The organism is Arthrobacter ipis, from assembly GCF_014694315.1.
Classification (GTDB): domain Bacteria; phylum Actinomycetota; class Actinomycetes; order Actinomycetales; family Micrococcaceae; genus Arthrobacter; species Arthrobacter ipis.
Genome location: NZ_JAAOXD010000009.1, coordinates 182,552 through 223,621, shown reverse-complemented (window position 1 = coordinate 223,621; position 41,070 = coordinate 182,552). Strand labels below are relative to the sequence as shown.

Here is a 41,070-nt window from a genome sequence, read left to right as displayed (position 1 = left end):
GTGTCGTTGCCGACGATCCAGACGTTGTTGTCCACATCCCAGGTCCCGCCGTCGAGCGAGAACGTGCCGGAGGTGACGAGGTTTTCGATCGTGATGCTCATGCCGGTGCCCCCTGGATTTCCACAACTGAGCGGAGGACTTTGCCTTCGTGCATTTTGTCGAAGGCTTCCTCGACCTGGTCGATGGTGATCCGTTCGGAGACGAACGCGTCCAGGTCCAGGTTGCCGGCCTTGTAGTGGGCCACGAGCATGGGGAAGTCGCGGGAGGGCAGGCAGTCCCCGTACCAGGAGGACTTCAGCGACCCGCCCCGCCCGAAGACATCCAGCAGCGGCAGCTCGAGGACCATCTCCGGGGTCGGGACGCCGACCAGGACCACCCGGCCGGCCAGATCCCGGGCGTAGAAGGCCTGCTTGTAGGTTTCCGGGCGGCCGACGGCCTCGATCACCACATCCGCGCCGTTCCCGTTCGTCAGTGCCCGGATCGCCTCGACCGGGTCGGAGGTGCGGGAGTTCACCCCGTGGGTCGCGCCGAGGGTCTTGGCCATTTCGATCTTGTTCTCGTCGATGTCCACGGCGATGATGGTGGTGGCCCCGGCGAGCTTCGCGCCGGCGATCGCGGCGATACCCACCCCGCCGCAGCCGATCACGGCCACCGACTCCCCGCGCTTGACCTCACCGGTGTTGATCGCCGCGCCGATGCCGGCCATCACACCGCAGCCCAGCAGCCCCACCGCGGCCGGGTCCGCGTCCTCATCGACCCTGGTGCACTGCCCGGCAGCGACCAGGGTCTTCTCCGCGAACGCCCCGATCCCCAACGCCGGGGACAGTTCGGTGCCGTCCTCCAGCGTCATCTTCTGCGTCGCGTTCGCGGTGTTGAAGCAGTACTGCGGCTGGCCCTTCGCACACGCCCGGCACTGCCCGCACACCGCACGCCAGTTCAGGATCACCCGGTCACCCGGGGCGACCTCGGTGACACCCTCACCCACCGCGGAGACCACACCGGTGGCCTCATGACCCAGCAGATACGGGAACTCATCCCCGATCCCGCCCAGCTTGTAATGCAGGTCCGTGTGGCACACCCCGCACGTCAGGACATCCACCAAAGCCTCGCCCGGCCCCGGATCCGGCACCAGGATCGTCTCCACCGACACCGGAGCGTCCTTCGCCCTGACAACAACAGCCTTGACTTTATGAACCATGAGTTAATGTTCCTTTCGGGTGTACTGCGGCGGTCCCAATTGACCTGCCATTCTCGCGAAGGGCTTCAACGCTCTCCACGCGGGGAGCGTGTGGTGGCCGCCGGACGTCTGTGCGGCTCAGGGGCAGCGCCCCATCGGGCGGCTGATATGCCTTAGATATTTGTGAGCCAGATAACTGATATATAAGAGATCGTATGCGCCGGGCCTTGGCTCCGTCAACGTATTGCGGGAGCTGGGAATACCTGCGGCAGAGTGTTAGGCCATCGGTAAATATAAGCCCGGTGACTTAGGTGGCCATGCCTTGTAGGGTCAGGGCACCAGCTCGAAAGCGGAAGTGTTCTGTACAAGGAGAGATCATGGCTGTTGATGATGAGATGCAGGTCCTGGGCGAGTGGTGCGAGCAGCTGGCGAGGGCGTTGCAGATCCCGGATCTCGACGTCGACCAAGAGCTGCTGCTGGATCTGGCGAGGAAATCTGCCGATTCAGTAATTCACGCTGCAGCACCGGTGACAGCCTTCATGGTGGGCTACGTGGCCGGGCAGGAAGCCGGGAGGGGAAACGGTGGTTCTGAGGGGTCCAGGGCGGCGACCGTCCGGGCCGCAGACATCGCGTTCGGGCTGTGCGAGCAGCGAGCCGGCAGTCAGTCGGTCTCGGGGCCGGAACAGAAGAAGCAGCCGTGATAGTCGCAGTCATCAACGGGGCGTTCTTCGTCCGACTCCGTTTCAGCCTGTGTGATTGTGGACGTCGATGCCATGCGGGATGCCTTTCCTGGTGTGGGCAGCGAGTGCGCTTCTAGTAGAGGACAAGCGTTTGGGCGGCCGGCTCCCGGTCATTTCGGGAGCCGGCCGCCCTGTACTCAGTGGTGCTTGTCCCCGCCCGGATCAAGCTCACTCTTGGCGCACCGTTCATCGCATTCGTGCTTGGTCACCAGATCGAACTGGACGCCGCCGTGCTGTTCGACGCCACTGCGAATGGAGCGCTCGACGACGGAGGTCACCAGCCGCGCGCGCAGCGCCAGCGGGTCCCGGCGCAGGTCCCTCGTGAGGGCAAAGCACATCAGGAACATCACGACGACGAAGGGCAGGGCTGACACGATGGTGATCCGCTGCAGCCCGGCGAGCGCCTCGGCAGGCTTGTCGCCGCCGGCGAGGAGCATCACCGCGGCCACGGCTCCCGTGAGGGCACCCCAGAAGATGACGACTCCCCGGCGTGGTTCTTCAGCGCCGTCGGAGCTGAGCGATCCCATCACGATGGAGGCCGCGTCGGCGCCGGTGACGAAGAAGATGGCCACCAGGACCATCGCCAGGACGGCGACCGCGCCGGCAATGGCGTTGGGGAGGGGGAGGTGGTGGAGCAGGTCGAACAGGGCGCCGTCGAAGGAAATCGAGGGAGTCCCGTCGACGATCTTGGCCAGGCCATCGCCGGTGTCCGGGGTGGCGTCTGCGGTGGCCTGGATGTTGATGGCGGCCCCGCCAAAGATGCCGAACCAGATCACGCTGACGACACTGGGGACCAGCAGGACGCCGGTGACGAACTGGCGGATGGTGCGGCCACGGCTGATGCGGGCGATGAACAGGCCGACGAAGGGCGTCCAGCTCACCCACCAGGCCCAGTAGAAAATGGTCCAGCCGGACATCCACGTGCGCAGGGCGTCATCGCCGACGGCCTCGGTCCGTGAGGCCATCTCGGCCAGGTCCCGTGCATAGTCGCCGACGGCCGCCGGGATCAGGTTCAGGATGAAGAGCGTCGGCCCGGCCACGAACACGATAACGGCCAGGACTGCAGCCAGGACCATGTTGATGTTGGACAGCCACTGGATGCCGCGGCTGATGCCGGAGACCGCGGAGGCCACGAAGCAGGCTGTGAGTACGGCAACGATGACCACGAGCACGGGGGTGGCAAGCTGGCCGTTGATCCAGCCGTTGGACGCCATGCCGCTGCCGATCTGCAGAGCACCCAGCCCCAGCGACGCAGCGGTGCCGAAAAGAGTGGCGAAGATGGCCAGCATGTTGATGACCTTGCCGATGGGACCTTCCACCCTGCGGATGCCGAACAGGGAAGTGAAGACGGCGGAAATGAGCTGCTTGCGGCCGAGGCGGTAGCTTCCGTAGGCCATGGCAACGCCAACCACCGCGTACATGGCCCACGGGTGCAGGGTCCAGTGGAAGATCGAGGTTGCCATCGCCGTCTGGACGGCCGCGGGAGTCTGGCCGTCCACGGTGCCCGGCGGCGGGGAGATGTAGTGGTAAAGCGGCTCGGCCACGCCGTAGAACATAAGGCCGATGCCCATGCCTGCCGCGAACATCATCGAGACCCACGAGACCATGGAGTACTCGGGCTTCTCTGCGTCTTTCCCCAGCGGAATGTTGCCGAAGCGGCTGATCGCCAGCCACAGCACGTAGACCACGAACAGGGAGGAGAGGGCAACGAACAGCCAGCCCGTGTTTTTCATGACCCAGTCAAGGACCACTTGGGACGTGGAGGCCAGGTTCTCTCGGCCGGCAAAGCCCCAGATTACAAAGGCCACCGTGAGCAGTCCGGCGACGCCGAAGACTACCTTGTCGATGCCTCCCTTCCGGAACAGCTGGCTGCTGCGCCGCGCTTCTTCGTGTTCTGATTCGGTTTCCCGCAGGGCCTGAAGGATTTGCAGGTCTTCCTGGGGGGTTTCAGGTTCTCGTTCCAACGCCGGGTCCACCCCCGAGGCCCGGTCGTCTTCACTGCTTTCATCGATAGTGACGTCACTATTGATTGTCATGAGGGGTTTCCTTCACTGAATATGTGGGACGGCCCAGCCGTGGCCGTAGGCGGTTACGCCCGGCGCTCGGTTCGGCTCGTCCTCGGAGTCGATGGTCATGACGGTCGCCGTCGACGATCCTGACCTCGTGAATGCGGATGGGCAGCTCGCCTGAGCTTCTGCCCAGCTAGTTCCGCAGTAATCAACACACTTCGCCTTCAGCAACAGAGTGCGCCAGCTCACACGCGTTGTCAAGAACATTTCTCCTGCCACCTCACCTCTTGACAGTGGGCCTATGATGCGGATCCCGTTGCTCCCTGTGAGAAGCGTTGCGTATGAAGCATCTTCAGACACGTGCGGCCTGAAGGTTCCGTCAAGCCCCGCAAGCGGTGCCATGGGAAGATGGCCAACGACCCTTAGCCGGCCTGAGCAGGAGATCCAAGCATGAACGTCCTTACCTATGCGGACGTCGAGGCCGCGTCGGAGCGAATCGCCGGGCTGGTCCGGCACGTTGTCGTGGCCCGTGCCGATCCCGGCGAAGTTGAGGCCGCAGGCGCCGAGGGCCGGTGCCAGGTCTACTTTGCGCTCGAATTCATGCAGCACACCGGCACATTCAAGGCACGCGGCGCCCAAAACTTCATTGAGGCACACCGCGCCGCCGGTACTCTGCCGGAGGCGGGAGTCACCATCGCTTCTGGCGGGAATGCCGGACTGGCCTGTGCCTGGGCTGCCAGGGACCAAGGGATCCTTGCCACCGTCTTCCTTCCAGCCAACGCCCCGCGCGTGAAGATTGAACGGCTCAGGGGCTTTGGCGCCGACGTCAGGCTTGTCGGCGCAGAGTACGCCGAGGCGCTGGCCGCCTGCCAGGACTTCGCCGCCACTGCTGGAGCACTGCCGTCCCACGCCTATGACCATCCGCTGATCGCCGCGGGTGCGGGAACGCTCATGGAGGAGATCCGCCGCCAGATCCCCGACCTGGATACCGTCGTAGTTGCGGTAGGCGGCGGAGGGCTGTTTGCGGGCGTCGCCTCTGCCGCGCATCACCGTGGCATCCGGACCGTGGCCGTGGAACCCGAGAACTGCCGAGCCCTGAACGCAGCCTTGGAGGCTGGCCTGCCCGTGGACGTCGCCGTGGACTCCGTAGCCGCAGACTCTTTGGGTGCCCGGCGGGTGTCCCAGATGGCCCTGCGGGCTGCCCAGCACGACATGTCCCATTCAGTACTCGTGCCTGACTCCGAGATTGTCCGCGCCCGGCAGTCACTGTGGGACAACCACCGTCTCGCCGTGGAACACGGGGCGGGAACCGCGCTGGCCGGGCTCCTCAGCCCCGGGGGCTACCGCCCGGCGGACGGGGAGAAGGTTTGCGTGGTCCTCTGCGGCGCCAACACCGACCCGAGTGACCTGGCGCAGGGGTCGGCCTAACGCCGCGTATAGCCCATGTTGGCGCTGATCCGCAGGCCGGCCTGGCCGAGGCCCTCGATGAGGCCGGGTGTCTTTTCCGGGTCGAAGCGGAAGGCCGGGCCGGAGATGCTGACCGCCCCGATGGCCGTTCCCAAGTGGTTGTAAACCGGCACCGCCATGGAATTCAGCCCTATTTCGAACTCTTCGAGGGTAACCGCGTAGCCGTTGTGGACGACGTCGATCAGCTGCTTTTCGAGTTTGTCGCGCCTGGTGATGGTCCGGGGTGTGCGGGCCGGCAGCCCTGTCTCTTTCAGGATGCGCTCACGTTCATCTGCGGCCAGCGCCGCCAACAGGACCTTCCCGCTCGACGTCGCGTGCAAGGGGGTCAGGCTTCCTACCCAGTCGTAGGTGGCCAGGGTTGATGGCCCCATGGCCTGGTCCACGTTCACGGCGTAATTGGAGCGGAGAACGGCAAGGTTGACGGTTTCCTTGAATTCCTCGGCCAGGTTTTCGAGTACCGGGCGCGCCTCGCGGACCAGGCTAAGCCGGCCGGGAATGGAACTGGCTAGGCGAAGGATGCCAAAGCCCAGCTGATACTTGCCCCGTTCGCTGTTCTGGTGGACCATCTCCCTGACTACGAGCGAACCGAGCAGCCTGGAAACTGTGGACTTGTGGATGCCCATTTCCCCGGCGATTTCGCTCACGCCTGCATGGCCGTTGCGGGCCAGTATCTCCAGCACAGCGAGCGCCCTGTCGACGGACTGGACGCCGCCTTGCTGGCCGCCCTCGCCCTCGGCGTCGGCATCGGATTCAAGGACATTGTTCGAAGCCATGTCCCGATCCTATGCCGGGAAGTGTGACGGGGCCGACATCGCGTTGAGCCGGGTAACGGCGTCGCGCGTCATACCCAATCAGCCCAGCTCAAGGCGCATGAGCACCCGTGGGAATCCGTTGAGGACGGAGTCCGTATCCGCGGCCTTGGTGAAACCGGCCTCCTCGAAGAGTTTGCGGGTGCCCACGTAGGCCATGGTGAGGTCCACCTTCTTGCCCTCGTTGTCCACCGGATAACCCTCAATGGCGGGGGCGCCGTAGGAGCGCGCAAAGTCGACGGCGCCCTGCAGCAGCCGGTGGGAGATTCCCTTTCCCCGGTACCCCGGCCGGACCCGGATGCACCACACCGACCACACGTCCAGATCGTCCACGTGCGGGATCCGGCGGTTGCGGGCGAAGCCGGTATCGGCGCGCGGATGGACGCCGGCCCACCCAACTGCCTCGCCGGCGTCGTACGCCAGCACCCCAGGGGGCGGATCCTGCGTAAGCAGTTCCTGGACCAGCTCCCCGCGGGCGGTGCCCCGCAGCTTCACGTTCAGCTTCGACGGGATGCGGTAGCTCAGGCACCAGCACACGGTCGCATCGGGCCGCTTGGGTCCAACAACCGCTTTCACGTCCTCAAACTGCGTCGCGGGACGAACTTCGATCGCCATGCCGCCACCCTGCCACCGGCCGCGCGTACGGGCAAGGTTCCCACCCAACCAAGTAGCAGCTCAGGGCGTTCCCAGCGCTGGAAACCCCCTGAGCTGCGACCTGGTTTCCTTACCGCAGGCCGTTGCTGTGCGCCAGGGCAATCGCCTCGGTGCGCGACGTGGCGCCGAGCTTGCGGTAGATGTTGCGGAGGTGGAACTTCACGGTGTTCTCGCTGACGTGGAGCTTGGCCGCGATCGCCCGGTTGCGCTGCCCGGCCGCGAGCAGCTGCAGGACCTCGAGTTCGCGGTCGCCCAGGTTCCAGGCGGCGACGTCGGGCAGCTTGCGCCCGGGCGGGTCCAGCGGGAGGGCGACGGCGACGTCGGCGCCCCAGCCCTGCATCAGGTCAATCGTCATCCGGCCGTCCAGGACCTCCACCCGTTGCGCCAGGCGGGCGATGCTGGGGGCCTCGGCGGAAAGACTGCCCAGGCCGTCATCGCGGACATTGATGAGGAGGTTCTCGCCGTCACAGTCCCACTGGGTGCGGATGCGCCGCACGTCCGGCTGTTCGACCATGGCGAGCACGAGGCCCCGGACGATGGCCCGGGCAGCATGCGCAACTTCCCCGGGAAGTGCCCGGCCATTGACCGGCGGCTCGATGAACTGGACGTCGATGCCGCTGAAGTGCATGAGCGGGCGAAGATCCTCACGGAGGCGCTGGAACGCCGTGGCAACAGGTTCCTCGACGAGCTCGGTCGTGCGGTCGTTCAGCGTCCGCAGTTCCACCAGGGCCTTGGCGGCGACGTCCGTGGCGGACTTCCGTGCCACCTCGTCGGACAGGGAGGGGGAGCGCAGCGCGGCGAGCAGGGTCTCCAGTGTCGTCGAATGCCGGTCCACCAGCTCAGCCGTCACCCTGACCCGTTCGGCGGACGCCGCCCGGGATTCGATGAGGTACGACGGCGGTGCATCCGCCACCTTTTCGCGGATACGCTCGGCCGCGAGGGTCCACAGGTAGCGGACCAGCCATGGCACCGGAAGCTCCCCGCCGGAAATTCCCGCACCGGCTTCGCCCGCCACCGGCTGGGGATCGACCAGAACCAGAAGCGCCTTTGTGGGCGAGGGGAGGGCAAGGACAGGGCGCTCCCGCCCGCCGATGGGTGTCCGGCCATGCCACGTTTCGCTTCCCGAAAGGGCCGCCCGGATGGCGTCCAGTTCGGCGATGGACACCTGGCTGATGACGGCCTCGTCGCCGGACTTCTTCTGCGGCCGCCCCGTGCAGTCTTCGGTAAAGATCACCAGGGCACTGCTCCGCAGGTAGGGGAGCGTGGCCTGGTGCAGGCGCTGGGCAATCTGGGACAGCGGAGCCCCGGACAGCCGCGCGATCGCCTCTAACAGGGGCTTCAGGCCCTCGGCGGTCTCGGGCGTGGCGGGAGGGATGGTGGCTTCGGTGATGGCGGACACCCGTCCATTGTATTGGAATCTGTGGCGATGCCTATCCCTTTGGGTGGGTCAAACCGTCCGATCATGCCGTGGTGCCCACCCGTTTAGCGTCCGAAGATGGAAGGGCAACAACGTCCCGAAGGAGGTAACCCTTGAGTGTCATCACGGACACCGTACCCGCCGCGCCGGCAGGAACGTCCACCGCAGTTCCGGCAGCATCGGTCACCAGGAACCAGCTCCTGGTCCTGGATGAGATCCAGCGGACCGCCGCCCGGGTGGATCCGGAGCAGGTTGCCGCCCTGGCCTCGGAAATCAAGGACGCGGAACGGATCTTCGTCACCGGCGCGGGCCGCAGCGGGCTCGTTTTGAAGATGGCCGCCATGAGGCTCATGCACCTGGGGCTGACGGTGCACGTGGTGGGCGAAACCACCGCACCCGCCATCCGCGCGGGGGATGTCCTGCTCGCCGCCTCCGGTTCCGGCACGACGTCGAGCGTCGTGAAGGCAGCGCAGACCGCCGCCGCGCAGGGCGCGCGGGTGGCCGTCTACACCACCAACCCCGGTTCCCCGCTCGCAGAGGCGGCGTCCGCCGTCGTCGTTATCCCGGGCGTGCAGAAGACGGACCACGGGTCGGCGGCCTCGCGCCAGTACTCAGGAAGCCTGTTCGAACAGGTGCTGTTCACCACCACCGAGGCAGTGTTCCAAAGCCTCTGGGAAGAGGATGCCGCTGCTGCGGAAGACCTCTGGCTGCGCCATGCAAACCTCGAGTAGCCCTGCGGGCTCCGAACCCAGCTAGCCCCTCACGCCACCAATCCACCAAAAACCCCGCAAAGCAAGGAAGAAACACATGAAACTGCAAGTCGCAATCGACCTCCTCACCACCGAAGCCGCCCTCGAACTTGCCGGCAAGGTCGCCGAGCACGTGGACATCATCGAGCTCGGCACGCCCCTGGTGAAGAGCGAAGGGCTTTCCGCCATTACCGCCATCAAGAACGCCCACCCGGACAAGATCGTTTTCGCGGACCTCAAGACGATGGACGCCGGCGAACTCGAGGCCGACATCGCCTTCAAGGCCGGCGCCGACCTGATCACCGTGCTGGGTGCCGCCGACGACTCCACCATCGCCGGTGCCGTCAAGGCAGCCAAGGCGCACAGCAAGGGCGTCGTTGTGGACCTGATCGGCATCAAGGACAAGGTGACCCGAGCCAAGGAAGTCCGCGCCCTGGGCGCGAAGTTCGTCGAGATGCACGCCGGCCTGGACGAGCAGGCCCAGCCCGGCTACAACCTGAACGTGCTGCTCAGCGCCGGCGAGGAAGCCCGCGTCCCGTTCTCCGTCGCCGGCGGCGTGAACCTCTCCACGATCGAAGCTGTCCAGAGGGCGGGCGCCGATGTTGCCGTCGCTGGCGGTGCCATCTACAGCGCCGCTGACCCGGAGCTGGCCGCCAAGGAACTGCGCGCGGCGATCATCTAAGTCCGGTCCAGCTGCAGGGCGGGCGTGCCGGAACGAGCCGTGTTTAGGCGAGTTCCGGTGCGCCCAAAGTCCCAGGGCACAAATAGTGCCCTGGGACTTCTCGTTTAGGCCGAGAAAACCGAGTACGCACTGTTTTTATCCGCGGTCCTCTGCCGGATCAGTTTCGCCGGTCCAGGCTGCCCAGTCCCGGGGATCGACGGAGGGCCTGCCAAGCAGGTAGCCCTGGCCTCTGGTGATTCCCAACTCCACAACGGCGGCGAGTTCCTCTGCGCTTTCGATTCCTTCCGCGGACAGCGTCGCACCGGTCTGCTCGGCCAGCGCGAAAACGAAGGGTGGTGTGGCTGGCTGCTGTCCTGAAGCGACGGCACCGGCGAGGAAGTCGCGGTCGACTTTGATGATGTCGGGGAGCAGGTGGAGGATTTGCTTCGCCGAGGTGGCCGCCGGTCCGGAGCCGTCCACGGCAAGACGCACACCGTGTTGGCGCAGCGGGCTCAGAACCGTGGTGAGGGCCGTCAGGTCCCGGTCCGTTATGTCTCCCATGATTTCGATGACCATCCGCTCCGGGTCGACGGTCCCTCCCAGCATCAGTGCCTGAACGCGGGGGTCTGCGCAGGCGGTGGGGCTCAGGTTGACTGAGGCAAAAAGGTGGGCCGGAATTTCTCCTGCCGCGGAAAGGGCGAGGTGCAGGGCTGCGATTTCCAGGTCCGGCCCCAGTCCCATGGCCGCGGCTCCCCGGAACCAGACGTCTGCACTGGTCCCTTCGTGGCTGACGAACCGTGCCAGCGCCTCAACCCCGATCACTTCTCCGCCCGGCAGTTGCCTGATGGGCTGGAAGGCCGTCAGCAGCATCCTCTTTCCCGGTGCGGCCGGGGTGTTCCCGGAAGAATCCTCGGATGGATCTTCATGTGAGGAATCCGGGACGTTCCTGGTGCTGATCAGATGGTGCAGCAGCGCCTGTTCGGGGTCGTCCATATGGGCCGCCAGCAGATGGAGGAGTTGGTCCCTGGCCCAGGCCTTCTGCGGATCGGAGTCCGCCAGGACATCGCTGATGATCTCCAGCACCTGGCGCCGGAGTGTTTCTCCGTCCACGTTGCGGAACAGTTCCGGTGTATGTTCACCGTCCGGAGGCGACTCGTCCATGGCCTTCACATTACTCCTCGGTAGTTGATGCCGCGATCGAGGGGATGCCGGAGCCGCGGCCCTCAGGGTTCACAGCCTCCTGACAGTTTCCGAACAGCGGCGCCCTAAGCTGCTGCCGGATCTTTGATGAAGGGGCTAGGACAGATGCCCTTCCGTTCAAAGCCGTACCGCACGGCCGATCAAGGAGACACCATGTCACGAACCAAGAGAATTACCCTCGGCATCACCGCCGGCGCGCTGGCGTTGGGAGCCGGCCTGGGGGTTACGGGAATGGCCTCAGCCGCCACCACCCCGAGCCCCAGCGCAACGTCGAGCACCTCGACGGACAGCAGCGCATCGACTGACGGCTTCCGAGGCCACAGGGGTGGTGACCGCGGCCAGATCGCGGCCGACCTTGCCACCAAGCTGGGTGTTGACGAAGCGAAGGTGACCGAGGCGATCCAGGCGTTCCGCGAGGCCAACAAGCCGACGACGGCGCCGACCGAGGGGACCAAGCCTGATCGCACCGCCCAGGACGCGGCAATGGCCAAGTCCCTGGCGACGGCCCTCGGCGTCGACGAATCCAAGGTCACCGCGGCGCTGACGGAAATCCGCGCCGCCGGCCAAGCGGAGCGCGCGGCAGCCTTGAAGACCAGGCTGGACATGGCCGTCAAGGACGGCACCCTGACCCAGGCCGAAGCCGACGCAGTCACGAAGGCCGTCGAGAAGGGCGTGATCGGAGGCGGCCACTGACTCCTTTTGAACATCGGATAGGCGGGAATCCCCCGGGAAAGCCCCGGGGGATTCCTCGTTCCCCAAATGCTTCCGCATTTCCCGCCGCTACAGGACCTTGCGGATGGTCTCCTCGAAGCTCGTCACGTGGTGCAGCGCGAGCTCGCCTGCCTTGTCCGCGTCCCCCTCGGCCACGGCCTTGAGCAGGTCCACGTGCTCGCTGATGTGGCCGCTCACCGAGGGGACCTTGTCCAGGACCAGGCACCAGATGCGCGTGGCCAGGTTGTCATAACGGATCAGGGTGTCCTCGAGGTGCGGGTTGGCCGCGGCGCGGTAGATCAGGCGGTGCACCGTCAGGTCGTAGCGCATGAGCTCCCGCGACTGGGAGGGGGTGGGCGCCAGTTCCGAGATGGCCTTCGCAACGTCGAGGAGCTCCTCGCGCATGGCGGTGTTCGCCCGCTTGGCGGCCCGGCGGGCAGCGAGCGGTTCCAGCAGTTCCCGGATTTCGGAGACGTCGGCCAGTTCCGTGAAGTCCACGGTGGTGGCGAATGTTCCCCGGCGCGGGTAGGACACCACGAGGTGGTCCACCTCCAGCCGCTTGATGGCCTCGCGCACGGGCGTGCGCCCGAAACCCAGTTCAGCCGCCAGCTGGCCGTCATTGATCGGTTCGCCCGGCCGGATGTCCAGCATGATCAGCTTGTCGCGCAGCTGCCGGTAGGCAGCCTCGGCCTGGGACAGCGTTTCGTCCTCGGCGGGCGGCATGGCGGGAAGAGCATTCACAGCGGGACTCCGTTCATGGGCTCCAAGCGGAAGCGAACTGCCATTTTGCCTCCTGCTATTGACTCTGTTGTGAGCTCAATCATACCATTGACCTCACACTGATATATCAGTCATAAGCAAAGTGGTATTTCATAAGGAGTATTCGTGGTTGAGCAGTTGAACGACCGACTTTCCGCAGTCGATCCCGAGATCCAGCAAGCCATTGCCCGCGAACTGGACCGCCAGCAGTCCACGCTGGAAATGATCGCCTCGGAGAACTTCGCTCCTGCGGCCGTCATGGAGGCGCAGGGTTCGGTCCTCACGAACAAGTACGCCGAGGGCTACCCGGGCAAGCGCTACTACGGCGGCTGCGAGCACGTCGACGTCGTCGAGCAGCTGGCCATCGACCGCGTGAAGGCACTGTTCGGCGCCGAGTTCGCCAACGTCCAGCCGCACTCCGGCGCGCAGGCCAACGCCGCGGCCATGTTCGCGCTGCTGAACCCGGGCGACACCATCCTCGGCCTTTCCCTGGCCCACGGCGGCCACCTCACCCACGGCATGAAGATCAACTTCTCCGGCAAGCTCTACAACGTGGTCCCGTATCACGTGCGTGAATCCGACCTCCGGGTGGACATGGCCGAGGTGGAGGCCCTGGCACTCGAGCACAAGCCGAAGCTCATCGTGGCCGGCTGGTCCGCCTACTCCCGCCAGCTCGACTTCGCCGAGTTCCGCCGGATCGCCGACCTCGTCGGTGCCTACCTGATGGTGGACATGGCCCACTTCGCCGGCCTCGTCGCCGCCGGCCTCCACCCCAACCCGGTGCCGTACGCCGACGTCGTCACCACCACCACGCACAAGACGCTGGGCGGCCCCCGCGGCGGCGTCATCCTCGCCAAGGAGCAGTACGCCAAGAAGATCAACAGCGCCGTCTTCCCCGGCCAGCAGGGCGGCCCGCTGGAGCACGTCATCGCCGCCAAGGCGGTGGCCTTCAAGCTCGCCGCAACCGAGGGCTTCAAGGAACGCCAGGAGCGCGTCCTGGAGGGCGCCAAGCTGCTGGCCGAACGCTTCCTGCAGCCCGACGTCGAAGCCGCAGGCATCACGGTGGTCAATGGCGGCACCGATGTGCACCTGGTCCTCGTTGACCTGCGGAACTCCGAACTGGACGGCCAGCAGGCAGAGGACGCACTGCACAAGATCGGCATCACGGTTAACCGCAACGCCGTTCCGTTCGACCCCCGCCCGCCGATGGTTTCCTCCGGCCTCCGGATCGGCACCCCCGCCCTGGCCACCCGAGGCTTCGGTGCCACGGCATTCACAGAGGTAGCGGACATCATCGCGACGGCGCTCATCGCAGCTGCCGGCAGCGGCACGCTCGACGACGGCACCGCCGTCGAACTCCGCGCACGCGTCACGGCGCTCGCCGGGCAGTTCCCCCTCTACCCCCAGCTCAGCGACGGCACCCAAATTGCCGCGTTCGAAGCAGACATGATTGGAGCGGCCCAGTGAGCACCCACCAGCTCCCGGAGCACCCGGATTTCCTGTGGCACAACCCGGAGCCCAAGTCCTCCTATGACGCCGTGATCGTCGGCGGCGGCGGGCACGGCCTGGCCACCGCGTACTTCCTGGCCAAGAACCACGGCATGACCAACATCGCCGTCCTGGAAAAGGGCTGGCTGGCCGGCGGCAACATGGCCCGCAACACCACCATCATCCGTTCCAACTACCTCTGGGACGAGAGCGCCGCCATCTACGAGCACGCCCTGAAGCTATGGGAGATCCTGCCCGAGGAGCTGGAGTACGACTTCCTCTTCAGCCAGCGCGGCGTGATGAACCTGGCCCACACCCTGGGCGACGTGCGCGAGAGCATCCGCCGCGTGGGCGCGAACAAGCTCAACGGCGTGGACGCTGAATGGCTGGACCCGCAGCAGGTCAAGGAACTCTGCCCCATCCTGAACATCAGCGACAACATCCGCTACCCGGTCATGGGTGCCACCTACCAGCCGCGTGCCGGCATCGCCAAGCACGACCACGTGGCCTGGGCCTTCGCCCGCAAGTGCGACGAACTCGGCGTGGACATCATCCAGAACTGCGAAGTCACCGGCTTCGTCAAGGACGGCAACCGCGTGGTGGGCGTCAAGACCAACCGCGGCACCATCAACACCGAAAAGGTGGGCCTCTGCGCCGCCGGGCACAGCTCGGTCCTGGCGGAGATGGCGGGCTTCCGGCTCCCCATCCAGTCCCACCCGCTGCAGGCACTGGTCTCCGAACTGCACGAACCCGTCCATCCCACGGTGGTCATGTCCAACCACGTCCACGTGTACGTCTCCCAGGCACACAAGGGCGAACTGGTTATGGGCGCCGGTGTCGACTCGTACAACGGCTACGGCCAGCGCGGTTCCTTCCACGTGATCGAGCACCAGATGGCGGCCGCCGTCGAGCTGTTCCCGATCTTTGCCCGGGCCCACGTGCTCCGGACCTGGGGCGGCATCGTGGACACCACGCTGGATGCCTCGCCGATCGTGGGCACCACCCCGGTGGACAACATGTTCGTCAACTGCGGCTGGGGAACCGGCGGCTTCAAGGGCACGCCGGCTGCCGGCCTGACCTTCGCGCACACTATCGCCACCGGAGCACCGCACAAGCTGAACAAGCCTTTCGCCTTGGAACGCTTCGAAACCGGTGCCCTGATCGACGAACACGGCGCTGCCGCCGTCGCCCACTAGCCACGGTCCACAAGAAAGAAGACGCACATGCTGCTTATCTCCTGCCCCAACTGCGGCTCGCGGGACGAAACCGAGTTCCACTACGGCGGCCAGGCCCACGTGCCGTACCCCGAGAACCCCAACGACCTTACCGACCGGGAATGGGCCGAGTACCTGTTCTACCGCGAGAACACCAAGGGCACCTTCGCCGAACGGTGGGTGCACAGCACCGGCTGCCGGCAGTGGTTCAACATGCTCCGCGACACGGTCACGTACGACATCCAGGCCGTCTACCCGATGGGGGTGCCGCGGCCCGCCGCGCCCTTCCCCCCGGCAGCTGACACCGGCACCGCAAGCACCGGCGCCGCCAGCACCACCCCCCTCAGCCCCAGCACCGCCCCGGAAGGAGCGACCAAGTGACCTCCCAGAACGCGCGCCTCAGCACCGGCGGCCGCATCGACCGCAGCATCTCTTGGCGCTTCACCGTGGACGGCGAGGAATTCACCGGACATCCGGGCGACACCCTGGCCTCCGCGCTGCTGGCCAACGGCCGCGTCGCCGCCGGCAACTCCCTGTACGAGGACCGCGCCCGCGGCATCCTGGCCGCCGGCGTGGAAGAGCCCAACGCCCTGGTCCGCATCGAGGCCCGGTTCCCCGGCGACGTTGCCGAGTCCATGCTCCCCGCCACCACCGTTTCCCTGGTGGACGGCCTGAAGGCCGGCTTCCTGAATGGCCTGGGCAAGCTGGACCCGGCGGATGACCGCGCCGAGTACGACAAGAAGTACGTCCACGCCGACGTCCTGGTGATCGGCGGCGGCCCCGCCGGCCTGGCCGCGGCCCGCGAGGCCGTCCGCAGCGGCGCCCGCGTCATCCTGATGGACGACCAGCCCGAACTGGGCGGCTCGCTCCTGTCCGGATCCACCGCTCCCGACCTGGCGGAAACCATCGAGGGCAAGCCGGCCCTGGAATGGGTTGCCGACGTCGAGGCCGAGCTGGTTTCCGGAGCCGAAAGCACCGTGCTGAACCGCACCACCGCGTTCGGTGCATACGACGCCAACTACGTCATCGCCGTCCAGAACCGCACCGACCACCTCTCCAGCCCGGCCGCCGCAGGCGTCTCCCGCCAGCGTATTTGGCACATCCGTGCCAGCCAGGTTGTCCTGGCCCCCGGCGCCCACGAGCGTCCGCTGGTGTTCGAGAACAACGACCGCCCGGGCATCATGCTCGCCTCGGCTGTCCGCAGCTACCTGAACCGCTACGCCGTGGCCGCCGGGCAGCGCGTGGTCATCAGCACCACCAACGACTCCGCCTACGCTCTGGCTTCGGACCTGCGCGCCGCCGGCGTCAAGGTCGCGGCCGTCGTCGACGCCCGTCCCGCCCTCACGCCGGTGGCTGCCGCCGCGGTCGAAGCCGGCACCCGGGTGCTGATCGGCAGCGCGGTTGCCAACACCTCCGCTTCTGAGGACGCAGCAGACGGCCGGCTGAACAGCGTCACCGTCCGCAGCATCAACGACGACGGCGAACTCACCTCGGGCATCGAAGAGATCGCCGCCGATCTGCTGGCCGTCTCCGGCGGCTGGAGCCCGCTGGTGCACCTGCACTCGCAGCGCCAGGGCAAGCTGCGCTGGGACGAGGACCTCGCGGCCTTCGTGCCGGCCACCGTGGTCCCGAACCAGCAGACCATCGGCTCCGGCCGCGGCAGCTTCGAACTCGCTGACTGCCTGGCCGAGGGCATCTCCGCCGGAGCTTCGGCGGCCATCGCCGCCGGCTTCGAGTCCGCCGTCGAGCCGTCCGCCCTGGCGGAGCCGAAGGCGTCCGCCCCGACCCGCCAGCTGTGGCTGGTCCCCGGCCAGACCGGAACCCCGGACGACTGGCACCACCACTTTGTGGACTTCCAGCGTGACCAGTCCGTGGCCGACGTCCTGCGCTCCACCGGCGCCGGCATGCGGTCCGTGGAGCACATCAAGCGCTACACCTCCATCAGCACCGCCAACGACCAGGGCAAGACGTCCGGCGTGAACGCCATTGGCGTCATCGCCGCGGCACTCCGCCAGGCCGGCGAGGCCTCCCGGGGCATCGGCGACATCGGCACCACCACCTACCGTGCACCGTTCACGCCGGTGGCCTTCGCGGCACTGGCCGGACGCCAGCGCGGCGAGCTGTTCGACCCCGCCCGCGTCACCTCCATCCACCCGTGGCACGTTGCCCAGGGCGCCCTGTTCGAGGACGTCGGGCAGTGGAAGCGTCCCTGGTACTACCCGCAGAACGGCGAGGACATGGACGAAGCGGTGCTCCGCGAGTGCGCCGCCGTCCGCGACTCCGTGGGCTTCATGGACGCCACCACCCTCGGCAAGATCGAGATCCGCGGCAAGGACGCCGGTGAGTTCCTGAACCGGATCTACACCAACGCGTTCAAGAAGCTGGCCCCGGGCTCCGCCCGCTACGGCGTCATGTGCCTCTCGGACGGCATGATCTTCGACGACGGCGTGACCCTGCGCCTCGACGAGGAAACCTACTTCATGACCACCACCACCGGCGGCGCCGCCAAGGTGCTGGACTGGCTGGAGGAATGGCTGCAGACCGAATGGCCGGAACTGGACGTGCACTGCACCTCCGTGACGGAACAGTGGAGCACGATCGCCGTCGTCGGGCCCAAGTCCCGCGACGTCATCGCCAAGGTTGCCCCGGAATTGGCCGCCAACGGCGGCCTGGACGCCGAGGCGTTCCCGTTCATGACCTTCCGCGAAACCACCCTCGCGTCCGGCGTGAAGGCCCGCATCTGCCGGATCTCGTTCTCCGGTGAACTGGCCTACGAAATCAACGTGCCGTCCTGGTACGGGCTGAACACCTGGGAATCCGTGGCCGCGGCCGGTGCTGAATTCAACATCACCCCCTACGGCACCGAAACCATGCACGTGCTGCGCGCCGAGAAGGGCTACCCGATCGTCGGGCAGGACACCGACGGCACCGTCACCCCGCAGGACGCCGGCATGGAATGGATCGTTTCCAAGGCCAAGGAGTGCATCGGCAAGCGCTCCTACTCCCGGATCGACCAGCACCGCGATGACCGCAAGCACCTGGTCAGCGTCCTGCCGGTGGACGGCTCGCTGCGGCTGCCGGAAGGAACCCAGCTGATCGAGAAGGGCATCCCGGCGAACCCCGCCTACGGCCCGGTCCCGATGCAGGGCTTCGTGACCTCCAGCTACCACAGTGCCGCCCTGGGCCGCTCGTTTGGCCTGGCGCTGATCAAGAACGGCCGCAACCGGATCGGCGAGACCCTGGTGGCCGCCGCCGGCAACCAGCTCGTCGACGTAGTCGTGGCAGAAACCGTACTGTTTGACCCCGAAGGGACCCGCAAAGATGGCTAACACCGCAGCCTTCACAGGCATCAATGGACTCCGGGAAATCCGCCGCAGCCCAGCCTCACACCTGGCCGAAGCATTCGAGACCGGGTCCGTGCAGGGAACAGTCACCCTCAACGAGGGCCCGTTCCAGACCATGGCCGGCGTCCGCGTGGACCCCAGGTCCGAGGCCGGCACCCGGATCGGCTCCGTCACCGGCGGCCTGCCGGTGCGCTGCGGCGAAGTCCGCGGCACGGACCGGGTCAGCGTCCTGTGGCTCGGCCCGCAGGAGTTCCTGGTCGTGGCCCCGGAAGACGCCCACGACTCCCTGGGCGGGGACCTGATCGGCTCCCTCAAGTCCGCCCTGGGCGACGGCGCCGGGCAGGTGGTGGACCTGTCCGCCAACCGCACCACGTTTGAGCTGTCCGGCCCGCAGGCCCGGGCAGTACTGGAAAAGGGCTGCGCTCTGGACCTGCACCCGCGCGTCCTCAAGCCGGGCACCGCCCTGAACACCGAGGTGGGCAACATCCCGGTGGTCCTGTTCAAGACCGGGGAGGAAAGCTTCCGGCTGTTCCCCCGCGCCTCGTTCGCGGACTACCTGGGCCGCTGGCTGCTGGACGCCATGAGGGAGTTCGCTTCCCCCGAGGTTCCCTGATGGCGCTCAGCGCTCTGGACCTGTTTTCCGTTGGCATCGGGCCGTCGTCGTCACACACGGTCGGCCCGATGCGGGCGGCGAAGCAGTTCGCCGACGGACTCAAGGGCGGCGGGCTGCTGAGCTCCACCGCCCGGGTCCAGGCGGAGCTCTTCGGGTCCCTTGGTGCCACCGGCCGGGGCCACGGCTCCGACAAGGCCGTGGTGCTGGGCCTGCAGGGCCTCGACCCGGAAACGGTGGACACCTCCACCGCGGACGACCAGGTGGCAGCCGCCGCCCTGGACGCCGAACTGCGGATCGGCGGGGACCACCGGGTGGACTTCAACTGGGACGAGGACGTGGTGCTGCACCGGCGGAAGTCGCTGCCGGCCCACCCCAACGGCATGACCTTCCGCGCCCTGGACCACGCGGGCACGGTGCTCAGTGAACGGAGTTTCTACTCCATCGGCGGCGGCTTCGTCGTTGACGGGGATGCCGACGCCGGCGCCAAGGTGGTGGCGGACGAAACCCCGCTGCCGTACCCCTTCACCACAGCCAATGAGCTCCTGGAGATCTGCAGCCGCGAAAACATGTCGATCTCGGACGTGATGCTCGCCAATGAACTGGTGTGGCGCAGCGAGGCGGAGCTCCGCGAGGAGCTGCTGAAGCTCTGGGCCGTCATGCGCGAATGCGTGGACAACGGCTGCGCCGCGGAAGGCATCCTGCCCGGCGGGCTGAACGTGAGGCGGCGGGCGCCGTCGCTCTTCCAGACCCTGGCCAAGGACTCCGGCAGCACCGACCCGCTCCGCGCCATGGAGTGGGTGAACCTCTTCGCGCTGGCGGTCAACGAGGAGAACGCGGCCGGAGGCCGCATCGTCACCGCCCCCACCAACGGGGCGGCGGGAATCGTGCCGGCGGTCCTGCACTACTACGTGAAGTTTGTTCCGGGGGCCGACGACGACGGTGTGGTCCGCTTCCTGCTGGCGGCAGCCGCCGTCGGGATTCTTTTCAAGATCAACGCCTCCATCTCCGGTGCCGAGGTGGGTTGCCAGGGCGAGGTGGGCTCGGCCTGCTCCATGGCGGCCGCCGGGCTCTGCGAGGTGCTGGGCGGCACCCCCGAACAGGTGGAGAACGCCGCCGAGGTGGGGATCGAACACAACCTCGGGCTGACCTGCGACCCCGTAGGCGGCCTGGTGCAGATCCCCTGCATCGAGCGGAACGCGATCGCCAGCGTCAAGGCCATCAACGCCGCGCGCCTGTCCCTGCACGGGGACGGCAGCCACAAGGTGTCGCTGGACAAGGCCATCAAGACCATGCGCGAAACCGGCGCCGACATGAAAACCAAGTACAAGGAAACCTCTCGAGGAGGCCTCGCCGTGAATGTAATTGAGTGCTGAAACCATGACTGCTATCCAAACTGAGAACCGCGCCTCCGGGCAGGCGAACAGCGGCGTCGAGCACGTCCTGACCCTGGACTGCCCCGAGGGCCCGGGCATCGTGCACGCTGTCTCCGGCTTCCTGCTGGAGTACGGCTGCGACATCATCGACAACAAACAGTTCGGCGACCGGTCCGAAGGCCACTTCTTCATGCGCGTGCACTTCGCGTCCGACGGCAACGAATCCACGCTGGAGCAGCTGCGCGCCGGGTTCGCTCCCGTGGCGGAGAAGTACGACATGAAGTGGCGGCTGGAACGGAACGGGTCCCGCCGCAAGGTCCTGATCATGGTCTCGAAGTTCGGCCACTGCCTCAACGACCTACTCTTCAGGGCCCGGGTGGGGGAGCTCCCCATCGAGGTTGTGGGCGTGGTGTCCAACCACACCGACCACCAGACCCTAGTCGAGTGGCACGACATCCCCTTCTTCCACGTCCCCGTCACCGCGGCCACCAAGCCGCAGTCCGAGGCGCGGCTGCTGGAAATCGTGGACGAGCTCGACGTCGAGCTGGTGGTGTTGGCACGCTACATGCAGGTCCTCAGCGACGACCTGGCGCGGAAGCTGGACGGCAAGGCGATCAACATCCACCACTCCTTCCTGCCGTCGTTCAAGGGTGCCAAGCCGTACCACCAGGCGTATGCCCGCGGCGTGAAGACCGTGGGTGCCACCGCGCACTACGTGAATGCGGAGCTCGACGAGGGCCCGATCATTGCGCAGCAGGTGGTGGAGGTGGACCACACCTTCGGCCCCGATGATCTGGTCGCCGCCGGCCGGGACACCGAGTGCAAGGCGCTCAGCAACGCCGTCCGCTGGCACTGCGAAGGCCGCATCATCCTGAACGGCAACCGCACCGTCGTCCTGAAATAACGTGGTCCTGAAGTAGGGACGCGTCCTCACGTCCTGTCGCTTAAACCAGGACGCGTCCTCACGTCCTGTCGCTTAAGCCGAAACGCTCCTGCAGTTCATGCAGGAGCGTTTCGTTTTAAGCTGCGTTAGGTGAGGACGCGTTTGGGGTGAGGCGACGAAAGGTGAGGACGCGTCCGGGGGAAGAGAGCGTGCTTAGACGCCGAGCTGTTCGCGGAGCGCCTGGACGTGGCCCTGCGCCTTGACCTGGTACTGGGCCAGCGTGACCTTGCCTTCGGGATCCAGGACCACGGTGGAGCGGACGATGCCCTCGTGCACTTCGCCGTCGATGAGCTTCTCGCCCCAGGCGCCGTAGGCCAGGGCAACGGAGTGGTCCTCGTCGGCCAGCAGCGGGAAGGTGAGCCCGAAGTCGCCCGTGAAGTTGGCCAGTTTCTCCGGCGCGTCGGGGGAGATGCCCAGCACCGCGTAGCCGGAGCCCTGGAAGGAGGCCAGGTTGTCGCGGAAGTCGCAGGCCTCGGTGGTGCAGCCGGGGGTGGCCGCTTCCGGGTAGAAGTACACGATGACGTTCTTGCCGCGGTAGTCGGCCAGCGTGGTCTGCTTGCCTTCTGCGTCCTGCAGGGTGAAGTCGGGCGCCTGGGTTCCGGGCTGGAGCTTGGTGGTCAGTTTGGGGCTCATGGCATTCCTTCTGATGGATCTGGGTCGAGCGAAAAATCTGGTCAAGCACAATGACTGATCGGACTGATATGGATAACAGCAGCCCTAGATACTGTATTCCGCCGGGCCGCGCACGGTGGCTGCGGGTCCGCAGATGAAGCGGTAGCCGCCGCCGCGGACCGTGGCGATCGCGTGCCGGCCGCCGCGCAGCTTCCGCCGCACGCGCCCCACGTAGACGTCGATGGACCGGGTCGCTGCGCCGGGGCTGTCGAACGACTCCAGGAACAGCCGCAGCTCCTCCCGGTCAACGGTCCGCGAGCAGTGTTCCACGAGGTAGCGCAGCAGCTTGAACTCGACGCCGGTCAGGGGCACCCGCTCGCCGTCCAGCAGCACTTCGGACCGGGAAAGGTCCACGGCCACCCGGCTGACGTGGCCGGCCGACGGCGGGAGGTGGGGTGCGCCGCCGTCGTCCGTTTCCGGGGACTCCGGTTCCGCTGGTTCCTGTTGCGAGGAGTCCGGTTGCGGGGAATCCTCCGGGGAGGACGACGGCGACACGGGAGTTCCGCCGTCGGGCGCACCGTTAGGTTCCCCCTCCCCTGGGGGCGTGCCCGGGTGCGTCCCGGCGGCGGAAGTTGCAGCTCCGGCGGCGGGCCAGTGGACTTCCGCCTCCGGAGCAAATTGAAGGGCCCGCGCCAGCACCAGCTCGGCGGCCCGGGCCAGGATGTCGGGATCGACGTCCTGGCCTTCGCGGGGAGCTACCCAGACGGCCAGGCCGTGGGCCTTTGCGAAACTACGGGCCGACGTGCCGCGCGGTGAGTGGGCATGCACAGCCACGGCACGGTCCTCAGATGCCGCCGCGGCGGATCAGCTTGCCGCCGGGGTTCTGGCCGTCCACGACGTTGCCGCGGAGGTACGTGCGGCGGACCACGCCGGAGAGTGCCTTGCCGTCGTACGGGGTGATGGGGTTCTTGTGCTTGAGCTTGGACACGTCCACCACGAAGGCCTCGTCGTGCGCGAAGACGGAGAAGTCGGCGTCGTACCCCAGGGCCAGCTGGCCCTTGTTGGAGAGCCGGGCCAGGCTGGCAGGCTTCTCAGCCATCCACGAGACAACCTGCTCCAGCGGAATGCCGCGGTGCCGGGCCTCGGTCCAGATCAGGGACAAACCCAGCTGCAGCGAGGAGACACCGCCCCAGGCCACGGCGAAGTCACCGTTTTCCAGGTCCTTCAGGTCCAGGGTCGACGGCGAGTGGTCGGAGACGATGCAGTCGATGGTGCCGTCCTGCAGGCCCTGCCAGAGGAGCTCGCGGTTGGAGGCCTCGCGGATGGGCGGGCAGCACTTGTACGCGGTGGCGCCGTCGGGGATTTCCTCGGCCATGAGCGTGAGGTAGTGCGGGCAGGTCTCCACGGTGAGGTGCACGCCGTCGCGCTTTGCCGAAGCGATCATGGGCAGCGCGTCCGACGACGAGAGGTGCAGGATGTGGGCGCGGGCGCCGGTCCAGCGGGCGCGCTCGATCACCTCGGCGATGGCCTTGTTCTCGGCGCCGCGGGGGCGGGAGGCCAGGAAGGTGGAGTAGTGGGCGCCGCCGGGGTGGGGCGCGTGGTCGATGGCGTGCGAGTCCTCGGCGTGGACGATCATGAGCGAGTCGAAGGACTTCAGCTCGCGCATGTCCTCTTCCATTTCGTCCGCTTCCAGGTGCGGGAACTCGTCCACGCCGGAGTGCAGCAGGAAGCACTTGAAGCCGAAGACGCCCTCGTCGTGCAGCGGGCGCAGGTCGGCCTTGTTCCCGGGGATCGCGCCGCCCCAGAACCCGACGTCCACGAAGGCCTGGTCCTCGGCCACCTCGCGCTTGAGCTTGAGGCCGTCCACGTTGGTGGTGGGCGGGATGGAGTTCAGCGGCATGTCGATGATGGTGGTCACGCCGCCGGCGGCTGCGGCGCGGGTGGCTGAGGCGAAGCCTTCCCACTCGGTGCGGCCGGGCTCGTTGACGTGGACATGGGTGTCCACCAGGCCGGGGATCAGGGTTTCGTCGTCGGCGAGTTCAATCACCTCGGTGCCCTGCAGCCCGTTGCCGAGCGGTTCCAAAGCAACGATCTTGCCGCCGCGCACGCCCACTTCACGGGCCGCGATCCCGGCGGTGGTGAGGATGCGCCGGCCCCGGATGACCAGGTCAAAGCGTTCTTCAGACATTCAGGGGCTCCTTCGTGTTTGCACTGTCGGTCAGATGCACGCCGATGTGCTGACCCAATTCTTCAAGCAGTCGGCCTGCTTCACCTATACATATCTCTACATTGCTTTCCAGCGCAGTCAGAGGGTAGACCTGCCGGAAACCTGAACTCTGCTGCTGTTCCGGCGAGAGGGTGGTGCGGCCACAGACCGCGAGCACCGGCACACCGGCTTCGGCGGCTGCCCGGGCAACGCCCATGGGCGTCTTGCCCAGCAGGCTCTGTTCGTCGAGGCTGCCTTCACCGGTAATCACCAGGTCTGCGCCGGCCAGCCGTTCCGCCAGGCGGGTGAATTCAAGCACGACGTCGATGCCCGGGCGGCGCGATGCCGCCAGTGCCGCGATGGCGGCATAGCCGACGCCGCCGGCCGCTCCGGCGCCGGGGGCGTTGGCGGCCTTGACCGCCCGCGGCCCGATCTCCGCGGCGAGGACCTGGACGAAGTTGGCCAGGGCGGCGTCCAGCTCGCCGACGTCGGCGGCGGTGGCGCCCTTCTGCGGCCCGAAGATGGCCGCCGCGCCTTCCGGCCCGAGCAGCGGGTTGTCCACGTCGCTCGCCAGGATGAAGCGGGATTCCTCCAGCCGGGTGTCGAAGCCGGAGAAGTCGATGGACGCGAGGTGCGCCAGGGCGGCGCCGCCGAGGGGCAGTCCGTCGCCTTCGGCGTCGAGCAGCCGGGCGCCGAGTCCCTGCAGGACGCCGGCGCCGCCGTCGGTGTTGGCGCTGCCGCCGACGCCCAGGATGATCTGCCGGCAGCCGGCGTCGAGCGCCGCGCGGATCAGTTCGCCGGTTCCCAGGCTGCTGGCGGTGCGGGCGGTCCCGGAACCGGGCCGCCCGCCGTCGTAATTCGGCAAAACCGCGAGGCCGGAAGCTGCGGCCATTTCTATCACGGCTTCCCGGCCGCGGACGGCGAATTCCGCCGTCAGTGGCTGCCCGGTGGGGCCGCTGACAACGGCGCTCCGGCGGGTGAAGCCGGAGCCGACGGCGGCGTCGAGGGTGCCCTCGCCGCCGTCGGCCACGGGAATCCGCAGTACCTCAAGGGTGCCCTCTTGTCCAAGGGTGCCGGGGCGGCCCGCTGTGGCGGAACGCAGCCCGGTTTCAAGGTGCCGGGCCACGTCCGGGGCGGAGAGTGAGCCCTTGAACTTGTCCGGCGCGATCACGATGCGCATTGCTTGCCTATCTTCGGTACTTTTCGGTGCGGCTGACTGTTAGTCCTGCAGAGGATTAATCCTGCAGGGCCAGGATGGCGGTGGGGGCGTCGGCGGCGGTTTCGGCCAGTTCCTCGAACTCGTTCACGGCGTTGATCTCGAGGCCCATGGAGATGTTGGTGACCTTTTCCAGGATCACTTCAACCACCACGGGAACCTGGAACTCGCCCATCAGCGCCTTGGCCTTGTCGAACGCGGCCGGCATGTCCTCCGGGCTGGTCACCCGGATGGCCTTGCAGCCCAGGCCCTCGGCCACCTTGATGTGGTCCACGCCGTAGCCCTCGGTCTCGGGGGAGTTGATGTTGTCGAAGCCCAGGGACACGTTCTGCTCCATGTTGAATCCGCGCTGCGACTGGCGGATCAGGCCCAGGTAGGAGTTGTTCACCACCACGTGGATGTACGGCAGGTTGAACTGCGCGCCCACGGCCAGCTCTTCGATCATGAACTGGAAGTCGTAGTCGCCGGACAGTGCCACCACGGTCTCGCCCGGCTTGCCGCGAACCACGCCGAGGGCGGCCGGGGCGGTCCAGCCCAGCGGGCCTGCCTGGCCGGCGTTGATCCACCGGCGGGCGCCGAACACGTGCAGCATCTGCGCACCGGCGATCTGGGACAGGCCGATCGTGGACACGTAGGTGGTGTCCTTGCCGAACGCCTTGTTCATCTCCTCGTACACGCGCTGCGGCTTGATCGGCACGTTGTCGAAGTGGGTCTTGCGGTGCAGGGTGGCCTTGCGCTCGGCGCATTCGGCAACCCAGCCCTTGTAGTCCGGCAGGCTTCCGGCTGCCTGGCGCTCGCGGGCCAGTTCCAGCAGTCCGTCCAGGGCGGCGCCGGCGTCGGAGGCGATGCCGAAGTCCGGGGAGAACACGCGGCCGATCTGCGTGGGCTCGATGTCGATGTGCACGAACTTGCGGCCGGCGGTGTAGGTGTCCAGGCCGCCGGTGTGGCGGTTGGCCCAACGGTTGCCGATGCCGATCACGAAGTCGCTGCGCAGGAAGTTCTCATTGCCGTAGCGGTGGCTGGTCTGCAGGCCCACCATGCCGGCCATCAGCTCGTGGTCGTCCGGGATGGCGCCCCAGCCCATGAGGGTGGGGATGACGGGAACGTTCAGCAGCTCGGCCAGCTCCACCAGCTGGGCGGAGGCACCGGCGTTGATGATGCCGCCGCCGGCCACGATCAGCGGGCGTTTGCCGGCGGTCAGCATGTCCAGTGCCTTCTCCAGCTGCCTGCGGGAGGCCCTGGGCTTTTCGACGGGCAGCGGCTCGTAGGTGTCGATGTCGAATTCGATCTCGGTCATCTGCACGTCGATCGGCAGGTCCAGCAGGACCGGGCCGGGGCGGCCGGAGCGCATCAGCTGGAAGGCCTTCTGGAAGGCGCCGGGAACCTGGCCGGGCTCCAGGATGGTCATGGCCATCTTGGTGACGGGCTTGGCGATGGACTCGATGTCCACGGCCTGGAAGTCTTCCTTGTGCAGCTTGGCCACCGGGGCCTGGCCGGTGATGCAGAGCATGGGGATGGAGTCGGCCCATGCGGCGTAAAGGCCGGTGATCATGTCGGTGCCGGCGGGGCCGGAGGTGCCGATGCAGATGCCGATGTTGCCGTCAGCTGCGCGGGAGTAGCCGTCGGCCATGTGGCTGGCGCCTTCAACGTGGCGGGCCAGGGTGTGGCGGATGCCGCCGTGTGCCCGCATTGCGGAGTAGAACGGGTTGATCGCCGCACCCGGCAGGCCGAACGCCTCGGTGGCGCCCTCCTTTTCCAGGATGGCGATGGCAGCGTCTACGGTGCGCATCTTGGTCATGGTGTGCTCCTAAAAAGTCTGTTTTTGGGTGTGCTGAAGGAAGCCCCGGTGTGGGGCCTGAAGAGGGCGTTGGTTGAGCTTGTCGAAACCCCGCTGGTCGAGCCTGTCGAAACCCTTGATCTCGACGGGCTCGATCAGCGGAAGTCCTTACTTTCGGCCGCTGAGCTGGAGGACCTGCTTGAAGAGTCCCGAGTGGTCTAGGCCGCCGTCGCCCTGGTTGACGGTGGCGGCGACGAGCTGGGCGACGACGGCGCCGAGCGGGATGGAGACGTTGGCTTCGCGGGCGGCGGAGGTGACGATGCCCAGGTCCTTGTGGTGCAGGGCGAGGCGGAAGCCGGGGTCGAAGTTGCGGTCCAGCATCTTCTGGCCCTTCTGGTCCAGGACCTTGGAGCCGGCCAGGCCGCCGCCGAGGACCTTGAGGGCGGCGTCGGTGTCCACGCCGTAGGCCTCAAGGAACGCGATGGCCTCACCGAGGACCTCAATGTTGACGGCGACGATCAGCTGGTTGGCAGCCTTGACGGTCTGGCCGGAGCCGGAGGGGCCGACGTGGACGATGGTCTTGCCGACGGCGTTCAGGACGTCCTGGGCTGCCTCGAAGTCTGCCGTGTCGCCGCCGACCATGATGGACAGGACGGCGTCGATGGCGCCCTGTTCGCCGCCGGAGACCGGGGCGTCGAGGGGGCGGATGCCGGCTGCGGTGGCGTCGTCGGACAGGCGCTTGGCGACATCGGGGCGGATGCTGGACGCGTCGATCCAGAGGGTGCCCTTCTTGGCGTTGGCGAAGACGCCGTCCGGGCCGCTGACGACACCTTCGACGTCGGGGGAATCGGGCACCATGGTGATGACGACGTCGGCGTCCTTGACGGCGTCCGCGATGCTGGAGGCGCCCTTGCCGCCTTCGGAGACGAGCTTGTCGATCTTGTCCTGGCTGCGGTTGAAGCCGGTGACGGTGTGGCCGGCCTTGACGAGGTTGATGGCCATGGGCAGGCCCATGATTCCGAGTCCGATGACTGCAACGTTGCTCATGATGGTTCTCTTTCTGAAGTCTTTGTGATGGTTGGGCCCACGCCCGCAGGGGTCCCCGGCCGAGCTTGCGAGGTTGGGGAGGGGGCGGGGACTAGCTGGCGGCGTGTTCGCGGATCGCCCAGCTGAAGGCGGTTTCCTGTGGTTCCTTGTATTCGAGGCCGATGTAGCCGTCGTAGCCGAGTTCGCGGCTGCGGGCGATCCACTCGCCGAGGGGAAGCTCGCCGGTTCCGGGAGCCCCGCGGCCGGGGTTGTCGGCAATCTGGATGTGGCCGAAGTCCTTGGCGTGGTTTTCGATGACCGCGGCGACGTCGTCGCCGTTGACGGCCAAGTGGTAGAAGTCCGCGAGCAGTTTGATGTTCTCGGCGCCGGATTCCGCCTTGACCCGGGCGATCACATCGAGCGCATCCTGGGCCTTGAGGAGGGGGTAGCGCGGTGCTCCGCTGACGGGTTCAAGGAGGACTGTGCCGCCGACGCGGGCCACGCCCTCAGCCGCCGCGGCCAGGTTCTTGGCCCCCAGTTCGTCCTGCTCCTCCGGGCTGAATTCCTCCTGGCGGTTGCCGTAGAGGGCATTGAAAGCGGTGCAGCCGAGGCGTTCGCCGATGCCGGCGACGACGTCGATGTTGTCCTTGAACTCGGAGCAGCGTCCCTTCCAGGAGACCAAGCCGCGGTCGCCGCCGGGCATGTTGCCGGCATTGAAGTTCAGGCCGGAGAGCTGGACGCCGGCGTCGGTGATGGCGCGCTCGAAAGCCGTGGTCTCGGCGTCGGAAGGGACTGAGCTCTCAAAGGGCCACCAGAACTCGACGGCGTCAAAACCGGCCGCCTTCGCGGCTGCGGGGCGCTCGAGCAGGGGCAGCTCCGTCAGGAGGATGGAGCAGTTCACTGTGTACGTCATCGTAGGTCCTTCCGGGGAGGGGCTTTGATCTATCTTCCCTGCTTATCGGCCTCTACGCCGTTTCCGCTTTGTGGAATTTAGATTCTGCTTTATGAAAAGTGTAGGGAAGGGATGGCAGGTGAGTCAAGGGGAGCGTTACGGTGAATGGCCGACGCCGGAGACGGCAGTTCTGGAGCCGCGCGGAAGTGCAGGAAGGGCCGGCACTCGAGGTGCCGGCCCTTCCTGATGTTGCGGTCTGTATTTTGTCCGTCGGGCGCTACGCCCGCGCTGCGTCGACGAGGACGTCGTCGATCCGGGACAGCACGCCCGGCCAGCCGTTGCCCATGCCCTCGAAGGCCTGCTGGCCCATCGGAGTGTCGAGGTTGAAGCCGGCGTGCTCGAGGTGGAGGACTGTTCCGTCCTGAACAGTTTCAAGCGCCCACGTGATGATGGTGTTCAGGCCGCCCTCTGCGAAAAGGAAGCTGATCGAGGTGCCTGGGTCGACACTGAGGACTTCGCACTGCTGCTGCCCCCAAGCGCCCATGTCCAGGGTGAAGCGGTGGCCGGCGGCAGGGGCGATATCGCCCGGCGCCCACCAGCGGGCGAGCAGGTCCGGCGTTGTAAGCGCCTTCCATACGGCCTCGGGTGGGTGCGGAAAATGCCGCGTGAGGCGGATCGTATTGTCGGTCATGATGGGTTCTCCTCGTTCGATAGGTTGCTGTCCAGTAGGTTGCCCAGCGCATCGAGGCGCCGGTTCCAGTAGTGCTCGTATTGCTTCAGCCAGCCGTCCACCTCGGCCAGGCCGGCGGCCTGAAGGTGATACACCCGATGCCTTCCTTGCCGCTCTTCCCGGACGAGTCCGGCCTCGCGGAGCACGGCGAGGTGTTCCGACGCGGTAGAGCGGCTCTGCTCGAGCAGCCCCGTGAGGTCACCCGCCGTCCGTGGCCCGTTGCGGAGCTCGTCGAGGATGAGGCGCCGTGCCGGGTTGGCCAGGGCGCCGAAGATGTCGGGAAGCACGCTTGCAGAATATGTCGGAAATTTCCGAAATGAAAGTGCGCGCGGCTACATGCCAGCGGATCTGCCCGCTCCCGGCCACGTCCAGGTGATTGGCTGGCATTTCGGTGACCAGAAACAGAAAAACCCCTGTTTCACGGGGCTCCGGGCTCGTAAAATAAAGGTGGGGCCGACGGCACGAGCCCCGGAGAGCGATCCTTACGAGCCCGGGGCGCCTTCCCAAAACGCCGCCGGCCCTTATGAATGCCGCCAGGTTCCGATCCGGTTACGGCTCTTCCCGCAAGGTCACGGCCATGTGACCATGGGGCATGAGCGAAGAACTTATGGCGGCACCCTCCGGCGGTGGCGCCCCCCGTAATCGAACGGCCGGACTGATCCACTCCGAGGGCTCTGAGGCAACGCGAAAGCTCCGCGAGCAGGCCAAACGGCGCCGGGAAGCGGAAGCGAAACTGCAGCTGCACCTGATGGAAACCCGCAACAAGTCGGCCGAAACGCCGGACCAAGCCCTCTGACGGCACAGCGCTTTGACGGACCCGGCCCTCTGACTGCACCGCCCCGCTACACGCCTTGAGGTACCTGCGCCTCGTCAGCAATTGAACCCCGGCCACCCGTGACCCGCGGCCCATCGTTAACCCGTGCTGGCAGCCGGTTGGGCGCGCCGAGGGCTCGGTAGTCCCAGCCCGCGGCGCGGTACGCTTCGGCATCGAGCGCGTGCCGGCCGTCCACGATGTTCCGCAGCTGCACGAGGGCGCCCAGTGCGGCCGGATCGGCGCGGCGGAAGATGTCCCATTCGGTCAGGAGGGCCACGATTTCCGCGCCGGTCACCGCGGCTTCGAGGGTTTCGGCGTAGGCGAGGTCCGGGTAGCTGCGCCGGGCATTGTCCATGGCTTTCGGGTCGAACACGGTGACCTTCGCCCCGGCCTGGTGGAGCATGCGGGCCACGTCCAGGGCGGGGGCGTCGCGGATATCGTCGGAATCGGGTTTAAACGCGGCGCCGAGGACGGTGACGTGCACGCCCGTGAGGTCGCCGCAGGCCATTTCAGTGATGAGGTCCACGGTGCGCTGTCGCCGCCGCTGGTTGATGGCGTCCACCTCCTGCAGGAAGCCCACGGCCTGCCCGACGCCGAGTTCTTTAGCCCGGTGCGTGAAGGCCCGGATGTCCTTGGGCAGGCAGCCGCCGCCGAAGCCGAGGCCTGGTTTGAGGAACCTGCCGCCGATGCGGCTGTCGTAGGAGAGCGCGGTGGCGAGCTGGTTGACGTCGGCGCCGGTGGCTTCGCAGATTTCGGCCATGGCGTTGATGTAGGAAATTTTGGTGGCCAGGAACGAATTCGCGGCGGCCTTGACCAGTTCGGCTGTGGCGAGGTCGGTCACCACCACCGGTGTGCCGTCCGCGATGATCGGCGCGTAGCAGGCCTTGAGCAGCGCCAAAGCCCGTTCGGAGGCCACACCGAACACCAGCCGGTCCGGGTGCAGCGTGTCCTCGACGGCGTGCCCTTCCCGCAGGAACTCAGGATTCCAGGCCAGAGCCGCGCGGCCGCCGGCAGGGGCGTTCTGCTGCAGGAACGCCGTGAGCCGCTCCGCGGTGCCGATCGGAACCGTGGACTTGCCGGCCACGAGGCATTCCCGGTCCAGATGCGGCGCGAGCCGGGAAACGGCAGCCTCCAGATAGTGAAGGTCTGCGGCTGGCGAATCGGGCTCCTGCGGCGTGCCGACACACAGGAAATGGATTACGGCGCCGGCCGCCGCCGAGAAGTCGGTGGTGAAGCTCAGTCTGCCGCTCTCCAGCCCCCGGCGGAGCAGTTTTTTCAGCCCGGGTTCGTAGAACGGCAGCTCCCCGCCGGACAGCGCACGGACCTTGACGGGGTCGACGTCGATCCCCACCACCCGGTGCCCCAGCAGCGCCATGCAGACGGCGTGCGCTGCGCCAAGATATCCGGTCCCGATGACGGAAAGGGAAAGCCCGTCCGGTTCCCGCATTGGAAACTTGCTCATGTCAGGTTCCAAGCTCTGTATGTTCCGGCTGCGCCGGATCCGGGGACGCCGGATACGTTGCCGGCTGCGGCTCCCATGGCGGCCGCAACCGGCGGGCGGAAGGAATACAGGCAGGCCAGGCGGAGGCGCGCTGACGCACGATAGGCGGCAAGACGGCCCGGGCTGACGTCCAGGCGCTCGGCCGCGGACATGACGCTGGCGTGGGCGATAGCGTACCGGCGGGTGGTGAGCAAGTGCCGCCGCCACCTCTCTTCCAGATGCATGTCCAGGTTGGCCAGATCCAGGGCAGCCTCAGCCATGCAGGACTCGTCGAAATCCAGCAGTCCCGGGGCGCCCGGATGGTCTGTGCCAAGCATCTGCTTCTCGTGCAGGTCTCCGTGCGCCCAACCCAGGCGATCCCGGGGCAGAGCAAGGAGACCGGCCGTAACCACATCAGTCCGCATCAAGAGGGCAGCCCGTGCCGTGGCTGCCTCGGCAATGCCCTCGCTGTGGCGCAGCCAGTGGTCGACCCAGCGCCGCAGGCTGACGGCTTCCTCCTCCGCGTCGTGCAGCGGAAGCCGTTCCAGGTCAGTCCGGAATGCCGGACTGCTCGCGCTGGCCACGGTTTCCGTCCACGCCCGCTGCCACTCGGCCCACTTGGCGGCATAGAACACGTCCGTGATTCCGGTCTGGTCCTGCCCGAGCTCGTAAAAGGAGCGGCCGGGGACGGCGCTGAAGACCAGGACGTCCCGCCCGGCGGCAATGAGGCGGGGCGTGTTGAAGCCGGCGGCGGCCAGGGGAGCGGCGGCAATGGTGTGGCTGGCGGCCGCAGTTGGCGCCCACCCGGGCGGAAGCACCTTGATGTAGCTGGCTGGAGTCCGCAGGACGGCGCGCCTGTGGGCACGGTGAACCACAACTTCGCCTTTGGCTGACTCAGCGGCGAGGGCTGGCAGGCGGCGGTCATTCACTGTGACGGGGTCGAACCGGCCCTCTTCGAAGCGTCCCGCCAGGACACCCGGCCGGCCCGGCTTGCGGACCTCCAGGACGTACCGGCCCGCCGCGGTTTCGGGCCATGCTCGCTGGACCGACCAGACGAACCCCGCGGCGTCGGTCACCCGGCGGGGGACGGGAGGACGCCAGTTCATGGGATCAGCTCCTTTGCCCTGCTGAGATGCCAGGACATGTCTGCTGCCCATTCCGGGGACCGGTCGCGGAAGGGGTCAATGCTGCTGTTGAAGAGTCGGAAGGCCGCCCAGGCATCCACCCCGGATTGTGTGAAGCGCCCGCCGGCCTGGAGGTAGCCGTCCATGAGACCGGCCGTTTTGGGGCCGCCGGCAGATGCACCGCCGGCAGATACATCACGGGCAGGTGCGCCGCCGGAAGCGGGCAGCACCGTCTCTTCCGCCGCAGCGAACGATCCCAGGTCGGCCTCGGCCGTCCCCGCGTGCGCGCGGTCGAAGTCGATGAGGCGCACCTCCGAACCCCCTACCAGTACCTGATCGGGCGAGAAGTCGCCGTGCACGAGCACAGGGCCGGGCTGGCCGCCATTAAGCAGCAGTGCACTGAGTTCGGCTTCGATGCGCCTGGCCGTTTCCTCCAGTGAAGGCAGAAGGGAGGAAACCATGTTGCTGGTGGCCTGCAGCTGCGTGGTGATTCCCGCCGGCCAGCTCCCCGCGCTGTCCTGGATGACGGGATCAGCAACGCCGTGCAGCCTGGCCAGGGCTTCTCCGGCAGCGATGGCGCCCGGCTCGTCGTCGAGCCCGGCGAGGTCGCCGCCGCCCCAGGCGACGCAGGCGCTGATGCCGTGGTCCAGGCACTCCGCGTCCCCCAACTGGGGGAGGAGCGGGACCCCATGAAGACGGAGGCGATCCAGGAAGTGGGTCTGCTGTCCTGCGGTGGCGGGTTTCGCGGCGGCCTTAATGACGACGGCGGTGCTCGCCTGGTGCGCGGACAGCACCAGCCGCCGTTCCGGCTTGTACCGCAGTACGCTGCTGCCCGCGAGCAGAGTCCCGCCCGGTCTGCTGGAAATGCCCAGCCGTTCGGCGCCGTGCTCGCGCAGCCACAGGAGATTCTTGTACAGGGCCCAGTCGTCCTCCACACCGCCTACCGCCACCAGCGTGTCCTGTTGCCCGGGGTCCGGCCGGAGGACGCGCATGTTCCCGCCGCGGGACCGTGAGGTGCTTTCGCGCCGGAGCAGCTTGGCGACGGGGGCGGCCAGGGTATAGGCCCAGCCGTAGTCGAAGCTGCCGTTGCGGATCCTGCGGAAAGCCACCAGCAGGGAAGTGCCGGGCTTGTAGCGGCAGCGGGTGACGCGCACGGTCTCGCCGAGCAGTTCGGACAAGCGGGTGTTGTCCAGCAGCCAGGAAAGGGCAGGCAGCGCGGCGTCGCGGCGGGCCAGGGACTGGTCCGGGTTGCTGAATCCGGAGGGTGAGGCGTTCACGGCACCACCTGCCTGACTTCGCCCGGACTAACCTCGCCGGGCCGGTTCTGGACGCCCGGGGCCTGGTCCGCCATCCAGTGGAAGAACCGGGAGCCGGAATCCCGGAGCAGGTCTTCCGGCCGCCCGGCTTCGACGATGCGGCCGTGTTCGAGCCAGACGACGCGGTCGCAGGAGCGCGCGGAGTGCGCATCGTGGGTGATGGTGATGGACGTGCGTCTCTGGGTGAGGGCGGCGAGGGCCTGCAGGACGGAGTTCCGCGACACAGGGTCCAGGCCTGCGGTGGCCTCGTCCAGGATGACGATTGGTGCCTGCCGGAGTACGGCGCGGGCAATGGCGATCCGCTGCCGCTCGCCGCCGGAGAGGTCCTTTGCCGCTTCACCCAGCACGGTGTCGTAGCCATCCGGCAGGGCACGGATGAAGCCGTCGGCCTGGGCCAGGACGGCGGCCTCCTCGACGTCCCGGTCCGTGGCGTCCAGCCGGCCGAACCGGATGTTGTCCCGCACCGAGGCGCCGAAAAGCACGGAGTCCTGCAGCAGGATTGACACGTGGGCGCGGACGGAAGCGATGGTGAGGTCGCGGAGGTCCTCGCCGCCCACCCGGACGGAACCGGCGCTCGGGTCGATCATGCGCAGGACGAGGCTGGCGAGGGTGGATTTGCCGGCACCTGACGGGCCAAGGATGGCCAGGTGTTCGCCGGCTGGGATGGTGAGGCTGATGCCGTGCAGCACGGGTCCTTCGCCGTGCCCGGCGGAGACGTTGTCCAGCACGATGTCCGGGTTGACGCTGTTCAGGCGGCGGGCGTGGGGGGCTTCGGGCAGGTCGGTCTGGGCCTCGAGCAGGTCCGCCACGCGTTCGCCGGAAGCGGTGGCGCGGGCGATGCGGCCGGTCTGCTTGGCCAGGTCCTTCAGTGGTTTCATGCCGGTTTTGAGGTACATCAGGAACACCACGAGGTCGCCGGGGGTGATCGCGTGCTCCAGGACGCGCCAGCCCCCGCCGGCGAGGACAACCGCCGTCGCGATGCCGATCAGCACGTCGGTGCGCCGCTCCAGGCCGGCCGCCAGCCGCAGCGCCGCGACGCCGGTGCCGAGGGTGGCCTGGTTGCTCTTGCGGAAGCCGGAGCTGATGGTGTCTTCCAGCCCGTAGGCCTGCACCTCGCGGATGGCGCCGAGGGTCTGGGCGGCGGTGGTGGCGAGGTGTCCTTCGCCTTTGCGGGAGCTGCCCGCAGCGGCGGTGATGGGGCCGGAGCTGGCGCGGGAAAGCAGCGCGAACGCTCCGCCGGCCAGGAATACCACCAGAGACAGGAGCGGGTCGAGCCACAGCAGGATGCCCGTCATTAGGACCAGGGTGATGGTGTTGCCCAGCAGTGGCAGGCCGGCGGTGACGGCGACCTCCTGCAGGCGGGACACGTCGCCCACCAGCCGCTGGACCGTGTCGCCGGTGGACGCCCGGGTGTGGTGGCGCATGGACAGGCTTTGGACGTGGCGGAAGGCGCGGGCCCGCAGGTCCGACGCCACCCGGGATCCGATCAGGGCGAAGCAGATCGCGGACCAGTAGTTGGCCACGGCCCGGCCCACCGCGATCGCCACCACAATGGCGCCGCACAGCACCAGCGTCTGGACGCTGGCATCCAGCGAGGGTCCGGGCTTGCGCAGCGTCGCGCCCAGGGCGCGGGAAACGGCGTCCACCACGAGCTTGACGGGCCATGGCTCGATGAGGCGGAAGAGGACGTCGAACGCCAATGCGGAGAATCCGCCCGCCATCAGCCACCGGTGGCCCCGCAGGTGCGGGCGTACGCAGCGCAGCGTCCGCCGCAGCCCGGACTCCGGCCTGGCCGGGCGGGCGGGCTTGGCCCGGCGCGAGGAGCGGGCGGGGCTTGAGCGGGTGGGGTTCGCGCCCATCATGCCACCCCTTGGCTGAGGGGCAGCGCGGCGGTGATGCGGGACAGTACGCTGTCCCAGCTGTAGAGTCCGACGGCGGCGGCCCTCGCCTGGGTGCCCAGACGCTCGCGGAGCGCGGCGTCCGCGCCGAGGCGCTGAAGGGCGGCGGCGAAAGCAGACGCATCACCCGGCGGGACGAGCAGTCCGGTGCGTCCGTCCTCCACGATGGACGGTATCTGCCCCACTGCCGTCGCCACGATTGGCATGCCCGCGGCCATGTACTCGTAGACCTTCAAAGGCGAAAAGTAGTCGTCCCGGCCAGGCTGAGGCTGCGGGTAGGGTGCGGCGGCGGCATCGCATCCGTGCAGCAGCCCGGGCACCGAATCCGGGGTCACCGCACCGGTGAACTCGGCCTCCACGCCCAGTCCGGCTGCCGCCCGTTGCAGGTCCTGCCTGCCGGGGCCGTCGCCAATGATCTTCACGGTCCACCGTCCGTCGTAGCCTGAAGGCCCGGAGTCCGTGTTGGCCAGTGTTACCGCCGTGAGCAGGGCGGGGACACCGTGCCACGGCTTCAGCGTGCCCACGAATGCCACGGTGAGCCGGCGGGGGTGGCGGCGGCCGCGCGGCCGGGGACCAATCCGTTCCGTGTTCACACCGTTCGGTGCCAGCAGTGTTTTGGCTCCTGGCACCCGGCCCTCCACCCAGCGGACGACGGGCTCGGAGACGGAGGCCACGGTGTCAGCGGCCAGGGCGTTGCTGTGCAGGACGGCCTCGGCCAGGCGGACGTCGAACAGCTGCCGGTACCGCTGCTGCTCCTCGATCAGCGGCGCGTTGACCTCCAGCACCGACGGGACCCGGAGGGTTCCGGCAACCAGGGCCAGGGCCGGGCTGAAGAGCGAGTAGCGCTCGTAGACCACGTCGCAGCCGTCGCGGACCACCGCCTCGGCCAGGGCCGCCGCAGCCTCCCCGATGGCACGCTCCCGATCCTCCCCGTCGGCGCGGCGGGGCCGGAGTTCGACGACGGCCAGGTCCGCCAGGTCGGCCGGCCTCTCGGTTCCGGCGCGGGTGCAGTAGACCGTGACGTCCGCCCCGGCCCGGCGCCAGGCGCGGGCGATCTCCTGCACATGGACCGACGATCCCTTGGTGCCGAAGACCGGAACGCCGGGGTCCGCACACACGTAGGCGACGCGCATCACGCTACCCTCCTTGCCTCCATCGACAGCACCCGGAGCGCCTCCGCCTGCCGCCGCACGTCGTAGTCCTTCTCGATCAGGGCGCGGGCATTGCGGGCCATCGCAACCCGGTCCGTGGCCGGTGAGCTGATGCGGCGGATCGCCTGGGCCAGCAGATGGGGCTGGCCGGGCCGGGTCAGTATGCCGGTGTGCCCGTTACGCACGGCCTCGGGTATGCCCGTCACGGCCGTGGAGATGCAGGGAACGCCGGCGGCCATGGCCTCCAGCAGGACAGTGGGCATCCCGTCGGCGTTGCCGTCCGAGCCCACGACGCACGGCGCGATGAAGGCGTCGGCCGAATCCAGCAATTCCTGGACCTGATCCTGGGTCTGCGGGCCCAGCAGCCGCACACTCCGCACCAGCCCAAGCTGTTCCACGGTGCACTGCAGCTGTTCGGCCAGCAGCCCCGTGCCGGCGATCCGCAGGTCCAACGGGAATCCCTGGGCCACCAGCTCCGCGGCAGCCGGCAGCAGGTACTGGAACCCTTTCTTCTCCACCAGCCGGCCGACGGCGGCCACCCGGACGGTGGATCCGGGGGGGCGGGGGTCCCGGTAGGGGAACCGGTCCAGTTCCAGGCCGTTCCGCACCAGGTGGAGGCGGGAGGTGGCGTCCGGGAAGAGGCGGCGCAGGAAGCGCAGGTTGTACTCGCTGATCGTCACGGAATGGTGGGCCTGGGCGAACTTGATCCGCAGATCGTCCTTGCTGACGGAGTCCAGGAAGATGTCCACGGCGTGGGCCGTGAAGGAGTACGGGATGCCGGTGATGGCCGAGGCCAGCCTGGCCACGCCGGTGGGGGTGGACGCGAAGTGGACGTGCAGGTGCCGGACGTTGCGGTCCTTCAGGGCGACGGCGAGGTTGATGGCCTGGATGGCATCATTCGATTCGATGGTGGCCAGCTCCGCGAAAAGCCGGGCGACGGCGGGGGCCAGGCCGGCGGCCTCGGCCGCGCGGAAAACATTCCACACGCCGAGGGCGCTTTTCGGGCGGCCGATATACGTCACGGGAGCTTTGACGCGGGCGAGTTCGGGATGGAACCGCGGATCGTCGGGCGGGCGCAGGGAGAAGATCTCGATCCTGTCCCCGGCGGCCTCGCGCGCCAAGATCTCCGACACGATGAACGTCTCGGAGAACCGCGGGTACATCTTCAGGATGTAGGCGGTGGCCGGTTCAGACTGCAGCATGGGCGGCACCTTCCGGGCTGCCGGTCACACGCGATGCCGACGACGATGCCGCGGCGCGCAGCAGGGGCCGGTGCGGCACGGGCTGCAGAAGTTCGGCCGCCAGTTGCGGGACGCGGACCAGCCCATTGAGCTGTGCCTGCCTTCTGTCCACCCTGGTGCCCAGCCGGCGGGCCAGCCAGCCGGAGAGGATCTCCGGCGTGAGCGTGCCGATCTCGTGATACTCCAGGAATCCCGCCGCGGCCAGGGATGCGGCCCGGATCCGTTGCTCGGACCGCGAATGGGTGCGCGGCACGATCAGGGCGGGGACGTCTGTGCTCATGATTTCGCAGACGGTGTTGTAGCCGCCCATGGACACAATGGCCCGGGCCCCGCGCAGGTGGAGCACCATGTCATCGAGCCTTTCGACAATCCTGACGCCTGGCATGGCCCGCCGCCGCAGATCGGCGAGCCGGTCCGCCGGCATCTGGGGGCCGGCGACGACCAGGTGGTCGATACCCGGAGGCAGTTCCGCAGCTGATGCCAATGCTGCCAGCGCGTGCCCGTCGGCTCCGCCGCCAAGGGTGGTCAGGACGTAGGGGCCGGGCATGATGGGTTCCCCCGGACCCGCTGGCCTGCCGGCGGCGAGGTAACCGGTGTAGCGGACCAGCTTCTGCACGGAGGGCGGGATTTCCCCGGCGGAAACGGGATCATGGACTGCGGGGTCGCCGTAGACCCAGATGGCGTCAAACAGGGCCTCGACGAGTGAGGCGCCGCCCACCCTCTCCCATTCGGCCATGGCCGCCTCAGGCGTATCCAGGATCTCGCGCAGGCCCAGGACCGTGCGGACAGGCCCGGCCGAGCGGGCACGGCGCAGGGCTGTTTCCAGTTCGCGATGGATGCCGGTGGCGTGGCGGTCAACCACCACCAGGTCGGGAAGGAAACCGTCCAGCACCGACTCGAGCAGGCCGGCCCGGAGCGAGACGAGGTCCTGTATGGGCACGGTCAGGTTGCGGGGCTGGTAGCCGGCAGGGCTCTTGTCCACTCCAGGCAGGATCAACCAGTCCCATCCCGCCGGAACGTCGAACCCGGGGGCCAGCACAGTGCCGGAAATGAGGATGCCGGTCACCTCGCGGCCGGTCAGGACGGGCAACTGGTTACTCAGGGCGTGGGCCAGCGCAAGATTGCGCCGCACGTGACCGAGACCCAGCGAGTCGTGTGAATAGAGAACAATTCTTATGTGCTCCATGTGGGCCCCCACAGCCTGCCGATTCTTTAACGAAATGTTTGTTCGGCAAGCCTCAGTGAGAAGACTTAATCGGGAATGAGAGAATTATTGGAGAGCTCTCACAAATGTCCGGGCACGGAATATCGCTGCCGTAACTATTGGTGTATCGGCTGTGCTTGTCCGGCGCGCACGTCAGGCAAGGTAAAGATGTGCATGCCCCCGGCGCTGGGGGAAGAAGATGAATCCCACGTTGCCACTGCGGGCGGCAGAGGTCAATGCTCAAAATAAAGCGTTCCACGACGGGCATTAGGGCAGCCGCATGGACAAAAACGACGGCGGGTTGTCCCGCCGTCGTTTTTGGTTTCAAACCAGGGTGCCGCCGTCTAAATAACGGCCGACGGCGGCACCCGCGTTCTCAGTGGAGGCCGGCGTTAGTGCTGGCCGGAAGTACCACCGAGGGGCGGGAGGGTGCCCGGGCCGCCTTCTTCCCGTTCGGCCCGGTCTGCCGCGCTTCGAGTGTCGCTTGCAGCCGTTTCATCCGAGTCGCCTTCGTCGTCAATCAGGCCGTTGGTCTGGTCGAAGGGATGGGCGACGGTCTCATCCGTCAGTGCCGAACCGGTGCCGGCCGCAGTTCCGCCGGCAAAAGCTCCGCCCGAAACGGTGTCCGCCGCAGTTCCGCCGGCGAAGCCCGGGGCGCCGGTCGTGTCGGTGACGACTGTGGTTTCAGCGTACTCCGGCACCACAGGGGTGACGGTTTCGTCGGCGACATACACAGTGTCGGTGTCCTTGTCCTTGCCGCTCGCTGCAACTGCCGCGGCCGCGCCTGCTGCGGCGGCCACTCCGGCAGCTGCCGCCATCTTGCCGGAGACGCCGGCCTTGCCGCTGTCGCCGAGCGAGCCGGCCGCGTGCTCAACGCCCGGGGTGCCCACCGATCCGCCTTCGTTGACCGAGCCACGCCAGGCGCCGCTGGCGTAGCCTTCGTCCTCGATGAATGCCTTGAACCTCTTGAGGTCGGACTCGGCCTGGTGCTCCACGACGTGCATCTTGTCGCCGATCTTCTCCACGATCCCTTCGGGTTCGTAGTCGATGAACAG

At 67.5% G+C, this 41,070-nt stretch carries 37 protein-coding genes and 1 pseudogene (1 of these 38 running past the window's edge); 13 read left to right on the top strand and 25 right to left on the bottom strand.

Annotation, left to right across the window (positions count from 1 at the left end; genetic code table 11):
- Together G9E11_RS21300 and G9E11_RS19745 are read right to left on the bottom strand one after the other, a co-directional pair.
- Positions 1 to 101, bottom strand: a pseudogene (locus tag G9E11_RS21300) (MBL fold metallo-hydrolase); the annotation flags it as partial.
- Positions 98 to 1,198 (bottom strand): S-(hydroxymethyl)mycothiol dehydrogenase, encoded by a 1,101-nt coding sequence (locus G9E11_RS19745; protein WP_190608992.1) that lies wholly within the window; start codon positions 1,196 to 1,198, stop codon positions 98 to 100. The pseudogene G9E11_RS21300 and the gene G9E11_RS19745, both read right to left, overlap by 4 nt.
- A 356-nt stretch (positions 1,199 to 1,554) precedes the next feature.
- Between G9E11_RS19745 and G9E11_RS19740 the strand changes: the two genes are divergently transcribed.
- A complete protein-coding gene (locus G9E11_RS19740) occupies positions 1,555 to 1,878 on the top strand; it encodes a DUF6457 domain-containing protein (RefSeq protein WP_190608990.1) in 324 nt (107 codons plus the stop codon).
- A gap of 176 nt (positions 1,879 to 2,054) precedes the next feature.
- On the opposite strand, the gene G9E11_RS19735 is transcribed toward G9E11_RS19740, so the two are convergent.
- Positions 2,055 to 3,953, bottom strand: a complete 1,899-nt coding sequence (locus tag G9E11_RS19735) for a BCCT family transporter (RefSeq protein WP_190608988.1) — start codon at positions 3,951 to 3,953, stop codon at positions 2,055 to 2,057.
- 423 nt (positions 3,954 to 4,376) lie between these two features.
- Between G9E11_RS19735 and G9E11_RS19730 the strand changes: the two genes are divergently transcribed.
- Positions 4,377 to 5,354 carry a threonine/serine dehydratase gene (locus G9E11_RS19730; RefSeq protein WP_190608986.1) on the top strand — a complete coding sequence of 326 codons (978 nt, stop codon included), beginning with the start codon at positions 4,377 to 4,379 and terminating at the stop codon, positions 5,352 to 5,354.
- On the opposite strand, the gene G9E11_RS19725 is transcribed toward G9E11_RS19730, so the two are convergent.
- From G9E11_RS19725 to G9E11_RS19715, 3 genes are all read right to left on the bottom strand, one after another.
- Positions 5,351 to 6,166 (bottom strand): IclR family transcriptional regulator, encoded by an 816-nt coding sequence (locus G9E11_RS19725; protein WP_190608983.1) that lies wholly within the window; start codon positions 6,164 to 6,166, stop codon positions 5,351 to 5,353. The two genes, G9E11_RS19730 and G9E11_RS19725, sit on opposite strands and share 4 nt — an antisense overlap.
- 78 nt (positions 6,167 to 6,244) lie before the next feature.
- Positions 6,245 to 6,817 carry a GNAT family N-acetyltransferase gene (locus tag G9E11_RS19720; protein ID WP_190608981.1) on the bottom strand — a complete coding sequence of 191 codons (573 nt, stop codon included), beginning with the start codon at positions 6,815 to 6,817 and terminating at the stop codon, positions 6,245 to 6,247.
- Positions 6,818 to 6,926: 109 nt separating this feature from the next.
- Positions 6,927 to 8,246 (bottom strand): helix-turn-helix transcriptional regulator, encoded by a 1,320-nt coding sequence (locus G9E11_RS19715; RefSeq protein ID WP_311764442.1) that lies wholly within the window; start codon positions 8,244 to 8,246, stop codon positions 6,927 to 6,929.
- A gap of 140 nt (positions 8,247 to 8,386) precedes the next feature.
- Between G9E11_RS19715 and hxlB the strand changes: the two genes are divergently transcribed.
- Together hxlB and hxlA are read left to right on the top strand one after the other, a co-directional pair.
- Positions 8,387 to 9,004 carry a 6-phospho-3-hexuloisomerase gene (hxlB, locus tag G9E11_RS19710; RefSeq protein ID WP_190608979.1) on the top strand — a complete coding sequence of 206 codons (618 nt, stop codon included), beginning with the start codon at positions 8,387 to 8,389 and terminating at the stop codon, positions 9,002 to 9,004.
- A 76-nt stretch (positions 9,005 to 9,080) separates the two neighbouring features.
- A complete protein-coding gene (gene hxlA, locus G9E11_RS19705; protein ID WP_190608977.1) occupies positions 9,081 to 9,704 on the top strand; it encodes a 3-hexulose-6-phosphate synthase in 624 nt (207 codons plus the stop codon).
- 135 nt (positions 9,705 to 9,839) lie between these two features.
- Here hxlA and G9E11_RS19700 read toward each other — a convergent pair whose 3' ends face one another.
- A complete protein-coding gene (locus G9E11_RS19700) occupies positions 9,840 to 10,844 on the bottom strand; it encodes an EAL domain-containing protein (RefSeq protein WP_190608975.1) in 1,005 nt (334 codons plus the stop codon).
- 192 nt (positions 10,845 to 11,036) lie between these two features.
- On the opposite strand from G9E11_RS19700, the gene G9E11_RS19695 reads away from it, so the two are divergent.
- Positions 11,037 to 11,576: a hypothetical protein gene (locus G9E11_RS19695; RefSeq protein WP_190608973.1), complete on the top strand. Its 540-nt coding sequence runs from the start codon at positions 11,037 to 11,039 to the stop codon at positions 11,574 to 11,576.
- A gap of 87 nt (positions 11,577 to 11,663) precedes the next feature.
- Here the strand turns inward: G9E11_RS19695 and G9E11_RS19690 are convergent, their stop codons facing one another.
- Positions 11,664 to 12,335: a GntR family transcriptional regulator gene (locus G9E11_RS19690; protein WP_311764426.1), complete on the bottom strand. Its 672-nt coding sequence runs from the start codon at positions 12,333 to 12,335 to the stop codon at positions 11,664 to 11,666.
- Between the two features lie 144 nt (positions 12,336 to 12,479).
- Here G9E11_RS19690 and glyA point away from each other — a divergent pair, with 144 nt between their 5' ends.
- From glyA to purU, 7 genes are read left to right on the top strand one after another with little or no spacing between them, the layout of a single operon-like run.
- Positions 12,480 to 13,820 (top strand): serine hydroxymethyltransferase, encoded by a 1,341-nt coding sequence (gene glyA, locus G9E11_RS19685; protein ID WP_311764425.1) that lies wholly within the window; start codon positions 12,480 to 12,482, stop codon positions 13,818 to 13,820.
- Positions 13,817 to 15,037, top strand: coding sequence for a sarcosine oxidase subunit beta family protein (locus G9E11_RS19680; protein WP_190608971.1), 1,221 nt, complete (start codon positions 13,817 to 13,819; stop codon positions 15,035 to 15,037). Before glyA ends, G9E11_RS19680 begins: the two co-directional genes overlap by 4 nt.
- A gap of 27 nt (positions 15,038 to 15,064) precedes the next feature.
- A complete protein-coding gene (locus tag G9E11_RS20840) occupies positions 15,065 to 15,436 on the top strand; it encodes a sarcosine oxidase subunit delta (protein WP_102971526.1) in 372 nt (123 codons plus the stop codon).
- Positions 15,433 to 18,384, top strand: a complete 2,952-nt coding sequence (locus G9E11_RS19670) for a sarcosine oxidase subunit alpha family protein (RefSeq protein ID WP_190608969.1) — start codon at positions 15,433 to 15,435, stop codon at positions 18,382 to 18,384. The genes G9E11_RS20840 and G9E11_RS19670 overlap by 4 nt, the downstream gene beginning before the upstream one ends.
- Positions 18,377 to 19,012 (top strand): sarcosine oxidase subunit gamma, encoded by a 636-nt coding sequence (locus G9E11_RS19665; protein WP_190608967.1) that lies wholly within the window; start codon positions 18,377 to 18,379, stop codon positions 19,010 to 19,012. Before G9E11_RS19670 ends, G9E11_RS19665 begins: the two co-directional genes overlap by 8 nt.
- Positions 19,012 to 20,385 (top strand): L-serine ammonia-lyase, encoded by a 1,374-nt coding sequence (locus G9E11_RS19660; protein ID WP_190608964.1) that lies wholly within the window; start codon positions 19,012 to 19,014, stop codon positions 20,383 to 20,385. Before G9E11_RS19665 ends, G9E11_RS19660 begins: the two co-directional genes overlap by 1 nt.
- Before the next feature lie 4 nt (positions 20,386 to 20,389).
- Positions 20,390 to 21,289 (top strand): formyltetrahydrofolate deformylase, encoded by a 900-nt coding sequence (purU, locus tag G9E11_RS19655; protein ID WP_190608962.1) that lies wholly within the window; start codon positions 20,390 to 20,392, stop codon positions 21,287 to 21,289.
- Positions 21,290 to 21,481: 192 nt separating this feature from the next.
- Here purU and bcp read toward each other — a convergent pair whose 3' ends face one another.
- The 9 genes from bcp to G9E11_RS19610 form a co-directional block, all read right to left on the bottom strand.
- Positions 21,482 to 21,961: a thioredoxin-dependent thiol peroxidase gene (gene bcp, locus G9E11_RS19650; RefSeq protein WP_190608958.1), complete on the bottom strand. Its 480-nt coding sequence runs from the start codon at positions 21,959 to 21,961 to the stop codon at positions 21,482 to 21,484.
- A gap of 84 nt (positions 21,962 to 22,045) precedes the next feature.
- Positions 22,046 to 22,774 (bottom strand): winged helix-turn-helix domain-containing protein, encoded by a 729-nt coding sequence (locus G9E11_RS19645; protein ID WP_190608956.1) that lies wholly within the window; start codon positions 22,772 to 22,774, stop codon positions 22,046 to 22,048.
- Between the two features lie 10 nt (positions 22,775 to 22,784).
- Positions 22,785 to 24,128: an allantoinase AllB gene (gene allB / locus G9E11_RS19640; protein WP_190608954.1), complete on the bottom strand. Its 1,344-nt coding sequence runs from the start codon at positions 24,126 to 24,128 to the stop codon at positions 22,785 to 22,787.
- On the bottom strand, positions 24,121 to 25,326 hold the full coding sequence (locus tag G9E11_RS19635) for a glycerate kinase (protein ID WP_190608952.1): 1,206 nt from the start codon (positions 25,324 to 25,326) through the stop codon (positions 24,121 to 24,123). Before G9E11_RS19635 ends, allB begins: the two co-directional genes overlap by 8 nt.
- A gap of 55 nt (positions 25,327 to 25,381) precedes the next feature.
- Positions 25,382 to 27,160 (bottom strand): glyoxylate carboligase, encoded by a 1,779-nt coding sequence (gene gcl, locus G9E11_RS19630; protein WP_190608949.1) that lies wholly within the window; start codon positions 27,158 to 27,160, stop codon positions 25,382 to 25,384.
- 147 nt (positions 27,161 to 27,307) lie between these two features.
- Positions 27,308 to 28,186, bottom strand: a complete 879-nt coding sequence (locus G9E11_RS19625) for a 2-hydroxy-3-oxopropionate reductase (protein WP_190608947.1) — start codon at positions 28,184 to 28,186, stop codon at positions 27,308 to 27,310.
- A gap of 91 nt (positions 28,187 to 28,277) precedes the next feature.
- Positions 28,278 to 29,078: a hydroxypyruvate isomerase family protein gene (locus G9E11_RS19620; RefSeq protein WP_190608945.1), complete on the bottom strand. Its 801-nt coding sequence runs from the start codon at positions 29,076 to 29,078 to the stop codon at positions 28,278 to 28,280.
- A 256-nt stretch (positions 29,079 to 29,334) separates the two neighbouring features.
- A complete protein-coding gene (locus G9E11_RS19615) occupies positions 29,335 to 29,748 on the bottom strand; it encodes an SRPBCC family protein (RefSeq protein ID WP_190608943.1) in 414 nt (137 codons plus the stop codon).
- On the bottom strand, positions 29,745 to 30,074 hold the full coding sequence (locus G9E11_RS19610; RefSeq protein WP_190608940.1) for an ArsR/SmtB family transcription factor: 330 nt from the start codon (positions 30,072 to 30,074) through the stop codon (positions 29,745 to 29,747). The genes G9E11_RS19615 and G9E11_RS19610 overlap by 4 nt, the downstream gene beginning before the upstream one ends.
- A gap of 305 nt (positions 30,075 to 30,379) precedes the next feature.
- On the opposite strand from G9E11_RS19610, the gene G9E11_RS19605 reads away from it, so the two are divergent.
- A complete protein-coding gene (locus G9E11_RS19605) occupies positions 30,380 to 30,583 on the top strand; it encodes a hypothetical protein (RefSeq protein ID WP_190608938.1) in 204 nt (67 codons plus the stop codon).
- 46 nt (positions 30,584 to 30,629) lie between these two features.
- Here the strand turns inward: G9E11_RS19605 and G9E11_RS19600 are convergent, their stop codons facing one another.
- The 8 genes from G9E11_RS19600 to G9E11_RS19565 form a co-directional block, all read right to left on the bottom strand.
- Positions 30,630 to 32,063, bottom strand: coding sequence for a UDP-glucose dehydrogenase family protein (locus G9E11_RS19600; RefSeq protein WP_190608935.1), 1,434 nt, complete (start codon positions 32,061 to 32,063; stop codon positions 30,630 to 30,632).
- A complete protein-coding gene (locus G9E11_RS19595; RefSeq protein ID WP_190608934.1) occupies positions 32,060 to 33,187 on the bottom strand; it encodes a phosphotransferase in 1,128 nt (375 codons plus the stop codon). Before G9E11_RS19595 ends, G9E11_RS19600 begins: the two co-directional genes overlap by 4 nt.
- Positions 33,184 to 34,482, bottom strand: coding sequence for an aminoglycoside phosphotransferase family protein (locus G9E11_RS19590; RefSeq protein WP_190608932.1), 1,299 nt, complete (start codon positions 34,480 to 34,482; stop codon positions 33,184 to 33,186). Before G9E11_RS19590 ends, G9E11_RS19595 begins: the two co-directional genes overlap by 4 nt.
- Complete coding sequence (locus G9E11_RS19585; protein WP_414635214.1) at positions 34,479 to 36,380, bottom strand: ABC transporter ATP-binding protein; 1,902 nt, start codon at positions 36,378 to 36,380, stop codon at positions 34,479 to 34,481. Before G9E11_RS19585 ends, G9E11_RS19590 begins: the two co-directional genes overlap by 4 nt.
- Positions 36,380 to 37,552 (bottom strand): glycosyltransferase family 4 protein, encoded by a 1,173-nt coding sequence (locus tag G9E11_RS19580; RefSeq protein ID WP_190609200.1) that lies wholly within the window; start codon positions 37,550 to 37,552, stop codon positions 36,380 to 36,382. The genes G9E11_RS19585 and G9E11_RS19580 overlap by 1 nt, the downstream gene beginning before the upstream one ends.
- Positions 37,552 to 38,772 (bottom strand): glycosyltransferase, encoded by a 1,221-nt coding sequence (locus tag G9E11_RS19575; RefSeq protein WP_190608929.1) that lies wholly within the window; start codon positions 38,770 to 38,772, stop codon positions 37,552 to 37,554. Before G9E11_RS19575 ends, G9E11_RS19580 begins: the two co-directional genes overlap by 1 nt.
- Positions 38,759 to 39,997 carry a glycosyltransferase family protein gene (locus G9E11_RS19570; RefSeq protein WP_190608927.1) on the bottom strand — a complete coding sequence of 413 codons (1,239 nt, stop codon included), beginning with the start codon at positions 39,995 to 39,997 and terminating at the stop codon, positions 38,759 to 38,761. Before G9E11_RS19570 ends, G9E11_RS19575 begins: the two co-directional genes overlap by 14 nt.
- Positions 39,998 to 40,407: 410 nt before the next feature.
- On the bottom strand, positions 40,408 to 41,070 hold the 3' portion of the coding sequence (locus tag G9E11_RS19565) for an SRPBCC family protein (protein WP_190608925.1). It continues 297 nt past the right edge of the window; 663 of the gene's 960 nt are visible here — the last part of the coding sequence; the start codon falls outside the window, past its right edge — the gene reads right to left on this strand; it ends in the stop codon at positions 40,408 to 40,410.

Bases quoted from the DNA above. Each gene is read 5' to 3' on its own strand.
- G9E11_RS19615 (WP_190608943.1), bottom strand. From the start codon at position 29,748: ATGACCGACAATACGATCCGCCTCACGCGGCATTTTCCGCACCCACCC.
- G9E11_RS19730 (WP_190608986.1), top strand. From the start codon at position 4,377: ATGAACGTCCTTACCTATGCGGACGTCGAGGCCGCGTCGGAGCGAATC.
- G9E11_RS19595 (WP_190608934.1), bottom strand. From the start codon at position 33,187: ATGAACTGGCGTCCTCCCGTCCCCCGCCGGGTGACCGACGCCGCGGGG.
- G9E11_RS19725 (WP_190608983.1), bottom strand. From the start codon at position 6,166: ATGGCTTCGAACAATGTCCTTGAATCCGATGCCGACGCCGAGGGCGAG.
- G9E11_RS19695 (WP_190608973.1), top strand. From the start codon at position 11,037: ATGTCACGAACCAAGAGAATTACCCTCGGCATCACCGCCGGCGCGCTG.
- gcl (WP_190608949.1), bottom strand. From the start codon at position 27,160: ATGACCAAGATGCGCACCGTAGACGCTGCCATCGCCATCCTGGAAAAG.
- bcp (WP_190608958.1), bottom strand. From the start codon at position 21,961: ATGAGCCCCAAACTGACCACCAAGCTCCAGCCCGGAACCCAGGCGCCC.
- G9E11_RS19625 (WP_190608947.1), bottom strand. From the start codon at position 28,186: ATGAGCAACGTTGCAGTCATCGGACTCGGAATCATGGGCCTGCCCATG.
- G9E11_RS19740 (WP_190608990.1), top strand. From the start codon at position 1,555: ATGGCTGTTGATGATGAGATGCAGGTCCTGGGCGAGTGGTGCGAGCAG.
- G9E11_RS19735 (WP_190608988.1), bottom strand. From the start codon at position 3,953: ATGACAATCAATAGTGACGTCACTATCGATGAAAGCAGTGAAGACGAC.
- allB (WP_190608954.1), bottom strand. From the start codon at position 24,128: ATGTCTGAAGAACGCTTTGACCTGGTCATCCGGGGCCGGCGCATCCTC.
- G9E11_RS19580 (WP_190609200.1), bottom strand. From the start codon at position 37,552: ATGCGCGTCGCCTACGTGTGTGCGGACCCCGGCGTTCCGGTCTTCGGC.
- G9E11_RS20840 (WP_102971526.1), top strand. From the start codon at position 15,065: ATGCTGCTTATCTCCTGCCCCAACTGCGGCTCGCGGGACGAAACCGAG.
- G9E11_RS19635 (WP_190608952.1), bottom strand. From the start codon at position 25,326: ATGCGCATCGTGATCGCGCCGGACAAGTTCAAGGGCTCACTCTCCGCC.
- G9E11_RS19720 (WP_190608981.1), bottom strand. From the start codon at position 6,817: ATGGCGATCGAAGTTCGTCCCGCGACGCAGTTTGAGGACGTGAAAGCG.
- G9E11_RS19605 (WP_190608938.1), top strand. From the start codon at position 30,380: ATGAGCGAAGAACTTATGGCGGCACCCTCCGGCGGTGGCGCCCCCCGT.
- G9E11_RS19575 (WP_190608929.1), bottom strand. From the start codon at position 38,772: ATGCTGCAGTCTGAACCGGCCACCGCCTACATCCTGAAGATGTACCCG.
- G9E11_RS19570 (WP_190608927.1), bottom strand. From the start codon at position 39,997: ATGGAGCACATAAGAATTGTTCTCTATTCACACGACTCGCTGGGTCTC.
- G9E11_RS19665 (WP_190608967.1), top strand. From the start codon at position 18,377: ATGGCTAACACCGCAGCCTTCACAGGCATCAATGGACTCCGGGAAATC.
- G9E11_RS19660 (WP_190608964.1), top strand. From the start codon at position 19,012: ATGGCGCTCAGCGCTCTGGACCTGTTTTCCGTTGGCATCGGGCCGTCG.
- G9E11_RS19745 (WP_190608992.1), bottom strand. From the start codon at position 1,198: ATGGTTCATAAAGTCAAGGCTGTTGTTGTCAGGGCGAAGGACGCTCCG.
- G9E11_RS19620 (WP_190608945.1), bottom strand. From the start codon at position 29,078: ATGACGTACACAGTGAACTGCTCCATCCTCCTGACGGAGCTGCCCCTG.
- G9E11_RS19700 (WP_190608975.1), bottom strand. From the start codon at position 10,844: ATGGACGAGTCGCCTCCGGACGGTGAACATACACCGGAACTGTTCCGC.
- G9E11_RS19600 (WP_190608935.1), bottom strand. From the start codon at position 32,063: ATGAGCAAGTTTCCAATGCGGGAACCGGACGGGCTTTCCCTTTCCGTC.
- hxlA (WP_190608977.1), top strand. From the start codon at position 9,081: ATGAAACTGCAAGTCGCAATCGACCTCCTCACCACCGAAGCCGCCCTC.
- G9E11_RS19585 (WP_414635214.1), bottom strand. From the start codon at position 36,380: ATGGGCGCGAACCCCACCCGCTCAAGCCCCGCCCGCTCCTCGCGCCGG.
- purU (WP_190608962.1), top strand. From the start codon at position 20,390: ATGACTGCTATCCAAACTGAGAACCGCGCCTCCGGGCAGGCGAACAGC.